At 71.4% G+C, this 46918-nt stretch carries 41 protein-coding genes (1 of these 41 running past the window's edge); 20 read left to right on the forward strand and 21 right to left on the reverse strand.

The window, feature by feature from the left end; genetic code table 11:
- The 3 genes from ACFVS8_RS07865 to ACFVS8_RS07875 form a co-directional block, all read right to left on the reverse strand.
- A protein-coding gene (locus ACFVS8_RS07865; RefSeq protein WP_387059935.1) for an alpha-hydroxy-acid oxidizing protein crosses the window boundary here: on the reverse strand, nt 1-541 show its 5' portion. 893 nt of this gene lie to the left of the window's left edge; 541 of the gene's 1434 nt are visible here — the first part of the coding sequence; the start codon lies at nt 539-541; the stop codon falls past the left edge of the window.
- Complete coding sequence (locus ACFVS8_RS07870; RefSeq protein WP_387059938.1) at nt 535-1362, reverse strand: FadR/GntR family transcriptional regulator; 828 nt, start codon at nt 1360-1362, stop codon at nt 535-537. The genes ACFVS8_RS07865 and ACFVS8_RS07870 overlap by 7 nt, the downstream gene beginning before the upstream one ends.
- 150 nt (nt 1363-1512) lie before the next feature.
- Entirely contained in the window at nt 1513-2646 is a 1134-nt protein-coding gene (locus ACFVS8_RS07875) for an NYN domain-containing protein (protein ID WP_387059941.1), read from the reverse strand.
- Between the two features lie 107 nt (nt 2647-2753).
- Between ACFVS8_RS07875 and ACFVS8_RS07880 the strand changes: the two genes are divergently transcribed.
- Nucleotides 2754-3272, forward strand: coding sequence for a DUF1707 domain-containing protein (locus ACFVS8_RS07880; protein ID WP_387059944.1), 519 nt, complete (start codon nt 2754-2756; stop codon nt 3270-3272).
- A 110-nt stretch (nt 3273-3382) separates the two neighbouring features.
- On the opposite strand, the gene ACFVS8_RS07885 is transcribed toward ACFVS8_RS07880, so the two are convergent.
- The gene (locus tag ACFVS8_RS07885) at nt 3383-3973 is read right to left on the reverse strand and encodes a DJ-1/PfpI family protein (RefSeq protein ID WP_387059947.1); all 591 of its coding nucleotides are present in this window, start codon (nt 3971-3973) and stop codon (nt 3383-3385) included.
- A 204-nt stretch (nt 3974-4177) separates the two neighbouring features.
- Here ACFVS8_RS07885 and ACFVS8_RS07890 point away from each other — a divergent pair, with 204 nt between their 5' ends.
- Entirely contained in the window at nt 4178-4954 is a 777-nt protein-coding gene (locus ACFVS8_RS07890) for an IclR family transcriptional regulator (RefSeq protein ID WP_387059950.1), read from the forward strand.
- Nucleotides 4955-5098: 144 nt separating this feature from the next.
- Complete coding sequence (locus ACFVS8_RS07895; protein WP_387059953.1) at nt 5099-6070, forward strand: aldo/keto reductase; 972 nt, start codon at nt 5099-5101, stop codon at nt 6068-6070.
- Between the two features lie 97 nt (nt 6071-6167).
- Here ACFVS8_RS07895 and ACFVS8_RS07900 read toward each other — a convergent pair whose 3' ends face one another.
- A complete protein-coding gene (locus ACFVS8_RS07900; protein WP_387059957.1) occupies nt 6168-7142 on the reverse strand; it encodes a serine hydrolase domain-containing protein in 975 nt (324 codons plus the stop codon).
- A gap of 84 nt (nt 7143-7226) precedes the next feature.
- Here ACFVS8_RS07900 and ACFVS8_RS07905 point away from each other — a divergent pair, with 84 nt between their 5' ends.
- Nucleotides 7227-8834: a serine hydrolase gene (locus tag ACFVS8_RS07905; protein ID WP_387059960.1), complete on the forward strand. Its 1608-nt coding sequence runs from the start codon at nt 7227-7229 to the stop codon at nt 8832-8834.
- A gap of 244 nt (nt 8835-9078) precedes the next feature.
- Here the strand turns inward: ACFVS8_RS07905 and ACFVS8_RS07910 are convergent, their stop codons facing one another.
- From ACFVS8_RS07910 to ACFVS8_RS07920, 3 genes are all read right to left on the reverse strand, one after another.
- A complete protein-coding gene (locus tag ACFVS8_RS07910; protein ID WP_387059963.1) occupies nt 9079-10005 on the reverse strand; it encodes an endonuclease domain-containing protein in 927 nt (308 codons plus the stop codon).
- 215 nt (nt 10006-10220) lie between these two features.
- Nucleotides 10221-11144 carry a 2-hydroxyacid dehydrogenase gene (locus ACFVS8_RS07915; RefSeq protein WP_387059965.1) on the reverse strand — a complete coding sequence of 308 codons (924 nt, stop codon included), beginning with the start codon at nt 11142-11144 and terminating at the stop codon, nt 10221-10223.
- A gap of 185 nt (nt 11145-11329) precedes the next feature.
- Nucleotides 11330-12040: a TetR/AcrR family transcriptional regulator gene (locus ACFVS8_RS07920; RefSeq protein WP_387059969.1), complete on the reverse strand. Its 711-nt coding sequence runs from the start codon at nt 12038-12040 to the stop codon at nt 11330-11332.
- Nucleotides 12041-12147: 107 nt separating this feature from the next.
- Here ACFVS8_RS07920 and ACFVS8_RS07925 point away from each other — a divergent pair, with 107 nt between their 5' ends.
- Together ACFVS8_RS07925 and ACFVS8_RS07930 are read left to right on the forward strand one after the other, a co-directional pair.
- Nucleotides 12148-12642: a pyridoxamine 5'-phosphate oxidase family protein gene (locus ACFVS8_RS07925; RefSeq protein WP_387059972.1), complete on the forward strand. Its 495-nt coding sequence runs from the start codon at nt 12148-12150 to the stop codon at nt 12640-12642.
- A gap of 32 nt (nt 12643-12674) precedes the next feature.
- Nucleotides 12675-13262 (forward strand): hypothetical protein, encoded by a 588-nt coding sequence (locus tag ACFVS8_RS07930; RefSeq protein WP_387059975.1) that lies wholly within the window; start codon nt 12675-12677, stop codon nt 13260-13262.
- Between the two features lie 23 nt (nt 13263-13285).
- On the opposite strand, the gene ACFVS8_RS07935 is transcribed toward ACFVS8_RS07930, so the two are convergent.
- The 4 genes from ACFVS8_RS07935 to ACFVS8_RS07950 all read right to left on the reverse strand — a co-directional run bounded on the left by ACFVS8_RS07935 (nt 13286) and on the right by ACFVS8_RS07950 (nt 18239).
- Nucleotides 13286-13693, reverse strand: a complete 408-nt coding sequence (locus ACFVS8_RS07935) for a hypothetical protein (protein WP_387059978.1) — start codon at nt 13691-13693, stop codon at nt 13286-13288.
- 154 nt (nt 13694-13847) lie between these two features.
- Entirely contained in the window at nt 13848-16112 is a 2265-nt protein-coding gene (locus ACFVS8_RS07940; RefSeq protein WP_387059981.1) for an immune inhibitor A domain-containing protein, read from the reverse strand.
- Nucleotides 16113-16323: 211 nt separating this feature from the next.
- Nucleotides 16324-17799: an MFS transporter gene (locus ACFVS8_RS07945; RefSeq protein WP_387059984.1), complete on the reverse strand. Its 1476-nt coding sequence runs from the start codon at nt 17797-17799 to the stop codon at nt 16324-16326.
- Nucleotides 17800-17804: 5 nt separating this feature from the next.
- The gene (locus tag ACFVS8_RS07950; protein ID WP_387059987.1) at nt 17805-18239 is read right to left on the reverse strand and encodes a MarR family winged helix-turn-helix transcriptional regulator; all 435 of its coding nucleotides are present in this window, start codon (nt 18237-18239) and stop codon (nt 17805-17807) included.
- A gap of 125 nt (nt 18240-18364) precedes the next feature.
- On the opposite strand from ACFVS8_RS07950, the gene ACFVS8_RS07955 reads away from it, so the two are divergent.
- From ACFVS8_RS07955 to ACFVS8_RS07970, 4 genes are all read left to right on the forward strand, one after another.
- Nucleotides 18365-20155, forward strand: coding sequence for a circularly permuted type 2 ATP-grasp protein (locus ACFVS8_RS07955; RefSeq protein ID WP_387059990.1), 1791 nt, complete (start codon nt 18365-18367; stop codon nt 20153-20155).
- The gene (locus ACFVS8_RS07960; RefSeq protein ID WP_387059993.1) at nt 20149-21078 is read left to right on the forward strand and encodes an alpha-E domain-containing protein; all 930 of its coding nucleotides are present in this window, start codon (nt 20149-20151) and stop codon (nt 21076-21078) included. The genes ACFVS8_RS07955 and ACFVS8_RS07960 overlap by 7 nt, the downstream gene beginning before the upstream one ends.
- A complete protein-coding gene (locus ACFVS8_RS07965) occupies nt 21075-21920 on the forward strand; it encodes a transglutaminase N-terminal domain-containing protein (RefSeq protein WP_387059996.1) in 846 nt (281 codons plus the stop codon). Before ACFVS8_RS07960 ends, ACFVS8_RS07965 begins: the two co-directional genes overlap by 4 nt.
- 82 nt (nt 21921-22002) lie before the next feature.
- Nucleotides 22003-22851 (forward strand): alpha/beta hydrolase, encoded by an 849-nt coding sequence (locus ACFVS8_RS07970; protein WP_387059999.1) that lies wholly within the window; start codon nt 22003-22005, stop codon nt 22849-22851.
- 100 nt (nt 22852-22951) lie between these two features.
- On the opposite strand, the gene ACFVS8_RS07975 is transcribed toward ACFVS8_RS07970, so the two are convergent.
- Both ACFVS8_RS07975 and ACFVS8_RS07980 read right to left on the reverse strand, forming a co-directional pair.
- Nucleotides 22952-26758 (reverse strand): NPCBM/NEW2 domain-containing protein, encoded by a 3807-nt coding sequence (locus tag ACFVS8_RS07975; protein ID WP_387060002.1) that lies wholly within the window; start codon nt 26756-26758, stop codon nt 22952-22954.
- 395 nt (nt 26759-27153) lie between these two features.
- The gene (locus ACFVS8_RS07980; protein ID WP_387060005.1) at nt 27154-27798 is read right to left on the reverse strand and encodes a histidine phosphatase family protein; all 645 of its coding nucleotides are present in this window, start codon (nt 27796-27798) and stop codon (nt 27154-27156) included.
- An 88-nt stretch (nt 27799-27886) separates the two neighbouring features.
- On the opposite strand from ACFVS8_RS07980, the gene ACFVS8_RS07985 reads away from it, so the two are divergent.
- Nucleotides 27887-28936: a biotin/lipoate A/B protein ligase family protein gene (locus ACFVS8_RS07985; protein WP_387060008.1), complete on the forward strand. Its 1050-nt coding sequence runs from the start codon at nt 27887-27889 to the stop codon at nt 28934-28936.
- Between the two features lie 88 nt (nt 28937-29024).
- Nucleotides 29025-29345 (forward strand): hypothetical protein, encoded by a 321-nt coding sequence (locus tag ACFVS8_RS07990; protein WP_387060011.1) that lies wholly within the window; start codon nt 29025-29027, stop codon nt 29343-29345.
- Between the two features lie 54 nt (nt 29346-29399).
- Here the strand turns inward: ACFVS8_RS07990 and ACFVS8_RS07995 are convergent, their stop codons facing one another.
- From ACFVS8_RS07995 to ACFVS8_RS08005, 3 genes are read right to left on the reverse strand one after another with little or no spacing between them, the layout of a single operon-like run.
- Nucleotides 29400-30800, reverse strand: a complete 1401-nt coding sequence (locus tag ACFVS8_RS07995; protein ID WP_387061177.1) for an amidohydrolase family protein — start codon at nt 30798-30800, stop codon at nt 29400-29402.
- A complete protein-coding gene (locus ACFVS8_RS08000) occupies nt 30800-32041 on the reverse strand; it encodes an MFS transporter (protein WP_387060014.1) in 1242 nt (413 codons plus the stop codon). The genes ACFVS8_RS07995 and ACFVS8_RS08000 overlap by 1 nt, the downstream gene beginning before the upstream one ends.
- Nucleotides 32025-32708 (reverse strand): FadR/GntR family transcriptional regulator, encoded by a 684-nt coding sequence (locus ACFVS8_RS08005; RefSeq protein WP_387060016.1) that lies wholly within the window; start codon nt 32706-32708, stop codon nt 32025-32027. The genes ACFVS8_RS08000 and ACFVS8_RS08005 overlap by 17 nt, the downstream gene beginning before the upstream one ends.
- An 80-nt stretch (nt 32709-32788) precedes the next feature.
- On the opposite strand from ACFVS8_RS08005, the gene ACFVS8_RS08010 reads away from it, so the two are divergent.
- From ACFVS8_RS08010 to ACFVS8_RS08045, 8 genes are all read left to right on the forward strand, one after another.
- Entirely contained in the window at nt 32789-33865 is a 1077-nt protein-coding gene (locus tag ACFVS8_RS08010; protein WP_387060018.1) for an amidohydrolase, read from the forward strand.
- Nucleotides 33866-33910: 45 nt separating this feature from the next.
- Nucleotides 33911-35542, forward strand: a complete 1632-nt coding sequence (locus ACFVS8_RS08015; RefSeq protein WP_387060021.1) for an ABC transporter substrate-binding protein — start codon at nt 33911-33913, stop codon at nt 35540-35542.
- Nucleotides 35539-36489, forward strand: a complete 951-nt coding sequence (locus ACFVS8_RS08020; protein WP_387060023.1) for an ABC transporter permease — start codon at nt 35539-35541, stop codon at nt 36487-36489. The genes ACFVS8_RS08015 and ACFVS8_RS08020 overlap by 4 nt, the downstream gene beginning before the upstream one ends.
- Nucleotides 36486-37364, forward strand: a complete 879-nt coding sequence (locus ACFVS8_RS08025; protein WP_387060025.1) for an ABC transporter permease — start codon at nt 36486-36488, stop codon at nt 37362-37364. Before ACFVS8_RS08020 ends, ACFVS8_RS08025 begins: the two co-directional genes overlap by 4 nt.
- Entirely contained in the window at nt 37361-38245 is an 885-nt protein-coding gene (locus ACFVS8_RS08030; RefSeq protein WP_387060027.1) for an ABC transporter ATP-binding protein, read from the forward strand. Before ACFVS8_RS08025 ends, ACFVS8_RS08030 begins: the two co-directional genes overlap by 4 nt.
- Entirely contained in the window at nt 38242-39078 is an 837-nt protein-coding gene (locus tag ACFVS8_RS08035; protein ID WP_387060030.1) for an ABC transporter ATP-binding protein, read from the forward strand. The genes ACFVS8_RS08030 and ACFVS8_RS08035 overlap by 4 nt, the downstream gene beginning before the upstream one ends.
- Nucleotides 39079-39132: 54 nt before the next feature.
- Nucleotides 39133-40020, forward strand: a complete 888-nt coding sequence (locus ACFVS8_RS08040; RefSeq protein WP_387060033.1) for a DNA-methyltransferase — start codon at nt 39133-39135, stop codon at nt 40018-40020.
- A gap of 129 nt (nt 40021-40149) precedes the next feature.
- A complete protein-coding gene (locus tag ACFVS8_RS08045; protein WP_387061180.1) occupies nt 40150-42081 on the forward strand; it encodes an MDR family MFS transporter in 1932 nt (643 codons plus the stop codon).
- 15 nt (nt 42082-42096) lie between these two features.
- On the opposite strand, the gene ACFVS8_RS08050 is transcribed toward ACFVS8_RS08045, so the two are convergent.
- The 4 genes from ACFVS8_RS08050 to ACFVS8_RS08065 form a co-directional block, all read right to left on the reverse strand.
- Entirely contained in the window at nt 42097-43119 is a 1023-nt protein-coding gene (locus ACFVS8_RS08050; RefSeq protein ID WP_387060035.1) for a LacI family DNA-binding transcriptional regulator, read from the reverse strand.
- A 102-nt stretch (nt 43120-43221) separates the two neighbouring features.
- The gene (locus tag ACFVS8_RS08055) at nt 43222-44694 is read right to left on the reverse strand and encodes a GH1 family beta-glucosidase (protein WP_387060037.1); all 1473 of its coding nucleotides are present in this window, start codon (nt 44692-44694) and stop codon (nt 43222-43224) included.
- A complete protein-coding gene (locus ACFVS8_RS08060; protein ID WP_387060040.1) occupies nt 44691-45623 on the reverse strand; it encodes a carbohydrate ABC transporter permease in 933 nt (310 codons plus the stop codon). Before ACFVS8_RS08060 ends, ACFVS8_RS08055 begins: the two co-directional genes overlap by 4 nt.
- Nucleotides 45620-46774: a carbohydrate ABC transporter permease gene (locus tag ACFVS8_RS08065; RefSeq protein WP_387060043.1), complete on the reverse strand. Its 1155-nt coding sequence runs from the start codon at nt 46772-46774 to the stop codon at nt 45620-45622. Before ACFVS8_RS08065 ends, ACFVS8_RS08060 begins: the two co-directional genes overlap by 4 nt.
- Nucleotides 46775-46918 lie beyond the last annotated feature (144 nt).

Here is a 46918-nt window from a genome sequence, read left to right on the forward strand (position 1 = left end):
CGAAGCCCGCCGCCGCGGCACGGCGGGTGAGCTCGTACGAGATCTCGCGCTCGCGCATGACGTAGAGCTGGAACCAGTTGCGCCCGGTCGGGTTCGCGGCCTTCACGTCTTCGATCGACGTGGTGCCGAGGGTCGACAGCGTGAACGGGATGCCGGCGGCGCCGGCCGCTCCCGCACCGGCGATCTCGCCCTCGGTCTGCATCAGGCGCGTGAACCCGGTCGGGGCGATGCCGAACGGCAGCGCGCTGGTGCCGCCGAGCACCTCGCGGGTCGTGTCGACCACCGGCACGCTGCGCAGGATCGACGGGTGGAACTCCACGTCCTGGAACGCCTGGCGCGCGCGGGCCAGCGACAGCTCGCCCTCCGCGGCACCCTCGGTGTAGTCGAAGGCCGCCTTCGGCGTGCGGCGCTTCGCGATGTCGCGGAGGTCGGCGATCGTGAGCGCCTTCTCGAGCCGACGGTCGGTCGGGTCGAGCGTGGGCGTCTTGAACTTCATGAGCTGCGCGAGCTCTTTCGGGTTCGGGAACTGGCGCTTCACCATGAGCTGGTCTCCTCGATGCGGTGGGACGGATGCCGGTCGGGCCCGGGTTCGAGACCGGGGTCGGGACTGGGCGGCCCGGCTTCGGCGGGCATGATCTCGGCGTAGTACCCCGAGATGTGGTCGTGGGTGCGCGATCGCGCGGATGCGGCATCCGACGCTCGGATGGCCTCGACGATGCCGCGGTGCTCGTGGCGCAGGCGAGCGGATGTCGCGTCCCAGTCGTCGATGCGCTCGAGCCCGCCGAGCGCGTAGGCCTCGATGCCGCTGCGGAGTCCGGCCATGGTGGCGGCGATGACCTGGTTGCCCGAGGCCTCGGCCAGCGCGAGGTGGAACGCGGCATCGAGGGCGAGGAACTCGGACGGCTCGAGGCCGGGGGAGTCCATGGCGTCGAGCAGGGCGTCGGCCGAGGCGAGGTCGGGGGTGCTGAGGGTGTCGCCGTGCGCGTCGCGCGCGCCGCTCGGTACGGTCTCGGCGAGCTCGCCCGCGACCGCCGTCTCGAGGATGAGCCGGGTGCGCACGATGTCGGCGACCGGGAACCCGTGGGCGGCGACCTGCAGGCGCATGAGCGCGCTCATGGCCCCGCCGGGGGTGGCGATGATGATGGCGCCGGCGTTCGGTCCGGAGCCGGTCGCCGTGCGGATGAGCCCCATGGCCTCGAGCACGCGCACGGCCTCGCGCACGCTCGATCGGCCGACGCCGAGGTCGGAGGCGAGCAGGCGTTCGCCGGGCAGGCGATCACCGGGGCGCAGGTCGCCGTCGAGCAGGCGGCGCTCGACGTGCTCGAGCACGGTGCGCCAGGCGCGCGGGCTCTCGTCTGGCACGCTGCGCTCCCTTCGCCGATGGTGTGGTCTGACCACAGTAGCACTTGTGGTCAGACCACAGAAGACCGCAGTCTCGGCGCACGCGTCAGGGTCGCCGAAGCCACCCCGCGACTGCAGGGGGAACGGCCCGGCTGGTGAGCGGGTCCGGCCTCAGCCGCGACCCGGGCGCACGCGGATGCGGCTCGACTCGCCGCCCTCGAGTTCGACCGCGTCTTCACGGGATCGCACGAAATCGGTGAACGACCCGAACCCGAGCCGGCGCTCCTGGAACGAGGGGTCCATGCGCAGCATCTGGTTCTTCACGGCGCCCGACGGCTGCCACTCGTCGTCGTTCTTCGCCCGCAGCAGCTCGAGCGCCTTCACGAGCAGGCGGCCGGGGTCGCGCGTCGGCGGCGCCGCGTCGGGCGCCATGAACGACACGACCGGAACGCCGGCGGGCCCGGACGTGAGCGGCACGATCGACTCGACCGGCGCCGCCGCCGTGGCGGTGCCCCCGGCCGAACGGGCCCGGCGGCTGCGGCGCGCGGGGGCGGCATCCGCCTTCTCCTCGGTCGCACCCTCTGCGTCGGCCTCCGCAGCGCTCTCGGACTCCTCGCTCACCGCGGCCTCGCCCGACTCGGCGGCCGCGGCGGACGCGCCGCGCCCCGAACGACGTCGCCCGGATGCCGCGGAGGCGCGCCCCTCGGAACGGGCGCCCGTCGCGGCATCCGTCGCCTGATCGGCCGCCTCGTCGGCGTCGAGCAGCGCGTCGTAGTCGGCGTACTCGTCGCACGCAGCGGTGAGGGCCCGGCTCGTGCCGCCCGCGACGCCGATGCCGACGACGTAGCGTCCGAGGCGCTTCGCCTTCTGCGCGAGCGCGACGTAGTCGGAGTCGCCCGCGACGATCACGATGTGCGTGAGGTCGTCGATGCGGAACATGTCTTCGATCGCGTCGACCGCGAGGCGGATGTCGGCGCCGTTCTTCGTCGCCGAGAGCGGGAACAGCTGCACGAGGTCGACCGCGCGGTCGATGAGCTGGCCGCGGTAGCTCGCGTTCACGGGCGTCGACCAGTCGGCGTAGGCGCGGGCGATGGCGATCGTGCCGAACGTGGCGGCGAAGTCGAGCACGGCGTCGACGTCGACCGTCGCCTGTGCGAGCCGGTCGGCCGTCTCGGGCGAGACGGTCTTGCGGCGGGAGGTGTCGCGGCGGTACTGGCTGTCGCCGTGCAACTGGTCGTATCGCGAGATGACGATGTTGTCGAAGTCGAAGTACAGCGCCACGCGGGGTTCTGCCGAGATGGGCATGGAGACCTTCCATCGAGGGTGTGCCTCCGATGCTACGCCGCCGACCTGTGCGAGCCCCGGAGCCCGAGGGGGTTGGCGTGCCCGACTCGCTCGGCCACACTGGCCCTATGAGCGACGACTACGCGAACCCCGGCAGCCCCGACCTGCGTCTCAGCGACGCCGAGCGCGAGCGGGCCGTCGCGCGGCTGGCCGACGCGCACGCCGCGGGCCGGCTGACCGTCGCGGAGTACGGCGAGCGGGCCGCCGGCGCACGAGCGGCGGTCACCCGCGGCGACCTCGTGCCGTTGTTCGCCGACCTGCCGGCCGAGACGCCACCGGCGCCCGGATCGCCCGGCCCCAGGTACGGATCCGATGACGCCGCCGACCCGGTCTCACGACCCGCGACGTTCACCGACCCCGACCTCGAGCCGTCGGCGTCCGGTCGCTCGGGTCGTTCCGGCTCGCGGGCGCTCGGCGGTTCGGTCGGCGCGACGATCATGGCGCTCGTGCCGTTCGTCGCCCTCATCCTGTTCCTGCTGAGCGGGTTCCTCGGCGGGTGGGCCTGGGCGTGGCTGTGGTGGCTGCTCGTGCCCATCGCGGGCATCATCATCTACGGGCCGGGCGCCGACGAGCGCCGGCGGCACTAGGTCCCGCGACCCAGACCGCCCGTCAGAACCCGTGCGCGGACGCGAATGGTCGCTCCATCACTTCGATGGCGACCATTCGCGTCCGCGCGGGCTCGAGTCGTGCGAGGGCGTCAGGCGGATGCCGCGGCGAGCTCGCCCTCGGCGCGAACCCCCGCCTCGGCGAGCACCCCGAGGAACGCCTTCATCCAGGTGCCGTTGTCGGGCCACGCGCGGGAGGTGACGAGGTTGCCGTCGACCACGCCGCCGCCGTTCTCGAACGCGGCGCCGACCACCTCGAGGTCGATCGCGAGCTCGGGGTAGATCGACGACGTGCGACCGGCGAGCACACCTGCGGCCGCGAGCAGCAGCGGTCCGTGGCACGTGGCCGCGACCGGGGCATCCGCCTCGAAGAAGTGGCGCACGATGCGCTTCGCGTCGTCGTTGTTGCGCAGGTACTCGGGCGCACGCCCGCCCGGGATCACGATCGCCGCGTAGTCGGCGGGGTCGACGTCGGCGAGCGCGACATCCGCGGGCCACGTGTGGCCGAGCTTCTCGGTGTACGTGTCGAAGCCGTCGACGAAGTCGTGCACGACGAACTGCAGCGTGCGCGCCTCGGGTGCGCCGATGTGCACCTCGAAGCCCTCCTCCTTCAGGCGCTCGTAGGGGTAGAGCACCTCGAGCGTCTCGGCCGCGTCGCCGGTGATGATGAGGATCTTGGTCATGGGGTGTACCTCCGTGTACTCGTGCGGGCCCCCGTGCTCGTGCGGGCCGGTCTGCCTCGACCGGCCGGGGTCGGGTCGACTCTGCGCCCGCGACGGGCCCCCGTCACGCCCGGTTCGCACTATGTGCGAAAACACCCGGGATCGGTGCGTGGGAGCGGCGAACGAGCCTGTCGGCCGCACCGGCGCCCGGCGTAGCATCGGGGCATGAGCGCAGAGGAGCGCCACGGCGGCGCGGGCATCCAGTCGGCCGAACGCGTGCTGCGCATCCTCGAGCTCGTGGGCGCGGCGCCGACCGGGCTGACCGCCGCCGAGATCGCGAGCTCGCTCGGCCTCGGCCAGTCGACCACCTACCGTCTGCTCGCGACGCTGCACCGGCAGGACTACCTCGCCAGGCAGGCCGGCGAGCACCGGTACATCCTCGGGCGCACGGTCGACCAGCTCGGCAGGGCCCTGCAGTACCAGCTCGTCGCGACCGATCCGGTGCGGCAGGTGCTGCGCGCCATGCACGACGCGGTCGGGGCGCCCGCCTACCTCACGGTGTTCCGCGGCGACGACATCGCGGTCGCGCACATCGAGGACTCCGCGGCGCATCCGCGCATCGGCCAGCTGCACGTCGGCTTCTCGGAGGCCTCGCACACGACCGCGTTCGGCAAGCTCATGCTCGCCTCGCGCGACGACGCCGCCGTCGCCAGGTTCCTCGAACGGCATGCGCCGGCGCGGCTCACGGCCTCGAGCATCACGGATGCCGCGGTGCTGAACGACCAGCTCGACGAGATCCGCGCCCAGCAGGTCGCCGTCGAGATCGAGGAGTACCTGCCGAAGCTCGCGTGCATCGCCGCCCCCGTGCGCTCGGCCGCCGGGCGCACGGTCGGTGCGGTCTCGGTCTCGGTGCAGGCGAAGGACTTCGCGGCCCGCTCGACCCAGCTCGAGCGCGCGGTGCGCCGCGGGGCCTGGCAGGTGTCGGCGCGGCTGGCGGGCTGACGGGCGTGTCGCCGGAAGACCGCGTCATCTGACGGAACGGGGGAATACCGGCATCCGCAGATCGTTGGCTTCGGATGTCGGCCGCGGGCGTACGCCCGATCGAGCCGGCGCACGACCACCGTTCCGACCCTGCGAGGAGCCAGCATGACCGAATCCGCCCAGACCGCCGCCCGAACCCGCATCGGCGCATCCGACCTCGAGATCGCGCCGCTGTCGCTCGGCACGAACGTGTTCGGGTGGACCGCCGACCGCGACGCCACGTTCGCCGTGCTCGACGCCTTCACCGCGGGCGGCGGCGACTTCCTCGACACGGCCGACGGCTACTCGGCCTGGGTGCCGGGCAACACCGGCGGCGACAGCGAGCGCCTCATCGGCGAGTGGGTCGCCTCGCGTGGTTCGCGCGACGACGTCGTCATCGCGACCAAGGTGAGCACCCACCCCGAGTTCCCCGGCCTCTCGGCGGCGAACATCCGGGCCGCGGCGGATGCCTCGCTCCAGCGCCTCGGCACCGACGTCATCGACCTCTACTACGCCCACTTCGACGACGCCGAGGTGCCGCTCGACGAGACGGTCGGCGCGTTCTCCGAGCTCGTCGACGCCGGCAAGATCCGCGCGATCGGCATCTCGAACTACACGCCGGAGCGCATCGACGAGTGGTTCCGCGTCACCGAGGCGAACGGCCTGCACCGGGCCGTCGCGCTGCAGCCGCACTACAACCTCGTCGAGCGCGACTTCGAGACGAACGGCCTGCGCGAGCGCGCCGAGCGCGAGGGCCTCGCGGTGTTCCCGTACTTCTCGCTCGCGAAGGGGTTCCTCGCCGGCAAGTACCGCTCCCAGGCGGATGTCACCGCCGACGGCGCGAGCGTGCGCGCGGGCGGTGCGGCGCCGTACGTCGGCGACCGCGGCGACCGCGTGCTCGCGGTGCTCGACGAGGTCGCGGCCGCCCACGCGGCATCCGTCGCCTCGGTCTCGCTGGCGTGGCTCAGGCAGCAGCCGACCGTCGCCGCGCCCATCGCGAGCGCGCGCAACGTCGAGCAGCTCGGCGACCTGCTGGCCTCGATCGGCTTGGAGCTGCCCGCCGAGGAGCTCGCCGCGCTCGCTGCCGCTTCGGCCTGATCTCGCGCTGCGCGGCGGCGGCGCCGGCCGAGTCGCCGGTCGTCGCCGCGCGCGTGGGCTCGTCTTCTGTCGCGTCGTCAGCCTCGTCGTGAGCCCTCTACGCCGCGGCGGCGACCGCGTTGTGCAGCTGATCGCCGTCGACGCCGACCGCGTTCGCGCGGTTGGTCAGCAGCACGAAGCACACGCCGAGCGACGGCGTGATCCAGAACTGGGTTCCGGCCCACCCGCCGTGGCCGAACGAGTCTCGGGCCAGCAGCGCGGGTGCCGCGTTGCGCAGGTTCCAGGTGATGCCCCAGTCCTGGCCGCGCGAGGCGGGGTACGGCTCGAGCTTCGTCATGCCGGCGGTGAGGGGGCGCAACATGGCCTCGAGCGCGATGGGCGACAGCAACGAGCCGTCGTTCCGGAGCAGCGCGCTGCCGATCGCCAGCAGGTCGGCGGCCCGCGCCCGGAGACCCGCCCCGGGGTTGCGCAGCTCGACGAAGCGGTCGTAGTCGAGTCCGCACTCGGCGGCGTCGACGGGGGCGTGTGGGCTGTCGGCGTCGAGGCTGAACCCGTCGGCGCCCGCGCGGCCGGCGACCGCGTTCACGGCGGCATCCCACGCCCGCCCGCCTGCGTGCTCGATCAGCGCCGCGATGCCCGAGTACGCGATGGTCGAGTACCTCGTCGCCGTACCTGCGGCGAAGTCGCGCCCTGGTGCCGTGAGGTCGGCCCGCAGGCTCGCCGCCGAGTCCATCGGCGGCTCGATGATGCCTGACGAATGGCTCACCAGGTGCCGCAGGCGCACCACGTCGTCGCGGCCGGCGCCGAACTCCGGCACCGCCTCCGCGAGCGGCGTCTCGAGCGTCAACCGCCCCTGCTCGACGAGCTCCATCGCCGCGAGTCCGACCAGCGGCTTCGTGATCGAGAACAGCGGATAGTGATCGTCGACGGATGCGGCGTGCGCACCCGTCGCCCCGAACGCATCGAGTGCGGCGACGCCGTCGGCGGTCGCGATGCCCAGCACGGCGGTCGGCAACCGCTCGGCGGCGACGTGACGGCGGGCCCAATCGAAGGCGTGGTCGAAGCGCGGCATCCGTCGATCGTATGCCCCGAACGGGGGACGCACACGGCCCGCCGGCGCCGATACGCTCGCAGGAGTCTGTCCTTGGGGGGAACCATGGCTCATCGTCGTCGCGCGTCGCGCGCGGCCGTCGTCAGCGGGGCGGTCGTCGCCGCGCTCTCGCTCGCACTCGCCGGATGCGTGCCGGAGCCCGAGCCGTACGCGCCACGCGTGTCGAGCGACGGCCCGCCGCCCGGCGATGCCGTCGAACTGCCGGAGGGCAGCATCGATGCGGCCGTGAAGGCGCTTCCCGGCGACGTGGAGCAGATCATGGAGAGCTCCGGGATCCCGGGTGTCGCGGTCGCCGTCGTGCACGGCGACGAGGTGCTCTTCGCCGAGGGGTTCGGGGTGCGCGAGCTCGGCGAGCCCGACGAGGTCGACGCCGACACCGTGTTCCAGATCGCGTCGATGTCGAAGCCGATCGCGGCCACCGTGGTCGCCTCGCAGCTCGGCGACGACCTGACGTGGAGCACGCCCGCCGCGCCGCTGCTGCCGGGCTTCGCCCTCGCCGACCCGTGGGTGACCGAGCATGTGACCGTCGGCGACCTGTTCGCGCACCGCAGCGGCCTGCCGCCGGCCGCGGGCGACGACCTCGAAGACATCGGGTACGACCGCGACTACATCCTCGATCACCTCGACCTGCAGCCGCTCAACCCGTTCCGCACGGCGTACGGGTACGCGAACTTCGGGCTCACCGCGGGCGCCGAGGCCGTCGCGAACGCCGTCGGCACCGACTGGGAGACCCTCTCCGACGAGGCGCTCTACGAGCCGCTCGGCATGGACTCGACGAGCTCGCGCTACGACGACTTCCTCGAGGAGGACGACCGCGCCACGCTCCACACCCTCATCGACGGGAACTTCACGGCGGCCTACGAGCGCGACGCCGATGCGCAGACGCCGGCCGGTGGAGTGAGCTCGAGCGTCAACGACCTCGCGAAGTGGCTCGAGCTGCTCATCGGCGACGGCACCTTCGACGGGCAGCAGCTCGTCGACCCAGCCGCCCTGCTCCCGGCGATCAGCCCCGAGATCATCTCGTCGCCGGCGGGTGCGCCCGACTTCCGCGCCGGTGCCTACGGGTACGGGTTCAACACGGGCACCGACCCGACGGGGCACACGACCTACAGCCACTCGGGCGCCTTCAGCCTCGGCGGCTCGACGAACTTCCAGGTCGTGCCCGCACTCGACCTCGGCGTGGTCGCGATCACGAACGGAGCGCCGATCGGCGTGCCCGAGGCGATCGTGAGCACGTTCCTCGACCGGGTGCAGTTCGGCGAGGTGCACCGCGACTGGCTCGCCGACTACGGTCAGGCGCTCGCGCACTACACCGAGCCGGCGGGCGACCTCGTCGACCAGGACCAGCCGGCGGATGCCGCGCCTCCCGGCCCGCTCGACGGGTACGCCGGCACCTGGAAGAACCCGTACTTCGGCGACGCCGTGGTCGCGGCTTCGGACTCGGGCGACGGACTCGTCGTACGCCTCGGACCCGACGGCGGCTACGAGATCGAGCTCGAGCCGTGGAACGGCGACGAGTTCGCCTACGTGCCGAGCGGCGAGAACGCCCCAGACGGCTCGAAGTCATCGGCCACGTTCGAGCTCGGCAGCGGAACGGACACCATGACGCTGCAGTTCTTCGACGCCAACGGCCTCGGCACCTGGACGAGATGAGCTGAGCGGGCCGCCGCGGAGGTGTCGACCGCGTGGCGGGCGGGCTGCCGGGCGCGGCGCCCGCCCGTGGCGGGTCGGAGTGCGCGGGCGCCCTCCGCTGACGGCTCGGAGCGCGCGCCGCCCGCCCCCGGCATCCGTCGTCGTTCGCGAAATTCAGGAGATCTCGGGCCGGAGGTGTGCATGGCGCCCCATCAGCGAGGATCTCCTGAATTTCATGCTGCGATCGGTGCGCCGCTGGGCTGGATCAGGCAGGCTGGGCCGGCTCGACGCGCGGAAACGGGCGCGGGCGTGCACGGGGCCACCGATGCTCGCCCCGGGCGATGAGCGCGAGGATGCCGGCCGACGTGCGCGGCCTGTCGTGCATCACCTGGTCGTAGCTCAGCCTGAGCACGAGGTATCCGCGGGTCACGAGTTCGAAGTCGCGTCGGCGGTCGGTCTCGAACTCCGTGCGGGAGCTGTGGAACGCCCACCCGTCGACCTCGACGACCAGCCGCTCGCCGACGAGCAGGTCGACGGATCCGACGCCGTCGACGTACGCCTGGGTGCGGCAGGTGATGCGGCGTGCGCGGAGGAACAGCCTGACCTTCGTCTCGAGTCCGGACTGGCTCCCGAAGTCGAGCCGATCGAGGTCCTCGCGGCGACCGGACGGCATGGCCGCACGCACCGACGCGAGCTGTCCGGGGTCGAGCATGCGGCCCTCGACGGCCGACTCGACCGCGGCGAGTGCGTCGGATGTCGGCGCGCACGCGAACATCTCCGCGATCGCTGCGGTCAACGGGTCCCGGCCGACCCTGCCGAGCCCCCGGGGCCGGTAGTGCACGCAGACCCCGTGGGCGACGGGATCGAGGGGGACCGAACGGGCGTCGGGGGATCGAAGGCGTGCCGCGTTCGACGCGACCCGGACGTGCAGGCGTTCGCGGGGCGGCACCCATGCTCCGTGCATCCGGGCGACCGTCGAAGCCGTCGCGACCCCGCCCACACGCACGGCCCGCACGACGTCGGGGTGGGCGTCGGGCGTCGCGAACCACCCGTTGCGCACCCGGATCACGCTGCCGTGGCGCAGGGCGGCGAGCACCGCGCCGCGCGGCAGCCCGGCGGCCTCGAACCCGCGCAGGCTCGCGGCTCCGCCCGCGCGGCGGAGCACGGTGGAGATCCGGGGGTCGACGGGCATGCGTCGAGTGTGCCCGCGGAGCCCGCCCCCTGCCGCGATCGGGGCTCGACCTGTGGAGAACGCGCGGATGCGGCATCCGGAATTCAGGAGATGTCGGCTCAGGGGTGCTCGGGGAGGCCTCTGGCGCCGGATCTCCTGAATTTCGTGAAGGCACCACTCGGCAGGGGCAGTCGGCGCGCGGACGGCGTCGCGGCCGCCGAGCGGCCGCCACGCCGTCAGCTGCGCAGCACGACGTTGCGGGGTTCGTCGCCCCGCAGCATCCGTTCGACCTGGTCGCGCACGAGCCGCGCCATGCGGGGCATCATCGCGGTCGAGGCCCCGCCGACGTGCGGCGAGATCAGCACGTTCGGCATCGCGAACAGCGGGTGGCCGTCGGGCAGCGGCTCGGGCTCGGTCACGTCGAGCGCGAAGCGCAGCCGACCGGATGCCGCCTCCTCCTCGATCGCGGAGGTGTCGGCGACCTTTCCGCGGGCGATGTTCACGACCAGCGCGCCGTCGGGCAGCGCCGCCAGGAAGTCCGCGTCGACGAGCCCGGTGGTCGCGTCGCTCAGCGGCACGCCCACGATGACGATCTCGGCCGACGGCAGCAGGTCTGGCAGTTCGTCGATGCCGTGGATGCGTCCGCGCTCGTCGTCGCGCGCGCGGCCCGCCATGCGCTCGAGCTCGACCTCGAACGGCAGCAGGCGCGCCTCGATCGCCCGCCCGACACCGCCGTAGCCGATGAGCAGCACCCGACGGTCGGCGAGGCTGGCGTGCCGCGCCGGCGCCCAACGGCCTTCGCCGGCGGCCCGAACGAAGTCGGGGATGCCGCGTTGGGCGGCGAGCACGAGCGTGAGCGTCAGCTCGGCCGTCGAGGTCTCGTGAACGGACGCCGCGTTGGCGAACACGTGCCCCGGCGGCAGCGCCGCCTCGACGTCGTCGTAGCCGATCGACTGCGACTGCACGAGCCGGGTCGTGACGCTCGCGAGGGCGCCGAGCCGGTCGGCCGTGCCCATGTACGGCGGCACCACGAGGTCGAGGTGGGCGGCCGGGGCCGGGCCCGTGAGATCCCAGAGCACCACGTCGACACCCTCGGGCAGCGGGCCGACGGCGTCTCGCAGGGTCGCGCCGGGCAGGGAGACGAGCAGTCGTTCGGTCATGCGTCGATCATCTCAGGGGCGGATGTCGCGGCACCCGCCCGCGCTGGGTTCGCGTGGCTCCGAGCCCGAGCCCGAGCCCGAGCCCGAGCCCGAGCCCGAGCGCGAGCCAGAGCGCGAGCGCGAGCCCGAGCGCGAGCCAGAGCGCCGAACGGAGATGGGGCGCAGGCCGGAATCGGGAGCCCCGGTCACGGCAGCTGCTCGACCTGCGCGCGGATGATGCGTTCGGCGACGCCCATCGCGGCATCGCTCGGGGCGATCTCGTCGAAGCCGTGCAGCACGCCGTCGACCGCGAGCGAGGCGATGCCGTGGCTCATGGCGCACAGCTGCAGGAACGTGCTCTCGACGTCTCCCGAGATGTCGCCGTTCGCGTGTACCTCGACGACGAGCGCGCGGAGGCCGGCGAGCGCGGCGAGCCTGGCGCGGTCGAGCGTCTCGTCGCCGCGGGCGATGCTCGGGGTGCGGAACATGGCGTCGAAGTGGGCCGGATTGCGCTGGGCGAACGCGACGAACTCGAGCGAGTCGGCGACGAGGCGCTCGCGCCCCGGAAGGTGCGCGGCGCGCTCCTGGGCGGTGCAGAGCTCGTCGTCGAGCAGCGCGAGGCCCTCGAGCGCGAGCGCACGGATCATGCCCTCGCGGCTGCCGAAGAAGTGCGTCGGCGCGGCGTGCGAGAGGCCGGCCCGACGGGCGACCTCGCGGAGACCCACGCTGTTCACGCCCTGCTCGCGCGCCAGCTCCTCCATGGCGCGCAACAGTGCGGCGCGGCCGGGGGCGCCCGTCGTGCCCGCCGGGCCGAGCGAGCCGGCGGCGCCCCTGCCGGCCTCGACGGCGAGGCCCGGGCTCGCCGCGTCGGGCTCGGCGTGTGCGGTGCCGCCGCGGGTCGGAATCGTGTCTGACATCGTGCCTTCCATCGTGGGTGCCACGTCGGCCGCAGGCAAGTGCTTGACAATGTAAAGTCGCGCGGCGTACCGTGTGCTTTACATTGTAAAGCGATTGGAGCGGGAAGATGGTCGACGTCACGCACGGCGAGGTCTGGAAGACGATCTCGGCCGAGAACTTCATGGTCATCGGCATGGTGACCGCGCGAGGAGAGTCGCGCACGGCGGGCGTCATGCACGCCGTGCACGACGACCGCATCTGGTTCACCGCCCACGACCGGGCCTGGAAGACCCGGCACATCGCCGCCAACCCGAACGTCTCGATCACCGTGCCGGTCGCCAAGCGCGTGCCGCTGATGCCGTGGATCAAGATCCCGGCGGCGACCGTGACCTTCGCGGGCGACGCCGAGGTCGTGCCTGCGGCCGAGATGCCCGAAGCGGTGCGCAGCGCCCTGCTCGACGACATCGACGTGACCGACGGCGGCGACCACGGCAATGTCGTGGGCGTACGGGTGCGCCCGATCGGCGATTTCGTCACCTACGGCGTGGGCGTGTCGGCGCTCGGGATGCGCGACACCGAGGCGGCCGCAGGGCGCGTGGCCGCGGCATCCGTCATCGCCTGAGCCGCCGCCCGCGGGCTGGTACCGTTGCGCTCATGGACGGCGGGGGCACGGAATCCGGGGCGGTGCACGACGACGGCGCCGAGCGCCCGGGTGCGATCGGCGCGGTGGTGGGCGATGACCACGTGCGACCCGAGCAGGTGCGCGGCGAAGCGCTGAAGGAACGGGTCTATGCGACCTTCACCGGTCTCGCGATCGTGCTCGTGCAGCTGCAGAGCGTCGACCACCTCGAAGACGCGGGACTGGTGGCCGCCGAACTCGCCGTCGGCATCCTCGCGATCAGCGCTGCCGGCTTCGCCGCCGACGTCATCTCGTTCGTGTCGGTGCACAGCCGGTTCCCGCATGCTCGCGAGGTGCGCATCATGCTGCGCATCGCCGCCTCGGCGATCGCGTCGGCCGGTGTGCCGGTGGTGCTGCTCCTGCTGGCCGCGTTCGGGGTCGTGGAACTCGAGCCCGCGCTCCGCGCAGGAACGGTCGTCTACCTCGTGACGCTCGGCCTCATCGCCTACTTCGGCGTTCGCCGAACCAAGGCGCCGTGGTGGAAGCAGCTGGTGGCGCTCGCCGCCCTGATGGCGGTCGGCCTCAGCGTGATCCTCATCCAGCTCGCGGCGCACGGGCACTGACCCGCGGGCGACGCGGGCTCGCGTCAGCCGACGAGGCCGACCGAGACGAGGCGCGCCGGAGTGCCCGATCCGCACGAGGTGCCGGCCGCGGGCAGCGGCTCGACCTTCGCGAGCACGGTGTCGCCGATCGAGATCGAGGCGCCGGCGGCTCCCGTCAGCGACCAGACGTCGCCCTCGTCGGTCGTCACCTCGAGGCATCCGTCGGATGTCGCGGACACCCGCCCGGCGACCGTGCCGTTCGGCAGGGCGTCGGTCGGTGCGGTCGGCGGTGCCGTCGGCGGCTCGAGGGTCGGCAGATCGGTCGAGGACATCGGCGGCGTCTCGGATGCCGCGGCCGACGCCGACTCGGCGGGGCCCCGGCTCGATGGCGCGCACCCGGCCAGCAGCCCGACGGCGACCGCCGCGAAGGCGAGCCCCAGGATCGTCTTCATGCGTGCTCCTTCCGTGCGCTCGACGCGTGCGCCGCGCCGTCGCGCTCGCCGTGGAGGCATTCTCCTCCGACACCCCGACCGACGGAAGCGGGGCGGCGCCCGGGAGTCGGAACTCCCGGGCGCCGCCCGTCGTGCACGGTGCGTCGAGTCGAGGTCAGAACACCGCGACCGTCATCGACGTGCCCTGCTGGTTCAGCACCGCCATCCTGACCCCGACGGCGGGGAGCTTGACGCCGTGGTTCGGCACCTCCGGATACCAGTAGGTCTTGGTGTCGTCGAACAGCGGGTTCGGCAGCTGCGCCTTGATCACGCTCTGGACGCCGCCCACGTGCAGCACCGTGCGGTCGGTCGGCCTCAGGCCGAACGGGGCGTCGAACACCTGCACCCGCGAACGCCAGTAGTTGCCGTTGACGTCCTTCAGCGGCTTCGGGTGCGCGTCGATGTACAGGTTGCGACCGCTGCCCGGGTGGGCGAACGTGTCGTTGTCGGCGTACGAGGTGTCCCAGTACGAGATGAGCAGGCCCTGCTGGTACGCGTAGTGGTCGACCTTGTCGACGTACGTCGGGGTGTACCCGAAGAAGTACGGGCCAGTCTGCAGGTACTTGTCGTACGACACGTAGGAGCGGTTCGCAGCGATGTAGTAGTTGTCGAACAGGTTCGTCGTCTGCGCGCCGACCGCCGTGAAGCCGTCGACCGTCCAGCCGTTGTCGCCCGCTTCCGCACCGTCTTCGAAGACGCCCGCGATCGCGATGTCGTCGACGAAGAGGCCGGGGATCAGGTCGCCGCCGTTGCCGGCCACGCCGCCGTCGGTCAGGTACCGGATGCGGAGGCCGACCGTCTGGCCCGCAAAGGCGCTCAGGTCGTACGTGGCATCCACCCAGTCGGCCTGCGATCCGTCGGTGCCGTTCGTGGCGGGATCGAACGGCAGGCTGCCGGTGATCGGCAGGAAGCCCGATCCGCTGTCGACCTCGACGAAGGCGTAGTCGTAGCCCACCTCGATGTCGTACCTGGCCTTGAACGTGAGCGCGGGCGAACCTGCGGGCAGGCTCACCGTGCGGGTGAGCGAGGCGTCGAGGTCGTCGCCGGAGCCGCTGTACCACTGGCTCGCGCCCGAAGCCGGTGCGCCGAGATCGGACACCACCTCCTTCTTCGGCAGCGGCACGACGATCGCCTGCGCCTTCTTCGAGTTGTACTCGGCCGGTCCGAGGTTGACGAGCTTCTTCTTGCCGGGCTGCACGACTGTGTAGTCGAGCCAGCCGAGCTGCAGCTTGTTCCACGCGCCGAGGTCGCCGCCGCGCTCGCCGATGCCCTGGTCCTTCTTGGCGCCGAGCCGGCTCTGGGCCATGAGGGTCCAGTGCTCGTTGTTGTTGTCGCCGCCGGAGAGCACGTTGTAGTCGTCGGGGAGGCCGAGGTCGTGTCCGTACTCGTGGTAGAACACGCTGCGGCCGCCGTTCTCGGGCTGCATCGTGTAGTCGCCGATCCACATGCCGGAGTCGCCGATCTGGGTGCCGGTGATCGAGTTGCCGGTGCCGGGAACGTACGCGAGGTTGGCGTACCAGCGGTGGCTCCAGATGGCGTCGCCGCCGTAGATCGGGTCGCCGTCGGCCTCGTCGCCGCCCGCGTGCACGATCTGGAAGTGGTCGATGAAGCCGTCGGGCTCGTTGAAGTTGCCGTCGCCGTCGAGGTCGTAGCGATCCCAGATGTCGAACGAGGCGAGCTCGGCCTTCACCTCGGCGGGCGTGCGGCCCTTGGCGAGCTGGTCGGCGTACCAGACGTTCGCCGCGTCGCGCACGAGGGCCTTGGCGTTGTTGCAGACGTTCGATCCGCAGTAGTTGGCGCCGTACCGACCTTCGGTGTAGTTCACCTTCACCCAGTCGGTGACCTCGCCGCCGATGCTGTACCGGCCGGAGGACTGGCTCTCGTAGTAGGTGCGCAGCGACTCGTCGTTGCCGAAGTAGAGGTCCTGGAAGTAGCTCTGCGAGTAGTCCGAGCGCCACACCGTGCTGTTGTCGACCGCGCGGTCGGGAGCCGGGATCTCGTTGTGGAGCGGGCCCTCGGTGCGCTGGGCGTTCGCCGCGGGCGGGTACGGCGACGGGTCGTCGCCGAACTCGACGAGGATCGCGAAGACGCGGTCGGTCGTCTCGCGGGCGAGCTCGACGTACTGGTCCTTCGCCTTGCCGGGCTTGCCGTACCGGCTGCTGCTGCCGGCCGCGGGGCCGGACGAGTCGGTGCCGACCTTGACGATGGTGCTGTCACCGCGCTGCTCGGTCGTGAGCTCTCCGTTGAGCACGCCCGTGATCGCCGATTCGCGGAGCGCGGTGCGCTTCTCCTCGAGCGGGTTGGGCAGGTTGTCGCTGGGAACGACCGCCGAGGGTTCGTCGGCGGGTGGGGCTGCGAACGCGGCCGGTGCCCCGATCATGCTCGCAGTGACGAGAGCCGCGGTCGCGGCCCCCAACAGCATCTTGCGCACGTGAACCTCCATGAGGAGTGCCGGGGCCGCTGAGGTCGGCGGCGGTGCAGCATGAGGCGGCCGGTGAGCCCGTCACTGGTGGTGGCGCCTCAGCCTCTTGTGGGGTGATGCGAACACGCCGGATCCGGCGATGCCCAAGAGTCTATGAATGGGCTGCGAATCAAGACAGTCTTGAACTCGCAGCCGGGTCGGAGGATGATTCCGCCCCTCGGCCGGAGGGGGTCGCCCGCCGCGGGGCATCCGCTCGCGCGTCGGATCGACCCTGCATCCGCGGCAGCGGGATCGGCGAGGTCATCGCGACCTCGTCGCTGAAGTCCTCGGGGTCGGCGACGACCGAGACGGCGCCGGTGGGGAGTGCGACGCGGTCGCCGTCGGCGATGGCGTCGGTCGCGGCCGCCCAGGCGACGCCGAAGCGCCATGGGCGCTGCGGCACGCGCGTGATGCGGAGGCCGCGCGCGACGACGAGCCAGGTGACGCCGATGCCGAGCGACACGAACGACGCGAGGGCGCCGGCGCCGAGCGCCCAACGGGGGCCCGCGGCATCCGCGACCCAGCCGACGACGGGGGCGCCGACGAGCGTCGACCCCATGAGCACGGCGGTGTAGAGCGCCATCACGCGCCCGCGCACCGAGGCGTCGGTCGTGGTCTGCACGTAGCCGTTCGCGGTCGTGAGCAGGGTCACCGTGCAGAACCCGATGAACACGAGCGAGGCGGCGAAGGTGATGTAGGTGGGCATGAGGGCGGCGACGGTCATCGCGATGCCGAGTGCGCCGACGGCGACCACCACCACGCGCAGGCGTGCGCGAGAGCGGCGCGCGGCGAGAAGGGCGGCGGTGAGCGAGCCGATGGCGAGGATCGACGAGAGCACGCCGTACTCGCCGGCGCCCTCGCCGAACATGACGGCCATGGTCGACGAGAAGATCGGGAAGTTCATGGCGAACGCCCCGACGAGGAACACGATCGTCATGACGATCACGAGGTCGGAGCGCCCGGCGACGTACCGGAACCCCTGCACGAGCGCGTTGCCCTCCCGGGCTCGCCGGGGGTGGCGGATGAGTTCGCGCTCCCGCATGGCGAGCAGCGCACCGATGAGGGCGAGGAACGTCACCCCGTTGATGAGGAACACCCAGCCCGACCCGACGAGCACGATGAGCCCGCCGGCCACGGCCGGGCCGATGAGGCGTGCGACGTTGAACGAGGCGGCGTTCAGGGCGACCGCGTTCGACGCGTTCGGTCCGCTCACGAGGTCGGAGACGAAGGTCTGGCGCGCGGGGGCGTCGAAGGCCGAGGTGATGCCGAAGGCCAGTGCGAAGCCGTAGAGGTGCCAGAGCTCGGCGTGCCCGGCGAGCAGCAGCAGGCCGAGGCCGAAGGCGAGCAGCATCAGCACGGTCTGGGTGACCATGAGCACCTTGCGGCGGTCGAAGCGGTCGATGACGGCGCCGGTGATCGGCACGAGCAGCAACTGCGGGCCGAACTGCAGGGCCATGGTGGTGCCGACCGCCGCCGCGTTGTTGTCGGTCAGCTCGGTGAGCACGACCCAGTCCTGGGTGGTGGACTGCATCCACCCGCCCACGTTCGAGACGATCGCGCCGATGAACCACAACCGGTAGTTGCGGCCCGTGAGCGATCTGAACATCGCGCTCACTGCGTGGCGATCCGATCCATGATCTCGGATGCCGCGAGGAGCGTCGCCCGTTCGTCTGCGGTCAGCTCGTGCATGCGCTCGGCGAGCCAGGCGTTGCGCTTGTGCAGCGTCGCCGCGACGATCTCGCGCCCGGAGTCGGTGGCCGTGATGTTCGTCTTGCGGCGGTCGACGTCGTCGGGCGTGCGCACGACGTGGCCGTCGCCCTCGAGGCAGTCGACGGTGCGGTTCATCGAGGGGGCGCTGATGCGCTCGGCCTCGGCGAGCTCGGAGAGGGTCATCGACCCGTGCTTCGACAGGTGCATGAGCACGGTCATCTGGCCGTCGGTGACGCGGTCGTCGGACTTCTGCGCGCGCAGGCGCCGTGAGAGGCGCACCGCCGCGAGCCGCACCTGCGAGGCGGCCTGGTCGGGGAGTTCGGCGGAGTCGGTCACGAATGCTTAGCCTAGCTCATTAGCGTTGCTAAAGAAATGCGGTGGCCGAGAGCGGGCGAACGGATGCCGCAGGCGCGACGCACGATGGAAACAGCCCGGTAACCGGGGGTTGGAATGCTCTCGTCATGGCGACACTCTTCGACGGATATGCCACCGCGGGCACGAACCGGGCCGGGCGAAGGCGGCGCGCGGGGCGCCCGTGGGACGAGATGTTCCCCGACGGCGAGGCCGGCGTGCGCGAGCCCTACCGCGAGCTCTATCCCGCCCTGGCCCGCATGTCGCAGGACGAACTGCGGGGGCGAACCGACGCGCTGGCCAGTTCGTACCTCGCGCAGGGCGTCACGTTCGACTTCGCAGGCGAGGAGCGGCCCTTCCCGCTCGACGCCGTGCCGCGCGTGATCGCCGCGTCCGACTGGGAGCGCGCCGAGACGGGCGTCGCCCAGCGCGTGCGCGCGCTCGAGGCGTTCCTCGCCGACGTGTACGGGCCGCAGCGCGCCGTCGCCGACGGGGTGATCCCGGCCGCGCTCATCAGCTCGTCGACCCACTACCACCGGCAGGCGGCGGGCATCGTGAGCGCGAACGGCGTGCGCATCCACGTCGCCGGCATCGACCTGATCCGAGACGAGCTCGGCGACTGGCGGGTGCTCGAAGACAACGTGCGCGTGCCGAGCGGCGTGAGCTACGTCATCTCGAACCGCCGCGTCATGGCGCAGACCCTGCCCGAGCTGTTCACGTCGATGCGCGTGCGGCCGGTGGGGGAGTACCCGAACCGGCTCCTGCAGGCGCTCCGCGCGAGTGCGCCGGAGGGCATCGAGGATCCGACGGTCGTCGTGCTCACCCCCGGCGTGCACAACTCGGCGTACTACGAGCACACCCTGCTCGCCCGGCTCATGGGCGTCGAGCTCGTCGAGGGCCGCGACCTGTTCTGCTCGGGAGGCCGGGTGTGGATGCACACCACGGCCGGACCGACGCGGGTCGACGTCATCTACCGCAGGGTCGACGACGAGTTCCTCGACCCGCAGCAGTTCCGGCCCGACTCGGTGCTCGGCGCCCCCGGGCTCATGCTCGCCGCCCGCCTCGGGCACGTCACGATCGCGAACGCGGTCGGCAACGGCGTCGCCGACGACAAGCTCGTCTACACCTACGTGCCCGACCTCATCCGCTACTACCTCGGCGAGGAGCCCGTGCTCCCGAACGTCGACACCTGGCGCCTCGAGGAGCCCGAGGCGCTCGCCGAGGTGCTCGACCGCCTCGACGAGCTCGTCGTGAAGCCCGTCGACGGCTCGGGCGGCAAGGGCCTGGTCATCGGGCCGGATGCCTCGAAGGGCGAGCTCGACGAGCTGCGCACGCGCCTGCTCGCCGACCCGCGCGGGTGGATCGCGCAGCCCGTCGTGCAGCTCTCGACGATCCCGACGCTCGTCGAGGACGGCCTGCGCCCCCGCCATGCCGACCTGCGGCCGTTCGCCGTGAACGACGGCGACGAGGTGTGGGTGCTGCCGGGCGGCCTCACGCGCGTGGCCCTGCCGGAGGGGCGCCTGGTCGTGAACTCCAGCCAGGGCGGCGGATCGAAGGACACCTGGGTGCTCGAGACGCGCGAGGCGCCGCTCATCGACACGGGCGGGTTCCCCGTCATGCTCGAGCAGCCTGGCGTCCGCTCGGTCGGCGCGCTCGTGGCCGACCAGGCCTCGCCGAACACGCCGGCCGCGACCGGGCTGCACGGCACCCACGCCGTCGTCGGCGAGACCCGCGCAGCGGCATCCGCGCCCTCGCCGGTGACCGCCTCGCCGCAGGACGAGGAGGCACCGGTGCGCCAACAGCAGCAACAGCAGCAACAGCAGCAACAGCAACGACGAGATCCGGAACCACGGATGCCGGGGCATCCGCTCGCCGAAGGTCGGGAGGGCACGCCATGCTGAGTCGCATCGCCGAGTCGCTGTTCTGGATCGGCCGGTACATCGAGCGCAGCGACGGCACCGCGCGCATCCTCGACGTGCACCTGCAGTTGCTGCTCGAGGACCCGTGGATCGACGAGGACACCGCGTGCCGATCGCTGCTCAGCGTCATGGGCAGCGAGGCCGAGAGCGACGAGCCGCTCGGCCGCGACGACGTCATCGCGCTGCTCGCCGTCGACCGCAAGCATCCCGCCTCGATCGCGCACTCGGTGGCCGCCGCCCGCGAGAATGCGAGGCGCGCCCGCGAGATCGTCTCGACCGAACTGTGGGAGGCGCTGAACCACACGAACGCGCGCATGCCGCACCGGGTCGCGAGCGACAAGACGCACGAGTTCTTCCGCTGGGTTCGCGACCGCTCGGCGCTCGCGATCGGCGTGGTCGACTCCGCGACGAGCCGCGACGAGGCCTGGCACTTCTTCGCCCTCGGCCGTGCCATCGAGCGCGCCGACATGACAGCGCGCCTGCTCGCGACCCGCTCACTCACCGAGGCGAGCGGGCCGAGCTGGACCACGATCCTCCGCAGCTGCGGCGGCTACGAGGCGTACCTCCGCAGCTACCGGGGCGTACCGTCGACCGAGTCGGCCGCGGAGTTCCTGCTGCTCGACCGGCTCTTCCCGCGGTCGATCATCTCGAGCGTGATCCGCGCCGAGGAATCGCTCCGGGAGATCGACCCGAGGGCCGGCCGCGTCGGGGTCACCGACCAGGCGAGGCGCCTGCTCGGCCAGATCCGGTCGGAGCTCGAGTACCGGCCGATCGCCGACATCCTCGTCGACCTGACGGGGCACATGGAGCAGCTGCAGGCCGTCACGTCGGCCACGAGCGAGGCGATCAGGGCGCGCTACTTCCCGACGAGCGTGGTTCCGGTCTGGATCGGGGAGGTCTCATGAGCCGCATGCGCATCGTGCACCGCACGGGATTCACCTACGCCGAGCCGGCGACGGCCTCGTACAACGAGGCGCGCATGCTGCCGCACTCCGACGGGCACCAGTTCGTGCTGCAGTCGGGCCTCGACATCCGGCCGGGCGCGAGCCAGCACGCGTACCTCGACTACTGGGGCACTCGCGTGTCGACCTTCGAGGTGCTGACCCCCCACCAGGAGCTCTCGGTCACGGCGACGAGCCTCGTCGAGGTGCACCAGGCGCCGGCGCCGCGCGGCGAGATCTCGTGGGACGAGCTCGAGACGGCGGCCGCTTCGACGGTGACCCTCGTGGAGGCGACGGGTCGATCGCGGCAGACCGACCCGCCCGATGAGGTGCGCGCGCTCGCCGCGGAGATCCGCGCCGAGGGCGGCGGCGTCGGCGAGACCGCGCTCGAGATCTGCCGGGCCGTCGGCTCCTCGATGGAGTACATGCCCGGGGTCACGGGCGTGCACTCGACCGCCGCCGAGGCCTGGGCCGAGCGCAAGGGCGTCTGCCAGGACATCACGCACGTCGCGCTCGGCGCCCTGCGCTCGGCCGGCATCCCGGCGCGCTACGTCTCGGGGTACCTGCACCCCGACCCCGAGGCATCCGTCGGCGAGACCGTCGTCGGCGAGTCGCACGCGTGGATCGAGTGGTACGCCGGCGAGTGGCGGGGGTACGACCCCACGAACCTCGTCGAGGTCGGCGATCGGCACGTGCTCGTCGGCCGCGGTCGCGACTACGGCGACGTGCCGCCGCTCCGCGGCGTGTACGCGGGCCCCGGGTCGTCGGAGCTGTTCGTCTCGGTCGAGATCACCCGCGTCGCATGAGGCGGCTCGGCGGCCGGTGGGTGCTGCGGCGCGTCATCGGTCGCACCTGTCGATCGGATGCCGCGCCTGCCATGATGTGCGCATGCCGACGTTCACCGATGCGCACGGGGTCCACATCCACTACCAGTCGTGGCGTGTGCCGGAGCCGACCGCGGTCGTGCAGCTCGCCCACGGCGTCGGCGAGCACATCGGACGGTACGGCGAGCTCGTCGAGGCGCTGAACGCGGCCGGCTACTCGGTCTGGGCCGACGACCACCGCGGGCACGGGCAGACCGGGTTCGAGCAGCACGGCGGCGACCTCGACCGCATCGGACGGCTCGGCCCCGGCGGGCTGCGCGCCACGATCGACGCGGTGCACCGGTTCACGGGCGTGATCCGCGAGACCGAGGGCGCCGACCTGCCGCTCGTGCTGCTCGGCCACTCGTGGGGCTCGCTGATGGCGCAGATCATCCTCAACCGGCATCCGCAGGACTACGACGCCGTCGTGCTCACCGGCACCGCCTACCGCACGCTCTTCGACATGAACGGCGGCGACCTCAACGCCCGCCACAAGCACCTCGGGCCGACGCCGGTCGAGTGGCTCAGCCGCGACCCCGCCGTCGCGCCGGCGTTCATGGCCGACCCGTACACGACCGCCGTGCCCCTGCGCAAGCTCTTCGGCACGCTCGACGCCGCGCGCCTGCTCGGGCGCCCGGCGAAGCACCTGCCGGCCGAGCTGCCGCTGCTGATCCTGGTCGGCTCCGACGACCCGCTCGGCGGCGAGACGAGCGCTGTGAAGCTCGCCAAGGCCTACACGCGCCGGTCGGGGCTCGTCGACGTGACGCTCGTGGTCTACGACGACGCCCGCCACGAGGTCTTCAACGAGATCAACCGCGACGAGGTGCGCGGCGACCTCATCACCTGGCTCGACGAGCGGTTCGCCGTCGACTGAGCGGATGCCGCGGCATCCGTCGCCCGACGCGAACGGCGCTCCCCCGGAGACCGGGGGAGCGCCGTCGTCTCACGATCGGGCCGTGATCACCGGCCGGTGATCACCCGCACGTGAACTCGGCGTCGCCCCACACGCCGTGGGCGCCGTTGATGCCGCCCGGTGCCTCGACGAGCAGGTCGACGTACTGCGCACCGGCGAGGTCGACGTTCACCGCCTCGGGCGCGAAGCCCGGCGTGAACGTGCGCGACTGGAACCGATTCACGCCGTCGACGTCGACCTTGAAGATCACGTTCCCGGCGAAGCCGGACTCGAGGCCCACCTCCGAGGTGAACGCGCTGCACGAGCCGCCGACGTAGTAGGTGATCTTCGAGAGCGCGTGCACGCCGAGCCCCTTCTCGTAGGTCGGCGACTCGCCCGTGGCGGGATCGGTCCAGTTGATCGCGAGCGGCTGGTCGGGCGAGTCCGCGGCGTCCTTGTTCGCCACGTCCTTGCCGATCACGCCCCACCCGTTCGTCGCGCTGACCCAGGTCAGGTCCGACGCCCATGCGGTGGCGGTGGGCCCGGGCGGCAGCGGCTGGTCGACGACCTTCCAGTCGAAGATCTTCAGCCGGCTCTCGGTCGGGAGCACGACGTACGCGAGCTCCTTCGCGGGGTTCAGCCGCAGCACGTTCGAGTACACCTGATAGTTGCCGTTCGGGTACTCGTACACGTTCGGGTTGTTGCCGTTGTTGCGGCCCTTCGACGTGATCGCGACCGTCGCGCCGCCCAGGCCGGAGGCCTGAGGCAGCCAGTTCGGGAAGAACACGCCGCGCTGCTCGGTCGTGCCGTCGGCGTAGTGCAGCTCGAGCTCGGGGTTTACCCCTCCGCCCGACGCCGCGGACGCGAGCAGCGCGAGATGCGTGCCCCGGCCTGTGACCGCGATGGTCTGCCCGGCCGGGGCGACCGCATTCGGCGTGCCGACGCCGTCGGGCCACGTGTACTCGATCGCGGCGTCGCCCGTGCCGACCGTGACGGTCGAGCCGGGCGTCACGCCGGCGCGCTCGAGCGCCTCGGCGCTGAACGTCGCGCCGCCGCCGTCGAAGTCTCCCGACTTCGCCGTCGTGAGGCTCGTGATCGCGGTGGCGTTGAACGCGCCCGCGAGCGAGCCGTACGCCACGTAGATCTGGTTCGCGCCCGAGACCGTGCCCGCCGTGCGCTGCGACGTGTACGCCGCCTCGACGTTCACGGTCTGCAGGTCGGCGGCCGCGGCATCCGTGACCTCGAAGACGAACTCCGCGGTGGCGGTGCCGCCCTTCTTGACCGTGCCGACGCGGTCGCCGCTCGCCGACACGAGCGACCAGCCCTCGGGTGCCCCTGGCGTCAGCACGACGCCGTCCTTCGACTTCGACCCCGTGTTGCGGAACCTCGCGGTGACCGTGGTCTGCTCGCCCTGGAACACGCGGTTCGCGACATCGACGGCGACGGATGCCGCGGACAGCTCGGCATCGTCGCCGCCCACGCCCGTCGTGGAGGTGAGCGTCAGGCGGGCAGAGGCATCGGATGCGATCGCGCCCGTCGAGACGACGACCACGCCGCCCGCACGCTCGGCATCGAACGCCCAAGCTGCCGTGCCCTCTTCGAGCGCGTCGACGTCGGCCACGCGAGGCAGGGTCTTGCTGCCGAGCTTGACCTGCTTCGGCTCCGAGCCCGTGTGCGCCTCGACGACGTACGGGCGGGCGTCGGCCTTGCCGGCGTAGTCGCCCTCGCGTTCGCCGATCTCGATGCGCACGGTGCCCTGCTTGCCGGCCTTCGGCGCGTCGACCTCGAACTCCTGGCTGCTCGACGCGCCCTCGGCGTAGCCGCGCGTGACTCCGTCGTCCTCGTAGAGGGTGAACTCGCTGTCGCCCTGCGGGTAGACCGACAGCGTGATGGGCGAGTCCCCGGGCACGAGCGAGGCGTTGCGCGCCACGATGCCCTGCGGCACGAGCGCGCCGGCGCGAACGAAGACCGGCAGCCGGTCGAGCGGAGCCGGGTGCCCGTTCAGCACCTGGCCGCCCTCGTGCACGCGTCCGGTCCAGTAGTCCACCCACTGCTCGCCCGCGGGCAGGTAGATGCCGTTGCGCACGCTCGTCTTCGTGAAGACCGGCGCGACGAGGTAGTCGCTGCCGAGCAGGAACTCGGTGTTGGCCTCGACGCCGTACGCGCCGGGGTCCTCGGGGTACTCGAGCGCGATCGACCGCATCATCGGCAGGCCGCTGCGGTGCGACTCGGCAGCCAGCGTGTAGATGTAGGGCATGAGCTGCTGGCGCAGCTGCAGGTACGACCGGTTGATCTCGGTCGCCTGATCGCCGTACAGCCACGGCCGCTTGTCGACCGAGGCCCAGCCGCTCATCGAGTACAGGGCCGGCGCGAACGCCTTCCACTGCAGGTCGCGCACGTAGCTCTCGGCCGAGCCGCCGAAGATGCCGTCGACGTCGCCGGTCGTGAACGGCAGGCCGGAGTTGCCGGCGCCCGTGAGCGCCGAGACCTGCCAGCGCACGGCGTCGAGGTTGCCCGAGTGGTCGCCGGTCCACTGCATGCCGCATCGCTGCGACCCGGCCCAGCCCTCGACCATGAGCGAGGTGCCGCGCGCGTCGGAGTACTGCTCGATGCCGCTGTGCGCGGCCTCGCAGCCGGTGAGCGCGAGGCGGTAGCCCGAGCCGACCCAGGCCACGTCGAGCTTGCGCAGGCGGATGCCGGCGTCGCCGACCTCCGACTCCTGCTCGGTCAGCGAGCGCTGCGTCCAGAGGCCCGTCTCGAGGGCGGTCTCGGCCTTGATCGCGTCAACCGTCTCCGGAAGCTCCTGGTACTCGCAGCCGTAGCCGTCGTTCACGAGCATCCAGCCCGCGGGCATGTCGTGCTCGACGAAGCCCTTCGCGATCTCGAGGGCCTGCGGGGTGCGGAGCTTCGCCGGGTCCTTCGAACCCGAGTACGTCGGGCTCGACCGGTTGTAGCAGTCGGCGTCGCCGTACTCGAGGGCGTACACGGGCGGCATCATGGGCCGGCCGGTCAGCTTGGTGTAGCCGTCGAGGGCCTCGGCGTAGTCGCCCACGAAGTAGTAGGCGTCGAAGCGCTGCTCCTCGTGCGTGGTCGTGTGGGCGGCGAAGTCGTAGCTGCCGCGCGCGAAGGTGTTGCGGAGCACGCCGTAGCCGTTGGACGACATGTAGTACGGCACGGCGTTGGGGTAGCCGTCGTCGTCCCAGTCGTAGTTGCGGGCGATGTTGATCGTCGCCCCGGTGTGCACCGAGCGGCCGTTCTGCATGCCGCCGCCGAGGACCTGCTCGCCGTCGATGCCGGTCAGGTGCTGCGTGGTCGACGTCGCGCCGAAGCTCAATGGGGCCGACTCGGCCCAGACGGTCGTGCCGTTGCTTCGCTTCAGGGTCGTGGCCCCGGTCTGCCGGTCGATCGTGAGGGCGACCTTCGAGGTCGAGAGCGTGATCGGCTTGCCGCGGCGGTCGGAGACCGAGATCTTCGCGCCGTCGAAGTCGTCGGTGCCGACGACGATGTTCGCGGTGCGTGCGGGGTCGCCCTCGGGGGTGTTCGCCGGGTCGGTGAACTCGCCGGTGGGGCTCGCCTCGAGTCGGAGCGTGCGCTCGTCGAGGAAGGTGACCCGGTAGGCGCCGTGCTCCGCGGTCAGGGTCACGGTGGAGCCGTGCTTGGAGACGCCGGTGATCGCGCCGAGCGAGGCGCCCTCGGCATCGACCGGCACCTCGGGGGCGACCTTCTTCGGGGTGATGGGCGTCGGCGCGCCGCTCGCGGCGGCCGCCGGCTCGGGTGCGATGGCGAGGCCGGCCGCGCTCACGCCGGTGACGGCGAGGAGTGCGGCGAGGCCGAGGGCGGTCAGGCGCCTGGGCGGCCCTACGATTCGTGTTCCGGATTGCTGCATCATTGCTCACCTTCATCGAAATGATGTTTGCTGACGTTATTCGTCTCCAAACACGCAAATGCAAGCATTCCGTGATCAATCCCGTCAAGAGGTCATCCGGGTGGTGGACGGCCGTTCTGCGCCGCGATCATGCGGAACGCGGTGGTGACCGATCGCTCAGTGCAGGTGAGCGGAACGCGCAGATTCGAAACCCGAGGCGGCCGTATCGCCCGTGCTTCCGGGGCTGTGCAGCGAGCAGCCGGGATGCGCGTTCGGCCCCCGTTCAGGGGGCAGCACCAGGTTCTCGGCCTCCGCCGTGCGGGTGGCGGGTCGCGGAAAAACTTCGGCGACGCGGATGTCGCGGCGGGCCGGGGCTCCGTCGGCCGCGGCTCAGGCTGTCGCACTCGGCCGGGCGCGACTCAGCCGGCCGCGCGCCCCGGCGGCACGTCGAACCCGAGCAGTCTGATGCGCGGGTGGTGCGAGGCATCCGACTCCGTGGCCCACGGGTACACGATCGTCGTGATGCTGCAGTTGCCGAGCACGGGGAGCAGGTCGCGGTAGCCGTCGGGGTCCATGCCCGCGAGGTCGCAGAAGAGCAGTCGGATGAGGGTCGCGTGCGCCACGATCAGCACGTGCCCGTCTGGGAACTCCCGCACGAGTTCGTCGAACACCGGCAGCGCACGGGCGATGCCGGCTCGCCCCGACTCGCCGCCCGGCAGCGGGTTGCTGGCCGGCGCCCGGCAGAACGCGGCCCACTCGTCGGGGTACCGCTCGGCGAGCTCGTCGGGCGTGAGCCCCTCGGCATCGCCGAAGTCGATCTCGACGAGCCGCTCGTCGATGCGCAGCGCGAGCCCGGTCGTCTCGACGCTCGGGGCCGCCGAGCGCCGCGCCCGTGACAACGGCGACGCCACGATCGCGTCGAGGCCGGCGTCGACCGCCCACGCACCGAGCGCCGCCGCCTGGCCGAGGCCGTGGCGCGTGAGCCCGACATCCGAATTGCCGGCGTACCGGTGGTCTGCGTGCCAGACCGTCTCGCCGTGGCGTGCCAGGTAGAACGTGGTCATTCGAGCCCCCTGCCGTCACGACGATCGTACGGTGCGAATCTCCTCCGCACCGGAAACGGGGTGGGCCCGCGGTCGTAGGCTGTCCCTCATGCACGGTGAGTACAAGGTTCCCGGCGGCAAGCTCGTGGTCGTCGACTTCGACGTCGTCGACGGCGTCATCCGCTCGCCCCGGGTCGCGGGCGACTTCTTCCTCGAGCCCGACGAGGCGCTCGCAGACATCGACGGCGCGCTCGACGGCCTGGCCGCGGCATCCGATGCGAAGACCATCGCGGCCGCCGTCGCCGCCGCGCTCCGACCCGACGCGGTGCTGCTCGGGTTCTCGCCCGAGGCGATCGCGGTCGCGGTGCGACGTGCGCTGACGGATGCCACGAGCTGGTCGAACTACGAGTGGGAGGTCGTGCATGACCCGGCCGTGTCGCCCCGCGTGCACCTCGCGCTCGACGAGGTGCTGGCCACGCGCGTGGGCGACGGGCGCCGCAAGCCCACCCTGCGCTTCTGGGAGTGGGACGAGTCGGCCGTCGTCATCGGCAGCTTCCAGTCCGTCAAGAACGAGGTCGACCCCGAGGGCGCCGAGCGCAACGGCTTCGACGTCGTGCGCCGCATCTCGGGCGGAGGCGCGATGATGATGGAGCGCGGCAACGTCGTCACCTACTCGCTCTACGTGCCGGCCGAGCTCGTGCAGGGCATGAGCTTCGCCGACTCGTACGCGTTCCTCGACGACTGGGTGCTGCAGGGCCTGCGCGGCCTCGGCATCGAGGCGACCTACCAGCCGCTGAACGACATCGCCTCGCCTCTGGGCAAGATCGGCGGCGCCGCGCAGAAGCGCCTCGGCTCGGGCGGCGTGCTGCACCACGTGACCATGGCCTACGACCTCGACAACGAGAAGATGCTCGAGGTGCTGCGCATCGGCCGCGAGAAGATCAGCGACAAGGGCATCGCCTCGGCGGCCAAGCGCGTCGACCCGCTGCGTTCGCAGACGGGGCTCAGCCGCGCCGCGATCATCGAGGCGCTCATCCAGACCTTCGTCTCGCTGCACGGCGCGACCCGCGGAACCGTCGCACCCGACGAGCTGGCCGAGGCCGAGGCGCTCGCCGAGTCGAAGTTCGCGAGCGAGGAGTGGCTCTACCGCGTGCCGTGACGGCCCGATCGCCCGGGCCGCCTGCCGCCGCGTGCCCGCCTGTGAGTCGGGTGAGGAACGCTCATGCACGCACAGGTAGACTCGCCGGATGGATTGGTGGATCTGGCTCGGCATCGGTGTGCTCATCGTCGCCGCGCTGACCCTCTCGGTGCGCCGCGGATGGGTCGACCTCTCCGACAAGACCCGCAAGGGCAAGCCGAGCGGCAGCGCCGTGATGATGATCGGCGACGAGGTGTTCGCCCCGCGCAAGTACGAGGCGCAGATCGAGCAGGAGCGCCAGGCGCGGCTCCCCACGCCCGCCCCGCTCGCCGGCGACCCCGACAAGGGCATCTCCTACGCGGCCGCCGAGGTCGACACCGGCGACCCCGACCGGTTCAAGGGGCGCATCCGCCTCGACGTCGAGCGCTGACCGGCGGCCCGCCCTCACCTGGTGCGTCGTGGGGCTGTCCGCCCGCTCGGCCGATCAGCCGCCGCGCTGCACGCGTTCGGCCGCACGCCGGTGCCGTTCGAGCGCGACGGGGACGTCGACGGTCTGCAGGCGGCCCTCGCGGACGACGAATCGGCCGCCCACGATGGTGTGCCACGCCGTGGCGGGCCCGCACTGCATCAGCCCGGTGATCGGGTCGTCGAGCACGCCCGCGTACTGGAGCGTGTCGACGCGCCACACCGAGACATCCGCGTTCGCGCCGACCCGGAGCACGCCGATCTCGCCCGCCCTCCCGAGGGCCTGCGCGCTGCCCCGGGTCGCCATGCGGAGTGCGGCTCGGGCGCTCATCGCCGTGGCCGTGCCCTCGCGCTGCCGGCTGAGGAGCATCGCCGTCTTCGTCTCGAGCCAGAGCGACTGGTGGTCGGAGGCCGTCGCGCCGTCGCAGCCGATGCCGACGTTCACCCCGGCGTCGAGCATCGGCCGAATCGGCGGGGGTCCGCCCGGCAGCCCGCCGTCGATCATGGTCATGCTCGGGCAGTGCGCCACCGAGACCCCGGATCGCGCGAGTGCGGCGATCTCGCGGGCGCTCGGGTAGATCACGTGGGCGAGCCAGGTGCGGTCGGTGAACCAGCCGGACTCCTCGTACACCTCGAGCGGCCTGCGCCCGTACCGCGCCCGGACGAAGGCCTCCTCGTCGGGGTCGTCGGCCACGTGGCTGTGCAGCCGGAGATCGAGTGATTCTGCCAGCACGCGCGACTCGATGATCGCGTCGCTCGAGGAGCTCATGAGCGTGCTCGGCCCGACGCCGATGCGCACCAGCGAGTCGGCGCCGCGATCGTGATGCGCCTCGACCAGGCGCACCGTGTCGGCGAGCACGTCGTCGAGGTCCTCGACGAGCTCCGGAGGGCAGACGCCGCCGTCGTCGGGACCGATCGTCATCGAGCCGCGCACGGGATGGAAGCGCAGGCCGATCTCGCGTGCCGCGACGATCTGCACGTCGATGAGCTCGGGCTCAGGGTGCAGGTAGAGGTGGTCGGCGCTGGTCGTGCAGCCGCTCAGCGCGAGCTCTGCGAGTCCGACCGTGGTCGAGATCGAGGCGGCCTCGGCGTCGAGCCGGCCCCAGGCCGTGAAGTAGGTCCAGAACCACTCGGTCAGGTCGGTCACGGTGTCGGCCGGCGCGAACGCCCGGGTCAGGTTCTGGTAGAGGTGCTGGTGGGCGTTGACGAGCCCAGGGAGCACGAGGCATCCCGTCGCGTCGACCACCTCGCGCGCCGGAGGCGGCGGCGAGTTCCGACCGCCGATCGCGACGATCAGCCCGTGGTCGATCGCCATCCAGCCATCGGCGATCTCGGTGCCTTCGTCGTCGAAGCAGGCCAGCAGCCGAGCATCGCGGATGAGGAGGTCGACGGCGCCGTGTGCGGTCTCGGTCGCGCGCATCACGACCGCCCTCCGACGTGGGCGAGCCGGGCAGCGGGCGGATCCGCCGCGACGACGACGCGCCTCCCGGCCGCCCAGCCGGCCGCGGTCTGCGCGGCGACCACCGCGATGAGGATGCCGACCGCGACGGTCCACGGCACCTCGGCCGCGTGGAGCAGGCCGAGTGCGAACGGTCCGAGCGCCGCGATCGCGTAGCCGAAGCCCTGCGCGAACGCCGAGAACGCCGCGACGTCGCCCTGCGCCTTCAGCACGATGAGCGACACCCCGAGGCCGAACGCGGCGCCCTGAGCGAACCCGAGCACGGCGATGAACGCCGGTGCGAGCTCGAGCGGGGCCCACGCGACGCCCGCGAGCCCGATGACGACGCCGACGCCGACGAGTGCGACGAGCACGTGCTGCCGACGCAGGCGACCGGCGACGAGCGAGACGAGCAGCGACGCCGGCAGGCCGGCGATGCTGAGCCATGCGAGGAGCGCGGCGGCGTGCTCGGCCGAGGTGCCGCGATCGACGTAGAGCGTGGGGAGCCACGCGATGACGGCGAAGAACACCAGGGCCTGGCACCCGAAGAACCCCGTCACCTGCCAGAGCAGGGGAGTGGCCCGGAACGGCTGCCGCGAGTCGTCGGCCGGGGCAGCCGATGCGGCGCGCCGCGCGCCGGCGGCCCGATGCGCCACGACGGACGCGACGAGCGCGAGTGCGATCGCGAGCAAGGACCACGAGGCGAGTGCGAGGGGCAGGGAGTCGAGCTGCGTGACGAGAGGTACCGTCAGGCCCGCGCCGATGGCCGCGCTCACGCCGAAGCTCGTCGAGAAGACGCCCGACCACAGGCCCGCAGCCCTCCCGAGGTGCTCGCGGATGAGGTGGGGCATGAGCACGCTGAGCCCCGAGATCGACGTGCCCACCACGACGGTGCCGAGGAAGAGCGCAGCGGGGGCGACCGGGCGGAGCGCCACCGAGAGCGCGAGCAGGGTGGCGAGCAGCAGCACCGACCGCTCGGAACCGAGCTTGCGCTCCAGAACGGGAGCGAGTGGTGCGCCGACCGCGAGGAGCAGCACGGGCAGGCTCGACAGCATAGTGGTGCCGACCGATGTCAGGTCGTACTGGGCGCCCACCGCATCGAGCGTCGCCGAGACGCTCGTGATCGGATCGCGGAGGTTCAGGCCGGCCAGGACGACCAGCGCCCCGTAGGTGACCGCCGACCGCCGGTGGGCGCTCGCCGGCCGGTCAGCCGAGGTTCGCATGCAGCTGCTTCTCGTGGTCGTCGAGCACGCTGAGCGCCGCGAGGGTCGCCGCGCTGCTGTCGCCGTTCGCGATCGCCGTGTAGAGGGCGTCGTGCAGGTCGCCGTGCGGACCTTCGGGAACCGCCATGCAGTTCGTGCGCGCGACGGAATCGCGCAACGAGGGCTCGAAGCTCGCATAGAGGCCAGCGAGCAGGGTGTTGCCCGAGGCCCGGGCGATGCCGACGTGGAAGGCCACGTCGTGGTCGACGAACGCCGCGACCTCGTCGTCGGCGACGGCCGAGGCGCGCCCTTCGAGCGCGGCGCGGAGCAGGAGCAGGTCGTCGGCGGAGCGGTGGAGGGCGGCTTCGCGTGCTGCGAGCACGTCGAGTGCGCGGCGCACCGCCACGACCTCGGTGTCGACGGCGCGCCCGAGCGCGTTCGAGAGGGCGATGGTGGTCTCGTCGTCGGCGACCACGTAGGTTCCATCGCCCTGGCGCGTCTCGAGCAGGCCCAGCTGCACGAGCGAGCGCACGCCCTCGCGGACCGAGGGGCGGCTGACGCCGAGTGACTCGACGAGCCTGGCCTCGGTGGGGATCTTGCTGCCGATCGGCCATGCGCCGCTCGTGATCTCCTCGCGGAGATTCTCGACGACGGTGTCGACCAGTGACACGCGGGCGATCTGCTTCATTCCGGTTCCCTCGTTCAAAATTATGTGATAACCATATCATCTGACAAATTGATCGGGGAAGCCCGGAGCAGAGGAAACAGGTGATCGTGACAGCGACGCAGGAGTCGGCAGGAGTGGTGGCGGCACCACTCGTCGACGCGCACATCCATCCCGACAAGTCGACCTGGGGCGGGCCATGGCTCTCGCGACGCGAGGCCCGGTCCCTGCCGGAGTTCATCGCGAACGACGTCCGGGCCCAAGCCGGGTTCACCCGCTCGGTCGAGGAGCGCGCCACCGCGCTCTTCCGCACCGCGATCGCGAACGGCACGCGCGCCCTCAGGGCACAGGTCGACGTCGGCCCCGCCCAGGGGCTCTCGAACGTCCACGGCGTCCGAGCCGCGGCCGAGGGACTCGCGAGCCTCCTCGACGTGCAGATCGTAGCCTTCCCCCAGCAGGGCCTGCTCACCGCGCCGGGCACCGCAGAACTCCTCGACGCCGCACTCCGCGAGGGAGCCGACCTGATCGGCGGCATCGACCCGATCGGGCTCGAGCACGACCTCGACGGGCACCTCGACGTCGTGTTCGGCCTCGCCGCGAAGCACGGCGTCGACGTCGACATCCACCTCCACGACGGCGGAACCCGCGGTCTCGAGGAGACCGCGCGCATCGCCGAGCGGACCGTCGCGGAGGGCCTCTCCGGTCGGGTCGCGATCAGTCACGCATTCGCCGTCGCCGAGGCCGAAGGCGATGCGCTCGCCTCCATCGCCGACGTGCTCGCCGAAGCGGGCGTGTGGCTCACCACCTGCGCGCTCGGCGGCGATCCCGTGCTGCCCGTCGGCTTCCTCGGGGAGCGCGGCGTGCGGGTCGCGGTCGGCTCCGACGGGGTGCGCGACGCCTGGACGCCGTTCGGCAGCGGGAGCATGGTCGATCGCGCGCACCTGCTGGCCTATCGGACCGACGCCATGACCGACGCCGACCTCGAGCTGGCCTACGACCTCTGCTCCAGGGCGGGAGCCGAACTGCTCGGGCTGCCGACCGCGCCCGTCGATGCGCTCGCCGACGATCGCCTCGAGTTCGACGCCGAATGCCTCGCGCAGGTCGTCGTCGACCGCCCCTCGCCTGCTCGCGTGCTCCGCGCCGGCCGGCTGATCGCCGAATCCGGCGAACTCGTCACCTGACGCACCGATTCCCCGACCCCAGCACCGAGACGAAGGAGTCTTCCGATGCAGCGCCCACGCGCAGTCCCGATCCTCGCCGCGGCGGCCGTCCTGGTCGGCCTGGCGGGATGCTCACTCCCAGGCGCCGATCCGTACGCGTCGGCGATCGACCGTTCCGACCTCGTCACCACCACGCCGGAGGGGTCGGGCGAGCTCGACGAGATCCGCTGGAACCTCCCGTACGAGCCGTTCTCGATCGACGCGCTGCGCTCGTTCAACTACGCCGAGAACACGGTCATCGCCAACCTCTGCGAGTCGATGCTCCGGCTGACGCCCGACCTCGAGATCGAGCCCGGGCTGGCCGAGCGCGTCGACGAGCCCGACGAGCTCACGCAGGTCTACACGCTCCGCTCCGATGTGGAGTTCTGGGACGGCACCGAGATGACCGCTGACGACGTGGCCTACAGCCTGAACCGCCAGCTCGACCCCGACAACGGGTCGTACTTCGCCTCGTACTACGCGAAGGTGGCCTCGATCGAGGCCACCGCGCCGCTCGAGGTCACCGTCCGGTTCACCGAGCCCGACGCACTGTTCGAGCAGGCCATGGCCACGGCGGCCGGAGCCGTCTCGGAGCGGACCTTCACGGAGCAGGCGGGTGAGGCGTTCGGCACCCCGCAGGTCGGCGTCATGTGCACCGGCCCGTTCGAGTTCGGCGAATGGTCGCCCGGCAGGGACCTCGTGATCGAACGCAACGACCGGTACTGGGATGCCGCGTTGCGACCGCACGCCGACCGCGTGGAGTTCAGCTTCATCTCCGACGAGTCGACCGCAGTGAACGCCCTGCGCGCCGGCGAGATCGACGGCCAGTACTTCTACCTGCCGCCCGCAGGCCTCATCCAGCTGCAGAAGGACGACTCGCTGACGCTCGACTACGGCGAATCGCTCGTCTTCCTCGCCCTCATCGGGGCCAGCGAGACCGGACCGATGGCCGACGTCCGCGTGAGGCGGGCCCTGTCTTCGATCATCGATCGCACCGCGATCTCGAACGTGGTCCTCCAGGGCGCCGCACTGCCGTCGCCCATGCTCGCCGGCCCCGACTACTGGGGATACGAGCCGGGCGTGTTCGCCGCGGCGGCCGAGGACTTCGACGTCGACACCGACATCGAGCGGGCCAGGCAGCTGCTCGAGGAGGCCGGCCCCCAGGAGCCGATCGTCATCGCCATCCAGGGCAGCTCCGCGGTCCACGAGCAGACCGCCAACGTCATCCAGGCCGCCGGGCGCGAACTCGGCCTCGACATCCGCACCAAGGTGATCCCGGTCGAGCAGTTCGGCAACCTCTACAACGACCCGACCGCCCGCGAGGGCCTCGACGCCTTCTTCACGACCTGGTACGGGAACTTCCCGGACCCGCTCGAGGCGTACACGATGTTCGTCGACGACGGATACAACAACTACGGCGGGTACGACGACGTCAGCCGCCTGGTGCAGGAGGCCGTCTCGACCCTCGACCCGGCCGACCGCGCGGAGCGCGTCGTCGAGATCCAGGACGCGGTCACCCGCGACGCCCCGTGGATCTCGCTCGCCACGCTCCCGACGATCCTGGTGCAGAACGCGGAGGTCTCGGGGGCCACCGCCTCGATGGCCTATCTCTACTACCCGTGGGCCGCGACCGTCGGCGGAGAGGAGTCCTCGCGATGACCACGTTCCTGTACGTGCTGAAGCGCGTCGGCAGCCTCGCCCTCGTGCTGCTCGTGACGTCGTTCCTCGTGTTCGGCCTGTTGTTCATCGCGCCGGGCTCGCCGCTGTCGTTCCTCCTCGGGCCGCGCGGCGGAACACCGGAGCAGATCGCGGCGATCACCGCGCAGTACCACCTCGACGAACCGTTCATCGTGCAGTACGGGGCGTGGCTCGGCGGCGTCCTGCACGGCGACTTCGGCCAGTCGATCGTGTATCGGCAGGACGTGTCCGACATGATCGCCGGCCGGATCGGCACGACCGCGGCGCTCGTCGCGATCGCGGCGGTCATCATCGCCGTCGTCGGGATCTCGTTCGGCACGTACGCGGCCCTGAAGGGCGGGGCCGTCGGCGGCACGATCTCCTCACTCTCGTCGATCGCCCTCTCGACCCCGGTCTTCGTGATCGGCGTCGCGCTCGTCAGCGTGTTCTCGGTCGCGCTCGGGTGGTTCCCGGTGTTCGGCAGCGGATCGGGCGGGCTCGACACGCTCTACCACCTCGCGCTGCCCGCGATCGCGCTGAGCATCGGCAGCGCGGCCTACCTCGCCCGGATCACGCGAGCCTCCGTCGACGAGGAGCGCGGCCGCGAGCACGTGCAGACCGCCGTCGCCAGAGCGCTGCCGCGGAGCGTCGTCATCCGGCGGCACATCCTGCGCAACGCGATGATCCCGATCACGACGGTGCTCGGCCTCACCGTGGCCTCGCTGATCGCGGGCGCCGTCGTCGTCGAGAACGTGTTCGCGATCGACGGGCTCGGTTCGCTGCTCGTGAAGGCCATCCTCCAGCGCGACTTCGCGGTCGTGCAGGCCGTGGTGCTCGTGATGGTCTTCGGCTTCGTCATCATCAACGCGATCGTCGACGTGCTCTACAGCTTCATCGACCCGCGAATCACCCTCGGGAGGACCGCATGAGCCAGTCCGCACTCGCCACGACCGCACTGCCCGCATTCCGGATGAAGGTGCGCGGCACCTCGGTGCTTGATCGACTCGGCGCGACCGGAGTCACTGCCGCGGCCGTGCTGGCGGTCATCGTCGTCGTCGCCACGTTCGCACCCTGGACCGCGCCCCACGACCCCGACACTCCCGACCTGCTGAACGTGCTCGCCCCGCCGAGCACCGCGCACTGGTTGGGCACCGATGCGCTCGGCCGCGACATCCTGTCCCGCCTCATTTGGGGCGCGCGTCTCACGATCGCCGGCCCCGGCATGGTCATCGTGCTCTCGACGGTGGTCGGCACGGTGCTCGCGCTCACTGCCGCGTGGTTCAGGGGTCGAACCGATGCCGTGATCTCGTGGGTGCTCGACGTCATGTTCGCCGTTCCGGGGATCGTGTTCGCGCTGATCGCGGTCGCGCTCTTCGGACCCAGCTTCGGCACCGTCATCGCCGGACTCACGATCGCGTACATCCCGTACGTCGCCCGAGTGGTGCGCGGCGCGGCGCTTCGCGAGCGGGGCCTGCCGTACGTGTCGGCGGCCTGGCTCCAGGGGCAGCGGGGCGGCTCGATCACCGCCACGCAGATGCTGCCGAACCTCCGCCCGCTGATCGTCGCGCAGGCGGTCTCGGCGCTCGGGTTCGCCGTCATCGACCTGGCCGCGATCTCCTTCCTCGGGCTCGGCGTCCAGCCGCCGACGGCCGACCTCGGCCTGATGGTCAAGAACGGCTTCGACAGCGTGCTCCGCGGCTTCTTCACCGAATCGGCCTCGGCCGGAACGCTGATCGTGCTCATCGTCCTCTGCGTCACCGTCATCGGCGATCGCCTCACCGCGTCGGCAAGGAGCCCCAAGTGAATGCACCCGTCGAATCCCTGCTGACCGTGCGCGACCTGACCGTCGACGCCCCGGGCCCGAACGGCGCCAGGCGTCTGCTGAACGGCGTGGACCTCGCCATCGGAGCGGGGGAAGCGGTCGCGCTCGTCGGCGAGTCGGGGTCGGGCAAGTCGCTCACCACGCGGGCGATCATGCGGCTCCTGCCCTCGCAGTTCCGGGTGGGCGGTTCGATCGCGTACGACGGCGACGAGGTGCTGGAGATGGGCCGCGCCGAGCTCCGGCGGTTCCGCGGACAGGACGTCGGAATGATCTTCCAGGACCCGCGCGCCCACATCAATCCGGTGCACCGGGTCGACGACTTCCTCACCGAGGCGCTGTGCACGACCAGGGGCGTCTCGCGCGCCGAGGCCGAGGAGCGCGCGGTCGCGCTCCTCGCCGACGTCGGGGTGCGCAACGCGGGCCACCGTCTCCGCCAGTACCCGCACCAGCTCTCGGGTGGCCTCCTGCAGCGCGTGCTCATCGCCTCGGTGCTCCTGGCCGAACCGAGGCTCCTGCTCGCCGACGAACCGACGACCGCGCTCGACGTCACCGCGCAGTCCGACGTCATGGCGATCATCGAGGAGCAGCGCGCCCAGCGCGGCCTCGCGCTGCTGTTCATCACGCACGACCTGGAGCTCGCCGCCGCGTGCTGCGAGCGGATCGCGGTCATGTACGCCGGCGAGATCGTCGAGCAGGGGGCGGAGGTCGCGGTCGCGCCGAAGCATCCGTACACCAGGGAGCTGCTCGAGGCCCGACCCAGCATCGATCGACGCGTCGACCGGCTGCCGGTGCTGCGCTACAACCGCACGACCCACGATGCGCTGCGGGCGACCGACGCGCTCGAGACGAGGAGCATCGCATGAGCACGGCCCCGGTCCTCTCGGTACGAGGGCTTCGTAAGGAGTACGCCTCCCCGGTGCGCGGCGGCGAGCGCATCGTCGCGGTCGACGGGATCGACTTCGACGTGGCGCCGGACGAGTGCCTGGCCATCGTCGGCGAGTCCGGCTCCGGCAAGACGACCGTCGCGAAGACGATCGTCGGCCTCGAGCAGGCGACCTCGGGCACGATCGTCGTGGGCGGTGCACCGCGCGTGGGCGGTCCGAAGCGTCACCGCGACCGCGTGCGGTGGGCGGGCGAGGTGCAGTACGTGTTCCAGGACCCGTACTCGTCGTTGAACCCGCGGCAACGCGTCGGCGCGGTCGTCGAGACCTCCGTCGCGGTCCACCGCCCGGAGCTCTCGCGGGCGGATCGTCGATCGGCGGTCGCGCGGCTCCTCGACGACGTCGGACTCGGCGGCGGGTTCGCCGACCGGCTGCCGCACGAACTGTCGGGGGGCCAGCGTCAGCGGGTCGCGATCGCGCGTTCGCTCGCCGCAGACCCCCGACTCGTGATCCTCGACGAGGCGGTCGCCGCCCTCGACGTGTCGATCCAGGCGCAGATCCTGAACCTGCTGGCCGACATCCGCGAACAGCGTCCGGTGAGCTACCTGTTCATCACGCACGACCTCGCCGTCGTGAACCAGATCGCCGATCGCGTGATCGTGATGGAGGACGGTCGCGTCGTGGAGGAGGGCGCGACCCGGCAGGTGCTCGAGCAGCCGGCGCACGAGTACACGCGGGCCCTCGTGGCGGCCGTCCCGCGTGCCGGATGGACGCCGCGGCGCCGGACGGAGCTCGCGCAGCTGGTTCCCGCGTGAGCGCCGCCGGGCGCCGGAACCGGCCGGGGCCGGCGGGCTGCCAGACTTGAGCCCGTGAGCACCGACGAGCCAGACCGCATCATCCACGCGGACAACCTCGCGGTGCTCCCGACCCTGCCCGACGGGCGATTCACGCTCATCTACCTCGACCCGCCGTTCAACACGGGCCGGGTGCAGGCCAGGCAGTCGCTGCGGCACGTGCGCGTCGAGCCGGCCGACGACGAGCCCGTGACGGACGACGCCGGCCCCGCGGCATCCCCCACGATCACCGGATTCGCGGGGCGGCAGTACCAGCGCATCAGGGGAGACCTGCTGCGCTACGACGATCGCTTCGACGACTACTGGGCGTTCCTCGAACCGCGGCTCGTCGAGGCGTGGCGGCTGCTCGCCGACGACGGCACGCTCTACCTGCACCTCGACTATCGCGAGGCGCACTACGCGAAGGTGCTGCTCGATGCGCTGTTCGGGCGCGAGTGCTTCCTGAACGAGCTGATCTGGGCGTACGACTACGGTGCGAAGGCCAAGCGCAAGTGGCCGACGAAGCACGACACGATCCTCGTGTACGTGAAGAACCCGTCGGCGTACTGGTTCGACTCGACGGCGGTCGACCGAGAGCCGTACATGGCGCCCGGGCTCGTGACGCCCGAGAAGGCGGCGCTCGGCAAGCTGCCCACCGACGTCTGGTGGCACACGATCGTCTCGCCGACGGGTCGCGAGAAGACCGGGTACCCGACGCAGAAGCCCGAGGGCATCCTGCGACGCATCGTGCAGGCGTCGACGCGCGAGGGCGACTGGGTGCTCGACTTCTTCGCCGGCTCGGGCACGACGGGGGCGGTCGCCGCGACGCTCGGCCGACGGTTCGTGCTCGTCGACGAGAACCCCGAGGCGATCGCCGTCATGCGGGCGCGGTTCGCGAGCATCGAGGGCGTCGAGTTCGGTTGAGCAGGTCGCGCATGGGCGCGCCGCCCTTCTGGTAACCCCCACTGGGGGAGTAGCGTCGGGCGGGTGACGGCCTCAGCACCGAACGACTCGAATGCGGCGAACACGCCGAGCGAGGCATCCGCCCCGCTCATGACCCACCGGCAGATCCTGCTGGTGATCTTCGGCCTGATGTCGGCGATGTTCCTGTCGGCGCTCGACCAGACGATCGTCGGCACCTCGATGCGCACGATCGCCGACGACCTCGGCGGGCTCGACCTGCAGGCGTGGGTCACGACCGCGTACCTGATCACGGCCACCATCACGACACCGATCTACGGCAAGCTGAGCGACCTGTTCGGGCGCCGCCCGCTGTTCCTCTTCGCGATCGGCATCTTCCTGCTCGGCTCGCTGCTGTCGGGCATGTCGCAGACGATGTACCAGCTGGCCGCGTTCCGCGCGCTGCAGGGCATCGGCGCGGGCGGGCTGATGGCGCTGCCGCTCGCGATCATGGGCGACATCCTCGCGCCGCGCGAACGTGCGAAGTACCAGGGCTACTTCCTCGCGGTGTTCGGCATCTCGAGCGTCATCGGCCCGCTCATCGGCGGCCTGCTGTCGGGTACCGACGAGATCCTCTACGTCGCCGGCTGGCGGTGGGTGTTCCTCGTGAACATCCCGGTCGGCATCGTCGCGCTGTTCATGGTCGTGCGGTTCCTGCACGTGCCCCGGTTCCGCACCGCCGAGAAGGTGCGCATCGACTGGTGGGGCGCGACCTTCGTGATCGTCGCGCTCGTGCCGCTCCTGATCGTGGCGGAGCAGGGCAGCGAGTGGGGCTGGGACTCGGCCTGGGCGATCGCCTGCTACGTCGTCGGCGTGATCGGCATCGCGGTGTTCATCATGATCGAGATCCGGATGAAGCAGGACGCGCTCCTGCCCATGAAGCTGTTCCGCATCCCGACGTTCTCGGTGATCGCGGGCCTCGGCCTGCTCGTCGGCTTCGCGATGTTCGGTGCGATGATGACGATCCCGCTCTACCTCCAGCTCGTCGAGGGCGCTACCCCGGCCGAGAGTGGACTGCTGATGCTGCCGATGATCCTCGGGCTCATGGTGTCGTCGATCGCGAGCGGGCAGATCATCGCGCGCACCGGCAAGTACCGCATCTTCCCGATCCTCGGCACGGCCTTCCTCGCGCTCGGATACCTGTGGCTGACCAACCTCACGGCAGACCAGGGCATCTGGTTCATCATGGTCGGCATGGCGATCGTCGGCCTCGGCCTCGGCCAGCTCATGCAGACGCTGACGATCGCGAGCCAGAACGCGGTCACCGCGCGCGACATGGGCGTCGCGACGAGCGCCTCGACGTTCTTCCGCCAGATCGGCGGCACGCTCGGCACCGCCGTGTTCTTCTCGCTGCTGTTCTCGCGTCTGGCCGAGACGCTGCCCGCCGCGTTCAGCGACCCCGACATCATCGGGCCGCTGACCGAGGCCGCGCAGGATCCGGCGGTGCAGGCCGACCCCGCGAACGCCGAGATCCTGTCGCTCCTGAGCACGCAGGACCCCGCTCAGATCGGCTCGGCGCTCGACACCGACAGCTCGTTCCTCGTGGGCGCGGATCCGCGGCTGGCCGAGCCGTTCCTGGTCGGGTTCAACGACGCGACCGTGTCGGTCTACTGGCTCGGGTTCATCGTGTCCGTGCTCGCCTTCGTGGTGGCCTGGTTCGTGCCGTCGCTGCCGCTGCGCCAGGTCTCGGCCATGCAGGAGGAGGCCGACGCGAACGCCGTCGACCTCGCGGCGGCCGCCGAGATCGTGGCTCAGGGCATCGACGAGGCCGAGGCGCTCACCGACGAGGACGTCGGCGGGAGAGACGTCGCCGAGCAGGAACCGGCCCACGCGAAGCCCGATGGTCGGACGACGGATGCCGCGGCGCGGCGTCGTGTCGTCGCGGGCGTCGTGCCGGGAGAGGAGCACCCCGAGATCGACGAGGTCGCCCACCACGCAGCGCGCCTCTCGGGCGCGCTGCTCGAACCCACGACGGGATCGTTGCACGCGATCGACGACGAGTCGGAACCGGGCCGGCGTTCGTAGCCTTCGCGGCGGGCGTCAGGCCGAGGCGCGCCGAACGAGGTGCGTCGGCATGATGCTGCGGCGGGGCACGTCGTCGCCCGCGAGGTGGCGGAGCAGCAGGTCGGCCATCTCGAAGCCCATCTGCTCGGAGGGCTGGTGCACCGTCGTAAGCGGGATGGCCGACGAGATCGCGGCGGGGCTGTCGTCGAAGCCGACGATCGCGACGTCGCCGGGCACCGACCGGCCGCGCTCGCGCAGCACCGAGAGGGCCCCGGTGGCCATGATGTCGCTCGCGACGAAGATGCCGTCGAGGTCGGGCACCCGGTCGAGGAGGCGTCGCGTGGCCGCGACGGCGCCCGCAGCGGTGAAGTCGGCGGTCTCGACGGCGTCGGTGGGCAGCCCGACGTCGCGCATGGCCCGCCGGAAGCCCTCGAGCCGGTCGACGCTCGCGGGCATGTCGAGCGGCCCGGTGACCGTGCCGATGCGCTGACGCCCGACGTCGATGAGGTGCTGGGTGCCGATCGACCCGCCCTCGACGTTGTCGACGTCGACGAAGAAGTGGTCGCCCGGGTGCGACGGCCGGCCGCCGTAGACGAGCGGCAGCATCATGCCCGCCTCGTGCTGCAGGTCGTCGCCCTCGTGGTGCGAGACGACCAGTGCGCCGTCGACCACGCCGGAGCGAAGGTACCGCGCGGTCTTGTGTCCTGGGTCGGTCGAGGCGACGAGCAGGTTGAGCAGGTACTCGCTCTCGTCCAGGCGACGGGTGATGCCCTGCACGATCGCCGCGAAGTAGGGGTCGCCGAAGAAGAAGGCCGTGTCTTCGGGCACGATCAGGGCGATCGCGCCCGACGTGCGGCTCGCCAGCGACCTCGCGGCCCGGTTCGGCACGTAGTTCAGCTTGGCGATCGCGGCGTTGACCGTGGTGACGACATCGGGGCGCACCTTCGGCGAGCCGTTCACGACGCGGCTCACGGTCGCTCGCGACACGTTCGCCTCGCGGGCCACCTCTTCGAGCGTCGGCGCGGTAGGTCGTGTCTTGATGTCGTCACCCCCCTGCATTCGGTCAGTCTATGTGCGCGTCGACGGCTCCACGATCGGTGGATGCCGGTGGTGGAGCCGTCGACGGATGCCGCTGCGCGGCCGGTTCGCTTCCGCGGCGGCTCAGCCCGCCGCGGGAGCCTCGGGCAGCGCCCTCGACGCGATGATCGCCGAGTAGGCGAGCCCGCTGTCCTTGATCGTGCGCTCCTGGGTGTCGTAGTCGACGCGCACGATGCCGAACCGCTTGTCGTAGCCCCAGGCCCACTCGTAGTTGTCCATGAGCGACCAGTAGAAGTAGCCGTGCACGGGCACGCCCTCGTCGACGGCGTCGAGGATCGCGCCGAGGTGGCCGCGCAGGAACTCCGCGCGGTCGGCGTCGTGCACCGACCCGTCGGGCGCCACGAGGTCGTCGTAGGCCGCGCCGTTCTCGGTGACGAACAGGCGCACGCCCGCGGCATCCGCGTACTCGCGATGCACGCGCACCAGCAGCTCGCGCAGGCCGTCGGGCTCGACCTCCCAGTCCATGACCGTGGTCGGCAGGCCCTGCGGGTGCCAGTGCACGTTCTCGGCCGCGGGGAAGGGCGAGCGCGTCGCGCGGTCGGTGGGCGCGGCGCCCTGCAGCACCTCGGCCGGCGCATGGCCGCTCACGTACTCGCCGTGGTAGTAGTTCACGCCGAGCGTGTCGATGGGCGTCGAGATGATCTCGAGGTCGCCGGGCTTCACGACCGCGTCGAGCCCGAGCGGGCCGAGGTCCTCGACCAGGTCGGCCGAGTACTCGCCGCGGAAGATCGGGTCGAGGAAGAAGCGGTTGAACTGGCCGTCGATGCGGCGCGCGGCGTCGACGTCGGCCGGGTCCTCGGGGTTCACGGCGTGCACGGGCGCGAGGTTCAGCGTGATGCCGAGCTCGAGCTCGGGGTCGCGCTCGCGGAGCGCCTGCACCGCGAGGCCGTGGGCCAGCATGAGGTGGTGGCCGGCTGCGATGCCGTCGGGCACGGACTGGCGTCCGGGCGCGTGCGCGCCGCCCGTGTAGCTGAGGAACGACGAGCACCAGGGCTCGTTGAGCGTGGTCCACACGTCGACGCGGTCGCCGAGCGCGTCGTGCACCGACAGCGCGTAGTCGCGGAACAGTTCGGCGGTGTCGCGGTTCGCCCATCCGCCGCGCTCCTCGAGGGCCTGCGGCAGGTCCCAGTGGTAGAGCGTGAGCCACGGCTTGATGCCGGCGCCGAGCAGCTTGTCGACGAGTCGCGAGTAGAAGTCGAGCCCCTCGGGGTTGACCGGGCCGCCGTCGGGGCGGACTCGCGCCCACGACGTCGAGAAGCGGTAGGTCTGCAGTCCGATGCGCTTCATGAGCGCGACGTCGTCGGCGTACCGGTGGTAGTGGTCGCAGGCGACGTCGCCGTTGTCGGCGTTGATGACCGCGCCGGGCACGCGACTGAAGGCGTCCCAGATCGAGTCTTTCCGGCCGCCCTCGTGGGCGGCGCCCTCGATCTGGTAGGCGGCGGTCGCCGCGCCGAACAGGAAGTCGGCGGGGAACGGGCGGGCGGCGGCTGCAGTGCGGTTCACAGCGCTGGTGTCCTCTCGGAGTTCGATGGTCATCCCTTCACGGCTCCCGCCATGATTCCGCTCACGAGCTGCTTGCCCGCGAACACGAAGAGGATGAGCAGGGGGATGGTCGACAGCAGCACGCCGGCGAGCACGATCGAGTAGTCGACGAAGTGGTTCGACTGCAGCAGCGAGAGCGCGACGGGCAGGGTGGGGTCGCTGCGGTCCAGCACGATGAACGGCCAGAAGAAGTTGTTCCACGCGGTCACGAAGGTGAACAGGCCGAGCATCGCCGCGGCGGGTCGGGCGGCCGGCAGGCCGACCGTGAGGAACGTGCGGAACGAGTTGGCGCCGTCGACGCGGGCCGCCTCGAGAAGCTCGTCGGGCACCGACTGCTGGATGTACTGCGTCATCCAGAACACGCCGAACGCGGTGACGAGCGCAGGGATGATGATCGCGCCGACGTTGCCGGTCCAGCCGAGGTCGGCGAACAGGATGTAGAGCGGCACGACGCCGAGCTGCATCGGCACGGCCATGGTCGCGACGACGAAGACGAGCAGCAGCTTGCCGCCCTTGAACTTGAGCTTGGCGAACGCCCATCCGGCGAGGGTCGAGAAGAAGACCACCGAGAGCGCGATGAGGGCCGAGCTGTAGATCGAGTTCCAGAGGGCGCGCCAGAAGTTCACGGCGGGGTCGTTGACGACCGTGAGGGCGTTCTCGATGAAGTTCCCGCCCGGCAGCCACGACATGTTCTGGTCGCGGATGGTGCCGGCATCGCCGGATCCGATGAGGAGCGACCAGTAGTAGGGGAACAGCGCCGAGCCGAGCACGATCGCGAGCGCGGTGTAGACGAACCAGCCCGGTCGCGAACCGCGCACGGGGCGCGAGCGGAGGCGGCGCTTCGGGTCGTCCGCGTTCGCGGTCACCGAGGCGACGGTGTTCAGGTTCGTCGTGGCCTGGGCGGCAGGTTCCGTGGCGGTCATCGTGCCACCTCCGTGGTCTGGTCTTCGGTTTCGGATGCCGCGGGGCCGGTCGCTCGCGCCTCGGCCGTGCCGCCGCGAACGGTGCTGCCGACGCGGTGCTCGAGGTCGTTGCGCGCGGCGATGGCCGCGGCCCGGCGGTTGCGCCGGCTGAGGCCGTCGCGCGAGCCCTCGTTGCGCACCAGGCGGTTGGTGACGAGCATGTTGATCACGCCGATGGCGAGGATGATGAGGAAGAGGATCCAGGCGAGCGCCGCGGCGCGGCCGAAGTTCCACTGCCCCCATCCGATGTCGTACAGGTAGAGCGAGATGGTCAGCCACTGCGAGTTCGCGCCGCCGGTGCCGAACTGGTCGTACATGCGGGGCTCGTCGAAGATCTGCAGGCCGCCGATGGTCGACGTGATGATGACGAAGATCAGGGTGGGGCGCAGGCTCGGCAGGGTGATCGCGGTGAACTGGCGGAAGCGGTTCGCGCCGTCGATGGCCGCGGCCTCGTAGTAGTCGCGCGGGATGGCCTGCATGGCCGCGAGCAGGATGAGCGTGTTGTAGCCCGTCCAGCGGAAGTTGACCATGGTCGCGATGGCGATGTGGCTCGCGAACGCGTTGCTGTGCCACATGATCGGGGGGAGGCCGATGTTGCCGAGCAGCGTGTTGATGAGGCCGTACTTGTCGCCGAACAGGTTGCTGAAGATGAGGGCCACGGCGACGGGGGCCATGACGTAGGGCAGCAGCACGCCCATGCGCCAGAAGGTCTTGGCGCGGATGTTCTGGTCGAGCATGGTCGCGATGAAGACCGCGAGGATCAGCTGCGGCACGCTCGAGAGCAGGAAGATGCTGAACGTGTTGCGGAGGGCGATCCAGAACTTCGGCTGGGTGAGCACGTAGACGTACTGGTCGAAGCCGATGAAGGTGCCGCTGTTGCGCACCAGGTCCCAGTCCATGAAGGAGATGACCGCGGTGTACGCGATGGGGAAGAGCCCGGTGATCGCGAAGAGGATGAAGAAGGGGGAGATGTAGAGGTAGGGCGAGAGCTTCAGGTCCCACCGGCTGAGGCGGTGGCCGAAGGCGATGCGCCGGGGGGTGCGTTCGGGTCGGACGGGCCGTGCCTGCTCGGGGCTCGTGGCTGGCGGCGTCGCCGTTTCTGTCGAGGTCACGGTCGTTCCTTCGGGGGGTTCCGGTTCGGTGCGAGGGGTGTGGCGGGGGGGGGGCCCCCCCCCCCCCCCCCCCGCGGGGCACCGGACCGGGAGCCCCGACCCCCACCCCCCCCAGCCCCCAACAAACCCCCACAAACAAAATGA

This window comes from Agromyces sp. NPDC058110 (assembly GCF_042884735.1).
In the GTDB taxonomy this organism is placed as follows: Bacteria; Actinomycetota; Actinomycetes; order Actinomycetales; family Microbacteriaceae; genus Agromyces.

What these genes read in the sequence shown, in the direction of transcription:
- ACFVS8_RS07875 (WP_387059941.1), bottom strand. Translation starts at nt 2,646, where the DNA reads ATGCCCATCTCGGCAGAACCCCGCGTGGCGCTGTACTTCGACTTCGAC.
- ACFVS8_RS07880 (WP_387059944.1), top strand. Translation starts at nt 2,754, where the DNA reads ATGAGCGACGACTACGCGAACCCCGGCAGCCCCGACCTGCGTCTCAGC.
- ACFVS8_RS07885 (WP_387059947.1), bottom strand. Translation starts at nt 3,973, where the DNA reads ATGACCAAGATCCTCATCATCACCGGCGACGCGGCCGAGACGCTCGAG.
- ACFVS8_RS07890 (WP_387059950.1), top strand. Translation starts at nt 4,178, where the DNA reads ATGAGCGCAGAGGAGCGCCACGGCGGCGCGGGCATCCAGTCGGCCGAA.
- ACFVS8_RS07895 (WP_387059953.1), top strand. Translation starts at nt 5,099, where the DNA reads ATGACCGAATCCGCCCAGACCGCCGCCCGAACCCGCATCGGCGCATCC.
- ACFVS8_RS07900 (WP_387059957.1), bottom strand. Translation starts at nt 7,142, where the DNA reads ATGCCGCGCTTCGACCACGCCTTCGATTGGGCCCGCCGTCACGTCGCC.
- ACFVS8_RS07905 (WP_387059960.1), top strand. Translation starts at nt 7,227, where the DNA reads ATGGCTCATCGTCGTCGCGCGTCGCGCGCGGCCGTCGTCAGCGGGGCG.
- ACFVS8_RS07910 (WP_387059963.1), bottom strand. Translation starts at nt 10,005, where the DNA reads ATGCCCGTCGACCCCCGGATCTCCACCGTGCTCCGCCGCGCGGGCGGA.
- ACFVS8_RS07915 (WP_387059965.1), bottom strand. Translation starts at nt 11,144, where the DNA reads ATGACCGAACGACTGCTCGTCTCCCTGCCCGGCGCGACCCTGCGAGAC.
- ACFVS8_RS07920 (WP_387059969.1), bottom strand. Translation starts at nt 12,040, where the DNA reads ATGTCAGACACGATTCCGACCCGCGGCGGCACCGCACACGCCGAGCCC.
- ACFVS8_RS07925 (WP_387059972.1), top strand. Translation starts at nt 12,148, where the DNA reads ATGGTCGACGTCACGCACGGCGAGGTCTGGAAGACGATCTCGGCCGAG.
- ACFVS8_RS07930 (WP_387059975.1), top strand. Translation starts at nt 12,675, where the DNA reads ATGGACGGCGGGGGCACGGAATCCGGGGCGGTGCACGACGACGGCGCC.
- ACFVS8_RS07935 (WP_387059978.1), bottom strand. Translation starts at nt 13,693, where the DNA reads ATGAAGACGATCCTGGGGCTCGCCTTCGCGGCGGTCGCCGTCGGGCTG.
- ACFVS8_RS07940 (WP_387059981.1), bottom strand. Translation starts at nt 16,112, where the DNA reads ATGATCGGGGCACCGGCCGCGTTCGCAGCCCCACCCGCCGACGAACCC.
- ACFVS8_RS07945 (WP_387059984.1), bottom strand. Translation starts at nt 17,799, where the DNA reads ATGTTCAGATCGCTCACGGGCCGCAACTACCGGTTGTGGTTCATCGGC.
- ACFVS8_RS07955 (WP_387059990.1), top strand. Translation starts at nt 18,365, where the DNA reads ATGGCGACACTCTTCGACGGATATGCCACCGCGGGCACGAACCGGGCC.
- ACFVS8_RS07960 (WP_387059993.1), top strand. Translation starts at nt 20,149, where the DNA reads ATGCTGAGTCGCATCGCCGAGTCGCTGTTCTGGATCGGCCGGTACATC.
- ACFVS8_RS07965 (WP_387059996.1), top strand. Translation starts at nt 21,075, where the DNA reads ATGAGCCGCATGCGCATCGTGCACCGCACGGGATTCACCTACGCCGAG.
- ACFVS8_RS07970 (WP_387059999.1), top strand. Translation starts at nt 22,003, where the DNA reads ATGCCGACGTTCACCGATGCGCACGGGGTCCACATCCACTACCAGTCG.
- ACFVS8_RS07975 (WP_387060002.1), bottom strand. Translation starts at nt 26,758, where the DNA reads ATGATGCAGCAATCCGGAACACGAATCGTAGGGCCGCCCAGGCGCCTG.
- ACFVS8_RS07980 (WP_387060005.1), bottom strand. Translation starts at nt 27,798, where the DNA reads ATGACCACGTTCTACCTGGCACGCCACGGCGAGACGGTCTGGCACGCA.
- ACFVS8_RS07985 (WP_387060008.1), top strand. Translation starts at nt 27,887, where the DNA reads ATGCACGGTGAGTACAAGGTTCCCGGCGGCAAGCTCGTGGTCGTCGAC.
- ACFVS8_RS07990 (WP_387060011.1), top strand. Translation starts at nt 29,025, where the DNA reads ATGGATTGGTGGATCTGGCTCGGCATCGGTGTGCTCATCGTCGCCGCG.
- ACFVS8_RS07995 (WP_387061177.1), bottom strand. Translation starts at nt 30,800, where the DNA reads ATGCGCGCGACCGAGACCGCACACGGCGCCGTCGACCTCCTCATCCGC.
- ACFVS8_RS08000 (WP_387060014.1), bottom strand. Translation starts at nt 32,041, where the DNA reads ATGCGAACCTCGGCTGACCGGCCGGCGAGCGCCCACCGGCGGTCGGCG.
- ACFVS8_RS08005 (WP_387060016.1), bottom strand. Translation starts at nt 32,708, where the DNA reads ATGAAGCAGATCGCCCGCGTGTCACTGGTCGACACCGTCGTCGAGAAT.
- ACFVS8_RS08015 (WP_387060021.1), top strand. Translation starts at nt 33,911, where the DNA reads ATGCAGCGCCCACGCGCAGTCCCGATCCTCGCCGCGGCGGCCGTCCTG.
- ACFVS8_RS08020 (WP_387060023.1), top strand. Translation starts at nt 35,539, where the DNA reads ATGACCACGTTCCTGTACGTGCTGAAGCGCGTCGGCAGCCTCGCCCTC.
- ACFVS8_RS08025 (WP_387060025.1), top strand. Translation starts at nt 36,486, where the DNA reads ATGAGCCAGTCCGCACTCGCCACGACCGCACTGCCCGCATTCCGGATG.
- ACFVS8_RS08035 (WP_387060030.1), top strand. Translation starts at nt 38,242, where the DNA reads ATGAGCACGGCCCCGGTCCTCTCGGTACGAGGGCTTCGTAAGGAGTAC.
- ACFVS8_RS08045 (WP_387061180.1), top strand. Translation starts at nt 40,150, where the DNA reads ATGACCCACCGGCAGATCCTGCTGGTGATCTTCGGCCTGATGTCGGCG.
- ACFVS8_RS08050 (WP_387060035.1), bottom strand. Translation starts at nt 43,119, where the DNA reads ATGCAGGGGGGTGACGACATCAAGACACGACCTACCGCGCCGACGCTC.
- ACFVS8_RS08055 (WP_387060037.1), bottom strand. Translation starts at nt 44,694, where the DNA reads ATGACCATCGAACTCCGAGAGGACACCAGCGCTGTGAACCGCACTGCA.
- ACFVS8_RS08060 (WP_387060040.1), bottom strand. Translation starts at nt 45,623, where the DNA reads ATGACCGCCACGGAACCTGCCGCCCAGGCCACGACGAACCTGAACACC.